The sequence below is a fragment of the Streptomyces sp. NPDC040405 genome, from assembly GCF_055595765.1.
Map to the genome: position 1 here is coordinate 575,339 of NZ_JBVIVI010000003.1, position 57,671 is coordinate 633,009.

44 protein-coding genes, 2 pseudogenes and 1 riboswitch (2 of these 47 running past the window's edge) are annotated in these 57,671 nt (G+C 72.4%); of the genes and pseudogenes, 25 read left to right on the top strand and 21 right to left on the bottom strand.

Annotated elements, in window-relative coordinates; genetic code table 11:
• A protein-coding gene (locus ACZ59A_RS16150; RefSeq protein ID WP_470958868.1) for an ABC transporter permease crosses the window boundary here: on the bottom strand, positions 1-1,830 show its 5' portion. The gene continues 666 nt to the left of window position 1, outside the view; 1,830 of the gene's 2,496 nt are visible here — the first part of the coding sequence; the start codon lies at positions 1,828-1,830; its stop codon lies off the left edge, out of view.
• A 156-nt stretch (positions 1,831-1,986) separates the two neighbouring features.
• On the opposite strand from ACZ59A_RS16150, the gene ACZ59A_RS16155 reads away from it, so the two are divergent.
• Together ACZ59A_RS16155 and ACZ59A_RS16160 are read left to right on the top strand one after the other, a co-directional pair.
• Entirely contained in the window at positions 1,987-3,213 is a 1,227-nt protein-coding gene (locus ACZ59A_RS16155; RefSeq protein WP_470958872.1) for a sensor histidine kinase, read from the top strand.
• 63 nt (positions 3,214-3,276) lie between these two features.
• Entirely contained in the window at positions 3,277-3,999 is a 723-nt protein-coding gene (locus ACZ59A_RS16160; RefSeq protein ID WP_470958875.1) for a response regulator, read from the top strand.
• A gap of 24 nt (positions 4,000-4,023) precedes the next feature.
• On the opposite strand, the gene ACZ59A_RS16165 is transcribed toward ACZ59A_RS16160, so the two are convergent.
• The 3 genes from ACZ59A_RS16165 to ACZ59A_RS16175 are packed head-to-tail and all read right to left on the bottom strand — an operon-like array spanning position 4,024 to position 7,606.
• Complete coding sequence (locus tag ACZ59A_RS16165; protein ID WP_470958878.1) at positions 4,024-6,555, bottom strand: FtsX-like permease family protein; 2,532 nt, start codon at positions 6,553-6,555, stop codon at positions 4,024-4,026.
• 2 nt (positions 6,556-6,557) lie between these two features.
• Positions 6,558-7,322 (bottom strand): ABC transporter ATP-binding protein, encoded by a 765-nt coding sequence (locus ACZ59A_RS16170; protein WP_470958880.1) that lies wholly within the window; start codon positions 7,320-7,322, stop codon positions 6,558-6,560.
• On the bottom strand, positions 7,319-7,606 hold the full coding sequence (locus tag ACZ59A_RS16175) for a hypothetical protein (protein WP_470958883.1): 288 nt from the start codon (positions 7,604-7,606) through the stop codon (positions 7,319-7,321). Before ACZ59A_RS16175 ends, ACZ59A_RS16170 begins: the two co-directional genes overlap by 4 nt.
• A 139-nt stretch (positions 7,607-7,745) precedes the next feature.
• Between ACZ59A_RS16175 and ACZ59A_RS16180 the strand changes: the two genes are divergently transcribed.
• The 8 genes and pseudogenes from ACZ59A_RS16180 to ACZ59A_RS16215 form a co-directional block, all read left to right on the top strand.
• On the top strand, positions 7,746-9,101 hold the full coding sequence (locus ACZ59A_RS16180) for a sensor histidine kinase (RefSeq protein WP_470958886.1): 1,356 nt from the start codon (positions 7,746-7,748) through the stop codon (positions 9,099-9,101).
• Entirely contained in the window at positions 9,089-9,748 is a 660-nt protein-coding gene (locus ACZ59A_RS16185; protein ID WP_470958889.1) for a response regulator, read from the top strand. Before ACZ59A_RS16180 ends, ACZ59A_RS16185 begins: the two co-directional genes overlap by 13 nt.
• 61 nt (positions 9,749-9,809) lie before the next feature.
• Positions 9,810-11,516, top strand: a complete 1,707-nt coding sequence (locus tag ACZ59A_RS16190) for an IlvD/Edd family dehydratase (protein ID WP_470958892.1) — start codon at positions 9,810-9,812, stop codon at positions 11,514-11,516.
• A 63-nt stretch (positions 11,517-11,579) separates the two neighbouring features.
• Positions 11,580-12,455, top strand: a complete 876-nt coding sequence (locus tag ACZ59A_RS16195) for a triphosphoribosyl-dephospho-CoA synthase (protein WP_470958895.1) — start codon at positions 11,580-11,582, stop codon at positions 12,453-12,455.
• A gap of 14 nt (positions 12,456-12,469) precedes the next feature.
• Positions 12,470-12,563: riboswitch (TPP riboswitch) on the top strand.
• The gene (locus tag ACZ59A_RS16200; RefSeq protein WP_470959680.1) at positions 12,561-13,961 is read left to right on the top strand and encodes a purine-cytosine permease family protein; all 1,401 of its coding nucleotides are present in this window, start codon (positions 12,561-12,563) and stop codon (positions 13,959-13,961) included. (Overlaps the previous riboswitch by 3 nt.)
• Positions 13,962-14,075: 114 nt before the next feature.
• Positions 14,076-15,698 carry an APC family permease gene (locus ACZ59A_RS16205; protein ID WP_470958897.1) on the top strand — a complete coding sequence of 541 codons (1,623 nt, stop codon included), beginning with the start codon at positions 14,076-14,078 and terminating at the stop codon, positions 15,696-15,698.
• Between the two features lie 130 nt (positions 15,699-15,828).
• On the top strand, positions 15,829-17,295 hold the full coding sequence (locus ACZ59A_RS16210) for a serine hydrolase domain-containing protein (protein WP_470958900.1): 1,467 nt from the start codon (positions 15,829-15,831) through the stop codon (positions 17,293-17,295).
• A gap of 87 nt (positions 17,296-17,382) precedes the next feature.
• Positions 17,383-18,441: pseudogene (locus ACZ59A_RS16215) on the top strand (pectate lyase family protein); the annotation flags it as partial.
• Positions 18,442-18,477: 36 nt separating this feature from the next.
• Here the strand turns inward: ACZ59A_RS16215 and ACZ59A_RS16220 are convergent.
• Both ACZ59A_RS16220 and ACZ59A_RS16225 read right to left on the bottom strand, forming a co-directional pair.
• Positions 18,478-19,476: a LacI family DNA-binding transcriptional regulator gene (locus ACZ59A_RS16220; protein ID WP_470958904.1), complete on the bottom strand. Its 999-nt coding sequence runs from the start codon at positions 19,474-19,476 to the stop codon at positions 18,478-18,480.
• The gene (locus ACZ59A_RS16225) at positions 19,473-20,507 is read right to left on the bottom strand and encodes a LacI family DNA-binding transcriptional regulator (protein WP_470958907.1); all 1,035 of its coding nucleotides are present in this window, start codon (positions 20,505-20,507) and stop codon (positions 19,473-19,475) included. Before ACZ59A_RS16225 ends, ACZ59A_RS16220 begins: the two co-directional genes overlap by 4 nt.
• Before the next feature lie 223 nt (positions 20,508-20,730).
• On the opposite strand from ACZ59A_RS16225, the gene ACZ59A_RS16230 reads away from it, so the two are divergent.
• From ACZ59A_RS16230 to ACZ59A_RS16245, 4 genes are read left to right on the top strand one after another with little or no spacing between them, the layout of a single operon-like run.
• Complete coding sequence (locus ACZ59A_RS16230) at positions 20,731-22,011, top strand: ABC transporter substrate-binding protein (protein WP_470958910.1); 1,281 nt, start codon at positions 20,731-20,733, stop codon at positions 22,009-22,011.
• Positions 22,008-22,934: a carbohydrate ABC transporter permease gene (locus tag ACZ59A_RS16235; RefSeq protein WP_470958913.1), complete on the top strand. Its 927-nt coding sequence runs from the start codon at positions 22,008-22,010 to the stop codon at positions 22,932-22,934. Before ACZ59A_RS16230 ends, ACZ59A_RS16235 begins: the two co-directional genes overlap by 4 nt.
• Positions 22,927-23,781, top strand: coding sequence for a carbohydrate ABC transporter permease (locus tag ACZ59A_RS16240; protein WP_470958916.1), 855 nt, complete (start codon positions 22,927-22,929; stop codon positions 23,779-23,781). Before ACZ59A_RS16235 ends, ACZ59A_RS16240 begins: the two co-directional genes overlap by 8 nt.
• 2 nt (positions 23,782-23,783) lie before the next feature.
• Positions 23,784-25,892, top strand: a complete 2,109-nt coding sequence (locus ACZ59A_RS16245; protein WP_470958919.1) for a beta-galactosidase — start codon at positions 23,784-23,786, stop codon at positions 25,890-25,892.
• A gap of 20 nt (positions 25,893-25,912) precedes the next feature.
• Here the strand turns inward: ACZ59A_RS16245 and ACZ59A_RS16250 are convergent.
• From ACZ59A_RS16250 to ACZ59A_RS16260, 3 genes and pseudogenes are all read right to left on the bottom strand, one after another.
• Positions 25,913-26,530: pseudogene (locus ACZ59A_RS16250) on the bottom strand (calcium-binding protein); the annotation flags it as partial.
• Positions 26,527-27,666 carry a non-hydrolyzing UDP-N-acetylglucosamine 2-epimerase gene (wecB, locus tag ACZ59A_RS16255; protein WP_470959682.1) on the bottom strand — a complete coding sequence of 380 codons (1,140 nt, stop codon included), beginning with the start codon at positions 27,664-27,666 and terminating at the stop codon, positions 26,527-26,529. The gene wecB and the pseudogene ACZ59A_RS16250, both read right to left, overlap by 4 nt.
• A 179-nt stretch (positions 27,667-27,845) precedes the next feature.
• The gene (locus tag ACZ59A_RS16260; protein WP_470958922.1) at positions 27,846-29,087 is read right to left on the bottom strand and encodes a glycosyltransferase family 2 protein; all 1,242 of its coding nucleotides are present in this window, start codon (positions 29,085-29,087) and stop codon (positions 27,846-27,848) included.
• 620 nt (positions 29,088-29,707) lie between these two features.
• On the opposite strand from ACZ59A_RS16260, the gene ACZ59A_RS16265 reads away from it, so the two are divergent.
• From ACZ59A_RS16265 to ACZ59A_RS16275, 3 genes are all read left to right on the top strand, one after another.
• Positions 29,708-31,564, top strand: a complete 1,857-nt coding sequence (locus tag ACZ59A_RS16265; protein ID WP_470958924.1) for a DUF2334 domain-containing protein — start codon at positions 29,708-29,710, stop codon at positions 31,562-31,564.
• 114 nt (positions 31,565-31,678) lie between these two features.
• The gene (locus ACZ59A_RS16270) at positions 31,679-32,701 is read left to right on the top strand and encodes a glycoside hydrolase family 113 (RefSeq protein ID WP_470958927.1); all 1,023 of its coding nucleotides are present in this window, start codon (positions 31,679-31,681) and stop codon (positions 32,699-32,701) included.
• A 47-nt stretch (positions 32,702-32,748) separates the two neighbouring features.
• Complete coding sequence (locus tag ACZ59A_RS16275) at positions 32,749-34,878, top strand: FUSC family protein (RefSeq protein WP_470958929.1); 2,130 nt, start codon at positions 32,749-32,751, stop codon at positions 34,876-34,878.
• 24 nt (positions 34,879-34,902) lie between these two features.
• Here the strand turns inward: ACZ59A_RS16275 and ACZ59A_RS16280 are convergent, their stop codons facing one another.
• Positions 34,903-35,727, bottom strand: coding sequence for an LLM class F420-dependent oxidoreductase (locus tag ACZ59A_RS16280; protein ID WP_470958931.1), 825 nt, complete (start codon positions 35,725-35,727; stop codon positions 34,903-34,905).
• A gap of 558 nt (positions 35,728-36,285) precedes the next feature.
• Here ACZ59A_RS16280 and ACZ59A_RS16285 point away from each other — a divergent pair.
• The 4 genes from ACZ59A_RS16285 (at position 36,286) to ACZ59A_RS16300 (ending at position 42,632) form a co-directional block, all read left to right on the top strand.
• Entirely contained in the window at positions 36,286-36,510 is a 225-nt protein-coding gene (locus ACZ59A_RS16285; RefSeq protein WP_468045329.1) for a type A2 lantipeptide, read from the top strand.
• 131 nt (positions 36,511-36,641) lie between these two features.
• Positions 36,642-37,451 carry a hypothetical protein gene (locus ACZ59A_RS16290; RefSeq protein WP_470958933.1) on the top strand — a complete coding sequence of 270 codons (810 nt, stop codon included), beginning with the start codon at positions 36,642-36,644 and terminating at the stop codon, positions 37,449-37,451.
• Positions 37,448-39,769: an NHLP family bacteriocin export ABC transporter peptidase/permease/ATPase subunit gene (locus ACZ59A_RS16295; protein ID WP_470958936.1), complete on the top strand. Its 2,322-nt coding sequence runs from the start codon at positions 37,448-37,450 to the stop codon at positions 39,767-39,769. The genes ACZ59A_RS16290 and ACZ59A_RS16295 overlap by 4 nt, the downstream gene beginning before the upstream one ends.
• Before the next feature lies 1 nt (position 39,770).
• A complete protein-coding gene (locus ACZ59A_RS16300; protein WP_470958939.1) occupies positions 39,771-42,632 on the top strand; it encodes an NHLP bacteriocin export ABC transporter permease/ATPase subunit in 2,862 nt (953 codons plus the stop codon).
• 15 nt (positions 42,633-42,647) lie between these two features.
• Here the strand turns inward: ACZ59A_RS16300 and ACZ59A_RS16305 are convergent, their stop codons facing one another.
• Positions 42,648-42,890, bottom strand: coding sequence for a hypothetical protein (locus ACZ59A_RS16305; protein ID WP_470958942.1), 243 nt, complete (start codon positions 42,888-42,890; stop codon positions 42,648-42,650).
• 158 nt (positions 42,891-43,048) lie between these two features.
• Between ACZ59A_RS16305 and ACZ59A_RS16310 the strand changes: the two genes are divergently transcribed.
• Together ACZ59A_RS16310 and ACZ59A_RS16315 are read left to right on the top strand one after the other, a co-directional pair.
• Positions 43,049-44,227, top strand: coding sequence for a sensor histidine kinase (locus ACZ59A_RS16310; RefSeq protein ID WP_470958944.1), 1,179 nt, complete (start codon positions 43,049-43,051; stop codon positions 44,225-44,227).
• Between the two features lie 15 nt (positions 44,228-44,242).
• Positions 44,243-44,899, top strand: coding sequence for a response regulator (locus tag ACZ59A_RS16315; protein WP_470958947.1), 657 nt, complete (start codon positions 44,243-44,245; stop codon positions 44,897-44,899).
• 26 nt (positions 44,900-44,925) lie between these two features.
• Here ACZ59A_RS16315 and ACZ59A_RS16320 read toward each other — a convergent pair whose 3' ends face one another.
• Together ACZ59A_RS16320 and ACZ59A_RS16325 are read right to left on the bottom strand one after the other, a co-directional pair.
• Positions 44,926-45,741, bottom strand: a complete 816-nt coding sequence (locus tag ACZ59A_RS16320; RefSeq protein ID WP_470958948.1) for an SAM-dependent methyltransferase — start codon at positions 45,739-45,741, stop codon at positions 44,926-44,928.
• Between the two features lie 45 nt (positions 45,742-45,786).
• Positions 45,787-46,662: a helix-turn-helix domain-containing protein gene (locus ACZ59A_RS16325; RefSeq protein WP_470958950.1), complete on the bottom strand. Its 876-nt coding sequence runs from the start codon at positions 46,660-46,662 to the stop codon at positions 45,787-45,789.
• Between the two features lie 352 nt (positions 46,663-47,014).
• Here ACZ59A_RS16325 and ACZ59A_RS16330 point away from each other — a divergent pair, with 352 nt between their 5' ends.
• The gene (locus ACZ59A_RS16330) at positions 47,015-47,449 is read left to right on the top strand and encodes a hypothetical protein (RefSeq protein ID WP_470958953.1); all 435 of its coding nucleotides are present in this window, start codon (positions 47,015-47,017) and stop codon (positions 47,447-47,449) included.
• A 19-nt stretch (positions 47,450-47,468) separates the two neighbouring features.
• Here ACZ59A_RS16330 and ACZ59A_RS16335 read toward each other — a convergent pair whose 3' ends face one another.
• From ACZ59A_RS16335 to ACZ59A_RS16370, 8 genes are all read right to left on the bottom strand, one after another.
• Entirely contained in the window at positions 47,469-48,827 is a 1,359-nt protein-coding gene (locus ACZ59A_RS16335) for an ABC transporter substrate-binding protein (RefSeq protein ID WP_470958956.1), read from the bottom strand.
• A 123-nt stretch (positions 48,828-48,950) separates the two neighbouring features.
• A complete protein-coding gene (locus tag ACZ59A_RS16340; protein ID WP_470958959.1) occupies positions 48,951-50,189 on the bottom strand; it encodes a sugar ABC transporter permease in 1,239 nt (412 codons plus the stop codon).
• Positions 50,180-50,959 carry an ATP-binding cassette domain-containing protein gene (locus tag ACZ59A_RS16345; RefSeq protein WP_470958962.1) on the bottom strand — a complete coding sequence of 260 codons (780 nt, stop codon included), beginning with the start codon at positions 50,957-50,959 and terminating at the stop codon, positions 50,180-50,182. Before ACZ59A_RS16345 ends, ACZ59A_RS16340 begins: the two co-directional genes overlap by 10 nt.
• 15 nt (positions 50,960-50,974) lie before the next feature.
• Positions 50,975-52,063: a sugar ABC transporter substrate-binding protein gene (locus tag ACZ59A_RS16350; RefSeq protein WP_470958965.1), complete on the bottom strand. Its 1,089-nt coding sequence runs from the start codon at positions 52,061-52,063 to the stop codon at positions 50,975-50,977.
• Between the two features lies 1 nt (position 52,064).
• Positions 52,065-54,662, bottom strand: a complete 2,598-nt coding sequence (locus ACZ59A_RS16355; protein WP_470958968.1) for a SpoIIE family protein phosphatase — start codon at positions 54,660-54,662, stop codon at positions 52,065-52,067.
• Positions 54,663-54,886: 224 nt separating this feature from the next.
• Entirely contained in the window at positions 54,887-55,243 is a 357-nt protein-coding gene (locus ACZ59A_RS16360; protein ID WP_470958971.1) for a hypothetical protein, read from the bottom strand.
• A gap of 116 nt (positions 55,244-55,359) precedes the next feature.
• Positions 55,360-56,223: an SAM-dependent methyltransferase gene (locus tag ACZ59A_RS16365; protein ID WP_470958974.1), complete on the bottom strand. Its 864-nt coding sequence runs from the start codon at positions 56,221-56,223 to the stop codon at positions 55,360-55,362.
• Positions 56,224-56,422: 199 nt separating this feature from the next.
• Positions 56,423-57,076 (bottom strand): hypothetical protein, encoded by a 654-nt coding sequence (locus ACZ59A_RS16370; RefSeq protein WP_470958977.1) that lies wholly within the window; start codon positions 57,074-57,076, stop codon positions 56,423-56,425.
• Between the two features lie 95 nt (positions 57,077-57,171).
• Between ACZ59A_RS16370 and ACZ59A_RS16375 the strand changes: the two genes are divergently transcribed.
• Positions 57,172-57,671 carry the 5' portion of a GOLPH3/VPS74 family protein gene (locus ACZ59A_RS16375; protein ID WP_470958980.1) on the top strand. Its footprint extends 124 nt past the window's final position, so only the first 500 of its 624 coding nucleotides appear in the window; the start codon lies at positions 57,172-57,174; the stop codon falls past the right edge of the window.

The window sequence follows — 57,671 nt, forward strand, 5'->3', positions numbered from 1 at the left end:
GCCGCCGACGCGGGAGCCGACCCGCCAGCCGTGCTCGGCCGCCAGCTCCTCGGTGATGGCGATGCCCCGGCCGAGACGGTCCAGCGAGCCCTCCCGGAGGGTGACCGGCGCCAGCCGTTCCACCGTGGCGGGATCGACGGCGGTGACCGAGAGGGTCTCGCCGGGCAGGTCGAAGTAGGTCCGCGTGAGCGGGGTGACGGCCTCCGCGTCGGCGAGCCGTGCCACCCGCGCGGCGGTGTCCTCGCCGACCTCCGCGAAGTCGACGGCCGTGATGCGCAGGTCCGAGGTCATGGAATCGTCGACCTCCTGCTCCTCCAGGCGATTCACCGAGGTCACGGCCACCGTGACCGCGGTGACCATGGCGAGACCGACCATGAGGGTGGTCGCGGTGGCCGCCGTACGCCGTGGGTTGCGGCGGGCGTTCTCCATGGCGAGCTTGCCGCGGATGCCCGCCAGCCGGGTCAGCGGGGAGCGCAGCAGCGCGGTGACGCCCAGGGCGAGCAGCGGAGTGAGGATGATCAGGCCGACGAGGAGGACGGGTACGGCGCCGAAGAGGACGTTCGTATCGCCGAGGGCGGCACCCAGCAGCAGCGCACCGCACACCGTGACGGCCACGCCGACGAGGTTGCGACGGCGCAGCGAGGCGGCCGTCGAGGGCTCGACCGTGCGCAGCGCCGCCACCGGCGGCACCCCCGCCGCGCGGCGGGCCGGAAGCCAGGCCGACAGGACGGTGACGCCGATGCCGACCGCGAACGCCGCGACGAGGGGAGTGGCGGACAGCAGCTTCAGCGGGGCGGCCGGTCCTCCGGTGACGCCGAACAGGGTGCCCAGCAGCTTCGCGACGCCGGTGCCCAGCGCGTATCCGGCGATCGAGGCGGCCGTTCCGACCAGGGCGGCTTCCGTCAGCACCATGCGCATCACATGGCCCCGGGGGGCGCCGACGGCCCGCAGCAGCGCGTGTTCCCGGGCGCGGGTGGCACTGAGCATGGTGAAGGTGTTGGCCACCAGGAAGGTGGAGACGAACAGGGCGACCCCGGCGAAGCTCAGCAGCAGCGACGTCAGCTTGTCGCCGTCCCCGCCTGCGGTGTCCGCGGACTCCAGCTCCGCCCGGGTGGCCGCCTCGACACCGGATGGCAGCGACTTCTCCGCAGCTTGGGCGAGTTGGGCGTCCGAAGTGTGGTCGGCGGCGGTCAGGGTGATCGCTGAGTAGCTGCCCAGGGCGGGCGCGAAGTATCGCGCGGCGGTGGCGGCGTCGAAGGCGGTGAGCGTGCCGCCCGCGTCCACCCTGCTGTCCCGGGCGGTGAAGACCCCGACCAGCCGGGCGCTCCGGGCCGTGCCGCCCACCACGACGCGCGCCCGGTCACCCACCCGGTACCCGGCCCGCTCGGCGGTCCGCCGGTCCATGGCGATCTCCCCGGAGGTACGGGGGCCACGGCCCGCGGCGAGCGGATAGCGGGCGTCCTCGCCACGGTCGCCGGGGACGTAGTTGACGCCCGCGGCCTGCGACAGGTCGCCCACCAACGTGCCGTCGGAGCCCGCGACGAAGGCACCGCCCTCCAGCACACCACGGGCCTCGGCCGCCGAGGGCAGCTGCCGCAACCGGCGCAGCACGTTGCCGTCGAGCCGGGAGGCGTGGTCGGGGGTGTCCGGTTCGACCTTCACCGACATATCGGGCTGGGAGTGGGTCTGTGCCCGGGCGACGGCCGCCTTCACCGAGTCGCCGTAGAGCAGCGAGCCGGTCACGAACGCCACACCGAGCAGAACGGCGAGGGCGGGCATGGCGAAGCGGAGCCGGTGGGAGCGGAGGGTGCGCAGTGCGGTGCGGAGCATCGGCGGCCTTCGGAATCGGGTCGGTCGTACGGTGGGCCCGATCCTCCTGGCGCGGTACGGGGCGGCGGATCCACCGGATGACCGAAACGGGCCGCGCGCCTCCCTCGGCCGAACGGCCGATGCGGCGCGGGCGGCGCGGCCGTACCGTGAACTGCCATGATCACCGAGTTCCGGGCCCGTTCCCGCCTCCGGCAAATGCAGCTGTGCCTGGTCGGCGCCGTGTCGGTCGTCCTCGTGGCCCTGGAGGGGCTGAACGCCCCTTATCTCGGGGTGGCGTTGGCGGCGACGGTGTCCGGCACGCTGTGCCTGGCCGCTCTGGCCGTGCCACTACGCCTCTTCGCCCGGTGCGCCGTGTTCGCCGCGGCCTTCTCCTGCGCGCTGACCCTGGTGGAATCGGGGCTGTCCCGGCGGCCCGAGAACACCCCCGGGCTCATGGAGCTGGGCGTCCTGCTGTGGCTCATCACCCGCGCCGTGCGGCGCTGTTCCCCGCTGATGGCCGTCGTGCTCTCCGCGCTCCCGGCCCTCGCCGCGGTCGTCCTTCCGCTGCGGATCGCCGAGCGGGGCGACCACATCAACAGCGTGCTCGCCCTGATCGGGGCCTGCGGTGTGCCGTTCATGGTGGTGCTGGGGCTGTGCCTGCGGCTGTACGACGCGCTGCGGGCCCGGCAGCGCGAGGCCATGCTCCAGATCCAACGCCTCGAACACGCACGGGAGTTGCATGACTTCGTGGCGCACCACGTCACCGCGATCGTCGCCCAGGCGAAGGCCGCGCGCTTCACCGCCGCGGCCGGTCACACCCAGTCCCCGGAGGACCTCGACCAGATGCTCGGCCATATCGAGCGGGCCGGATCGCAGGCGCTCGGGTCGATGCGCGCCATGGTCTCCAGCCTGCGGGACCCCTCCGCACCCGCCGCCACCAGCCCCACCGGCGGCCTGACCGGACTGCACGGCCTCATCCGGGACTTCTCCACGGCGGGCCCCTCCGCCGAACTGACCCTCGACCCGCGGCTGGCCGACCGCCCGCTGCCGCCCGAGATCACCACCGCGGTCCACCGCGTGGTGCAGGAGTCCCTGACCAACGCCCGTAAGCACGCCGCCGGAGCGGGCCGGGTCGAGGTGCGGGTTACGCTGCGCCCCGGCTTGCCGGAGGAACTGGAGGTGTCGGTGGCCGACGACGGCCGAGGCGGCGCACCGGCCGTTCGCGCGGAGGCGGGCGGCACGGAGGTAGGCGGCGCGGGGGCGGGCGGCGCGTGGAACGGGGGCGGCTACGGTCTGGTCGGGCTGACCGAGCGGATCGAGGGGGCCGGTGGCCGTCTCACCGCCGGACCGGGCGACGGCGGCGGCTGGCACGTCCTGGCCGCCCTGCCGCTGGACGCCCCGTAGGTCTCGGGACCGCCCCGTAGGTCTCGGAACCGAGGGGCCGGGGCGCCTGCGATCATGTCGGGTATGACGATCCGGGTGCTTCTCGCCGACGACCAGGAGATGGTCCGCGGCGCGTTCCGCATGATCATCGACTCCCAGCCGGACATGCGGGTGGTCGCCCAGGCGGCGGACGGCACCGAGGCGGTCGAGCGCGCCCGCGAACTGCGCCCCGACGTCTGTCTCCTGGACATCCGCATGCCCCGGCTGGACGGTCTGGAGGCCACCCGGCTGCTCGCTGGACCCGGCGTTCCCGACCCGCTGAACGTTCTCATCGCCACCACCTTCGACCTCGACGAATACGTCTACCGGGCGCTGCGCAACGGCGCGTGCGGCTTTCTCCTCAAGGACGGCGCCCCCGGGCTGCTCACCGAGGCGGTGCGGGCCGCGGCGGCGGGCAACTCGCTGATCTCCCCCTCGGTGACCGTCCGCCTCCTCGCGCAGATGGCCCCCGACCGCCGCGGCCCCGCCCGCGCCGAGGCCGCGCGCCCCGAGGCCCGGCCGGACCGTACGGCACGGGAAGGCGGGCCGGACGCGCTGACCGAGCCGCTGACCCAGCGCGAACTCGACGTCGTACGCCGGGTGGCCCGGGGCCGTACCAACGAGGAGGTGGCCGCCGACCTCTACGTCACCCTGTCCACGGTCAAGACCCACCTCGGCAACGTGCAGCGCAAGCTCGCCGCCCGCAACCGCGTCGAAATCGCCGCCTGGGCCTGGGAGAACGGGATCTGCCAGAGCGACTCGGAGTGACCCGGCCCGACCCGACGGGGCCGGTCAGGCGCGGGCGAGCGCCTGCGCGGGCGGGGTGCGCAGCGCCTGACGGGTGGGCAGCTCGACGCCGAGGAACGCGATGCCCGCCACCACGACCGCGACGACCGGCGCCAGCCACGGCGGACCCGCGGGCCAGGGGCGGTGCAGGAAACCGGCGGACAGCAGCGCCAGGGGGACGACGGACAGCACCAGCCCCGTAACGAGCGCCAGCCCGGACATCAGCGCCGCCTCGCGCCGCATCATCGCCCGGATCTGGCGCGGTGTGGCGCCGATCAGCCGGAGCGCGGCCAACTCGGTGCGCCGCTGGGTGGTGGTGGCGATCAGCTTGTTGGCGATCCCCAGCAGAAGGTAGCCGAGCAGCACGGCGAGCACCGCGATGTTGATCCACAACTCGGGCGCGGTGCCGCCGACGCCCCCGAGCCCGGGCCCTTCGTCGTCCAGGGCCAGGCCCGGCCGGTCCGCGGCCAGCCCGGCCACCTGGTGCCGGGCCCCCTCGGTGCCGTCGGTGCGGATCAGCACGCTCTGGTCGAGACCGGCCGTGGTGTGCCCGGCGGCCAGGTCCCTGGAGAGCACCACCGGGCCGAAGCCGAGGTCGCGCGCGTACGTGGCGACCACCCGGGCGGTGACCCGGGCGCCGTCGCCCAGCATCAGGTCCACCGTGGCGCCCACGTGCGCGTCGCGCGACCTGGCGACATCGGTGCCGACGGCGACGGTGGCGCCCGTGAGCCCCGCCAGACTGCCGTCACGCACGTCCAGGTCGAGGACGCCCGGCGCCTCCGGCGTCAGCACCAGCGCCGAACTGCTCTCCGTCTCCTCTTCCCCCAGCATCCGATACGTCCACAGGACGGTGGTCGAGGTGACCGGCGCCGCCGCCCGCACACCAGGAGTGTTCCGCAGCGCGGGAACCACATCGCCGGGTACGCCGCCCAGTCCGGGCGCGCTCACGCCGAGCTGCGCCCGGTTGGCGTCGCGGAGGTCGGCGGACGTGGCCGCCATCACCGTGGTCTGGGTCAGGGTGTAGGTGAGGGTGAACACCACGGCCATCGCCAGGGTGCTGATGGCCGCCGCGGAACGCAGCGCGTATCCATGGCTGTTGGCCACGGCCAGCCAGGTCGGTGCCGAGGCCCGCGCCGGGAGCTTCCGCTCCAGCAGCCGACCGACGCCGCGGACCAGGGCGGGACCGGCCAGGGCGAGCCCGATCGCCGCGATGAGACCGGCCAGCGCGGTGGCCGCCGCCCCGGCCTGCGACCGGGCCAGCAGGGGAGTGACCGAGGCGCCGGTGCCCGCGACGATCAGCGCCAGACCGGCCTGGGCGCGCACCTTCGAGGGGGTGCGGGGTTCGCTGCGCGACTCGGCCACCGCCTCGGTGGCCGGTCGGCGCGAGGTACGCCACGCGGCGCACTGGGCCGCCACCCCTACGACGGCGGCGAGCAGCAGCACGGCCGCGATCGCGGGAAGCGGGCCGAGGGTCAGCGGCAGCGCGTCCGGGAGCATCCCGTGGGAGACCAGCAACCGCCGGAACTGTTCGGCCAGCGGATAGCCGAGGGCGGCGCCGGGCACGGCCGCGGTGACCGCGACGATGGCGGCCTGGGCCCCGGCGAGGCGGCGGATCTGCCGCGGTGTCGCGCCGACGGCGCGCATCAGGGCCAGTTCCCGCCGCTGGGCCGCGATCGACACCGACAGCGCGCCGCCCACGATGAATCCGACGACCAGCAGGGTGATCCCGGCCAGCGACGCCGCCAGGGTGGGCAGCGATGAGCGGGCGGCGGCCGTGCCGGGCGCCTCGGCATCGCCGCGGGCCGCCCCGGTGGACACGGTCAGCCCGCTGTCCCGCAGGGCATGGCGGACCTCGGTGGCGACCGCGGCAGCGGCGCCCGGTTCGGCGCGTACCGCGATGAGATCGACGCTGTCGGCGCGGGAGCCGTGGCCGGTCAGCCGCGCCGCCGTGGCGTCGGCGAACCACAGACCGCTTCCGGCGGTGCCGACCACGGCCGAGACCCGGTAGCGCGCAGAGCGCCCCGCGGCGGTCACCATGACGCGGTCGCCGGGCCGCGCGCCCGCGGCCGCGGCGGTGCGTCGGTCCAGCGACACATCGTGCGCACCGGCCGGGGGCGTGCCGGTGATACGGGGCCGCGCCAGCAGCGCGGTCGAGGACCAGCCGTGTCCGGTGACCCCCGGATCGGCCGCCGGTACGGCCTCGCCGTCCCGGGTGACGACGGCGGCGGGGAAGCTCCGGTCGCCGACCGCGCCGGCCACGCCGGGGAGCTTCGCCACCCGGCCGACGAGACCGGCGGGCACCCTGGCCCGCTCCGGCAGCGCGATCGTCAGGGGTGCCCCGGCCGGGTGGAAGGTCTGGCGGCCGGACACCACGACATCGGCACCGGCCAGCCGCTCGACCGGGGCGTGCGAACGCCATCCCGATTCGGCCAGCACACCGATGCCGGTGACCATCGCCGCGCCGCCCAGCGTCGCGCACGTGACGGCCAGCAGCGCGGCGATCCTGCGGCGCACCATGTGCCACGCGAGATACAGCATCGTCACTCCGTTTCCAGCGTGGCCACGCACTGGGCCAGCTCGGCGGCGGTGGGCGCCTTCAGCGTTTCGACGACCCGCCCGTCGGCCATGACCGTCGTGAGGTCCGCCCGCGCGGCGGCGGCCGGGTCGTGGGTGACCATCACCACCGTCTGGCCGAGGCCGTCCACCAGATCGCGCAGCAGCCCCAGCACCTCACGGGCGGTCCGCAGATCCAGCGCGCCCGTCGGCTCGTCGGCGAACACCACCGCGGGCCGGGACACCAACGCCCTTGCTATAGCGGCGCGTTGCTGCTGGCCGCCGGAGAGTTCGGCCGGGCGGTGCGCGAGGCGTCCCGCGATCCCGACCCGCTCGATCAGTCCGCTCACCCACGCCCGGTCGGGCTTCTCACCGGCCAGCCGCAGCGGCAGCAGGATGTTGTCCTCGACGGTCAGCGACGGCACCAGGTTGTAGGACTGGAAGACGAAGCCCACGGAGCGTCGGCGCAGCTCGGTGCGGCGGGCCTCGTCCAGCCCGCCGATCTCCGTACCGTCGATGAAGGCCCGTCCGCCGGTCGGCGAGTCCAGCCCCGCGGCGCAGTGCATCAGGGTGCTCTTGCCGGAGCCCGAGGGCCCCATCACGGCGACGAACGTGCCGCGTTCCACGGTCAGCGACACCTCGTCCAGGGCGCGGACGCCGCCGGGGTAGGTCTTGGTGACACCGGCCAGCTCGACCGCCGGTGCGGGACGGGCCGTCAGGGGTTCGTGGTCCTGGGTGCGGAAGAGCCTCATGACCGCCGCCGATGCCTGCGGTGGTGGACGGTGAGCGCGACGGCACACGCCAGGGTGGCCAGGCCGAAGCCGATGCCGACGAACACGCTGAGACCGCCGATGGACGACGTCACGATGTTGCCGACCGCGAAGGTCACCAGCAGCAGCCACAGCACGGGACGGACGACCCCGCCCCCGCCCCCGTCGCCGCCGTCGGGCCGCCCGGGCCCTGGTGTCCGCGGGGCCGCGAAACCGCGGTAGGGATCCGTCACGTAAGGCTCCTCGTACGTCGGGGCGTTGGGCATGCGACGACGCTACGAACCGGCGCCTCCGGCGGCGATCCGGCCAGCCGGAGACCCGGGGTACAGCAGGCTGTACCCCGCCCCGGGGAGAGGTGACGGCATCTCACGGGGTGCCCTATTGTCGCGGTCCAAGGAGGTGGGGATGGACACGCGCGACGCCAGTCCGGCGGTCCCGGGACGCGACGCCACTCCGGCGCCCCCGGGACGCGACGCCACTCCGGCGCCCCCGGGACACGACGCCACTCCGGCGGCCCCCGGACCCACCCGCCCGTGGGACGCGTTCGCCCGCGCCCGGACCGCTCTGGACGCCTTCGAACACCTCGTCGGCGGGTTCGGCACCGCGATCCTGGCCGTGGTCATGCTGGTGTGGCTGATGGCCACCGCGCTCGCGTGCCTCGTCGGGGTGGGGCTGTTGCTGGTGCCCACCGCACTGCGCGGGCTGCGGGCCGTCGCCAACCGGGAGCGCGCCCGGCTGTCCCGATGGGGCCCGGAGATCATCGGCCCGGGCCCGGCCCCCGTCCGGCTGCGCGCCGCTCTCGCGGATCCCGCCACCCGGCGGGAGCTGCGCTGGCTGGCCGGACACGCCACCCTCGGGCTGCTGCTCGCGCTGACCGGCCTGACGCTGCCGCTCAGCGCGGCGACCGACGCCACGTTCCCGGTGTGGTGGAAGCTGGTGCCGCCGGAGGCGGCCACCCCGTCCCCCATCCCGCTGTGGACCGTGCACGACTGGCCCGGCGCCTTCGCGGTCAGCCTGATGGGTCTCGGCTGGATCGCCGTCATCGTGGGCGTGGCGCCGAGCATGGCGTGGCTCCAGGCGTGGCCGGGACGGCGGCTGCTCACACCCGGGGCGGGGACCGACCTCGCGCTGCGCGTCGCCCAGCTCACCGCCACCCGGGCCGCCGCGCTGGACGCGCACGCCACCGAACTGCGGCGGATCGAGCGGTCGCTGCACGACGGGACGCAGAACCGCATGGTCGCCGTCACCGTCCTGCTCGGCGCGGCCCGCCGCGCCGTGGCCCGTGATCCGTCCCGCGCCGACGCCATCCTCGAACAGGCCCAGAGCGCCGCCGAGCAGGCGCTCGCCGAACTCCGCGGCGTCGTCCGGAGCATCCTGCCGCCGGTGCTCGCCGACCGGAGCCTGACCGACGCGCTCGCCGGTCTGGCCGCCGACTCCCCGGTGCCCTGCCGGATCGACGCCGACGTACCCGGCCGGTGTGCCGCGTCCGTCGAGGCCACCGCCTACTTCGTGGTGGCCGAGGCGCTCACCAACGTGGCCCGGCACAGCCACGCCCGCCACGTCACCGTCACCCTCCGCGGCCACGACGGCCGACTGCACTTGCGCATCACCGACGACGGCCGCGGGGGAGCGGAGGAACACGGCGGATCCGGGCTCGTGGGCATCCGCCGCCGCACCGCGGCACACGACGGGACCCTCGTCCTGACCAGCCCACCAGGTGGGCCCACGACCCTGGAGGTAAGCCTGCCATGCGGATTGTGATCGCCGAGGACGATCCGCTGCTGCGCGAAGGGCTCGCCCTGCTGCTGCGTGCGGAAGCCCTGGACGTCGTGGCCACCACCGGCACCCCCGAAGGATTCCTCGACGCCGTCGCGGCCCACACACCCGACATCGCCATCGTGGACGTCCGGATGCCCCCGACCCACACCGACGAGGGGATCGTCGCGGCCGTGGAGGCCCGGCGCCGCCGCCCCGGCCTGGCCGTCCTCGTACTGTCCGCCTACGTCGAGCAGGCTTTCGCCACCGACCTGCTCGCCGACGGCAGCGCCCGGCTCGGCTACCTGCTCAAGGAGCGGGTCGGCCGGGTCGAGGAGTTCCTGACCGCGCTGCACCGGGTGGCGGACGGCGGCACCGCCATCGACCCCGAGGTCGTCGCCCAGCTCTTCGCCCGCACCCGGCCCGACACCCGGCTGGACCGGCTCAGCCCCCGCGAACGCGACGTCCTGGCGCTGATGGCCGAAGGGCTCGGCAACACCGCCATCGCCGAGCGGCTCGTCGTCACCGAGGGCGCCGTCCACAAACACATCCGTAGCATCTTCGCCAAGCTCGGACTGGCCCCCACCGACCGCACCGACCGGCGCGTGGCCGCCGTGCTGCACTACCTGGAGGACGCACACCGCCGGGCCTGAAACCCGCCCGGGGTGGGCAGCGTTCCCCCGCACGGATCGTCGAGAGATCGGAAGGGTTCGTATGAGCGGCATGCATCGGTCGCGGCACTGGTACGAGGGTGAGACCCGCGACGCGTTCATCCACCGTGCCTGGATGCGGCGCGGACTGCCCGACCACGTCTTCGACGGACGCCCACAGATCGTCATCTGCAACACCTGGTCCGAACTCACCCCCTGCAACAGCCACTTCCGCGAAATCGCCGACCATGTGAAGCGGGGGGTGTGGGAGTCCGGCGGGGTGCCGCTGGAGCTTCCGGTGCCGTCGCTGGGGGAGACCCTGCTGCGCCCGACCGCGATGTTCTTCCGGGACCTCGCCGCGATGGTGACCGAGGAACTCATCCGGGCCAACCCCGTCGACGGGGTGATCCTGCTCGGCGGCTGCGACAAGACCGTACCGTCCCTGCTCCTGGGGGCCGCTTCGGTCGATCTGCCCACCCTGATGGTCACCGGCGGCCCCATGCTGAACGGCTCGTGGAAGGGGCGCCCGCTGGGCTGCGGCACCGGGGTCTGGGAGCTGAGCGAGGAGGTACGGGCGGGCCGGATGGACGCTTCCGAACTGCGCCGGGCCGAGTCGGCGATGATCCGCAGCCGGGGCCACTGCAACACCATGGGCACGGCGTCCACCATGGCGTGCGCCGCCGAGGCGCTGGGCATGACCCTGCCCGGCAACGCGGGGCTCCCCGCGCCCGACAGCCGACTGCTGGAGCTGTCCCACGCGGCGGGCAACCGCATCGTCGACATGGTGCGCGAGGACCTGCGGCCCAGCGCGGTCCTGACCGCCCAGGCGCTGCGGAACGCGGTGCGCGCGGTGGCCGCCATCGGCGGCTCCACCAACGCGGTCGTCCATCTGCTGGCCCTCGCCCGCCGGGTCGGGGCGGACTTCGGCCTGGACGACATCGACCGCGCGGGCCGCGGCATCCCCCTGCTCGCCGATGTGCAGCCCGCCGGATCCCACCTCATGGAGGACTTCCACCGCGCCGGTGGTCTGGACGCCGTCCTCGGGGAGATCAGGGACCAGCTGGAACCGGCCGTCACCATCACCGGCCGCCCCCTGACCGAGCAGCTGTCCGGCCGGTCCAGCGCCGATCTCACCGTCATCCGCACCGCGGAGGACCCGATCGCCCATCACGCGGGGCTCGCCGTGCTCCGCGGCAACCTCTGCCCCGACGGAGCCGTCATCAAGCCCGCCGCCGCGACACCGGAGCTGCTGCGCCACCGGGGCCGCGCCGTGGTGTTCGACGGCATCGAGGACTTCCGGACCCGGATCGACGACCCGGAACTCGCTGTCGACGCGGCCGATGTGCTGGTCCTGCGCGGCTGCGGGCCGCGCGGCTACCCCGGCATGCCCGAGGTGGGGAACATGCCCCTGCCGCCCGCCGTGCTGCGGTCCGGAGTGCGGGACATGGTGCGGATCAGCGACGCCCGGATGAGCGGAACCGCCTTCGGCACCGTCGTCCTGCACATCGCGCCCGAGTCGGCGGCGGGCGGACCGCTGGGGCTGGTGCGGACCGGCGACTGGATAGAACTGGACGTCGAGCGGCGGCTGTTGAGGCTGGACGTACCGGAGGAGGAACTCGCCGCCCGGCAACCGGTCACCGCCGCCGCGCCACCGGCCACCGGCGGATGGGAGCAGATCTACCGCGACCATGTCGAACAGGCCGACCGCGGCGCGGGCCTCGACTTCCTCTCCGGCACCCGCGGATCGTTCGTCGCCAGGGAATCGCATTGAGCACACAGCGGGATCACAGGAACGACCCAGGCCCGGGAAAGGTTCACCGCTTACCCTCCGGTCATGCCCACGACACGCTCCATGGATGAGGCCCTGGCGCAGACCGCCGTACGCGCCCTGATCTCCCAGGCGGAGCTGACCCCCAAACCGGGCCTCGCGGACACCCGCGACATCCAGGCCCGCGCCACCGGTACCGATCTGCTCGCGCTGCGCTGGTCGGCGAAGTCGCTGGCGCCCGGGTTCGCGGCCATGGCGGCCGCCGCCCGCCGCCCCGGCGAGCCGACCCGGGCGCTCCGTGAGGAGCTGGGCGGCATCGGCCGCTGCGCCGAGTGGACCATGGCGCGGGCCGGTGGCGGCCCGGTCACCGGCCGGTTGCACCATGGGGCGCTGTGGGTGCTGGGGCTGCTGGTGGCGGCCGCCGCGCTGGAACCCGGCGCCGCCCCCCGGGAACTGACCGCCGCCGCCCGGCAGCTCGCGGCCCACGCCGACCGCGGTGCCCCGCGCAAGCCCTCGGCGGGCTCACAGGTGTCCGCCACCTACGGCGCGGCGGGCGCGCGCGGCGAGGCCCGGGCCGCCTTTCCGCACGTACGCCGCGCCCTGGACGCCCTGGCCACGGCGCGGGCCGCGGGCGCCACCGAGACACAGGCCCGGCTCGACGCGCTGCTCACCGTGATGAGCACCCTCCAGGACACCGGGCCGCTGTACCGGGCCGGGCCGCCCGCCCTCCGGCGGGTGCAGGACGGGGCCCGCGGTGTGCTGGAGGCGGGCGGCACCGCGACGGCCCCGGGCGCCGCCGCCCTCGCCACCCTCGACGCCGAGCTGCGCGACATGGGCATCGCACCCCGCGGCAGCGCCGCGGTGCTGGCCGGGGCGCTCTTCCTGGACGCGCTCCCGGCCCGGCCCCGCCCCCCGGGCCGGGCCCACGGAGCGAGGGGTTAGCCTGGGGTCGCTCCACACCGGACACGGGGTGCCCCGCACGGGGCTGAGATCACACCCGTCGAACCTGAACCAGTTAGCACTGGCGGAGGGATGTCATCGATGCGCATGCCGCATGCTGCCACCGACCCGGCGACGACCGGCGCGGAATCCGTCTTCGACGGGCGGATGCCCGCCGCGCCCGGCGATCTGCGCGTCGAGGCGCGCGGTATCGCGCCGGTTCCGGAGAGCCACCGCTACGGCGGGCCGGGGCGCCTGTTCACCGTGTGGTTCGCCCCGAACCTGACCATGACCGGCGTGTTCACCGGCACCGTCGGCATCTCGCTCGGGCTGGACTTCGCCACCGCGCTGGCCGCCGTCGTCCTGGGCACCCTCATCGGTGCCGTACCCACCGCGTACCTCGGCACCTGGGGCAGTCTGACCGGGGCGGGCCAGCTGCCCCTGGCGCGGCTGGCGTTCGGCCGGGGCGTCGCCGTGCCCGGCGTACTGCAGTGGCTGTCCTCGGTCGCCTGGGACGCGCTCATCGGCCTGTTCGGCGGTGATGCGCTGGCCCGGCTGTGCGGCCTGCCGTTCTGGCTGGGCGTGCTGCTCATGATGGCCGCCCAAGGGGCGCTCGGGGTGCTGGGCTACGAGGCCATCCACCGGATGCAGAAGCTGATGACCTTCGTCCTCGCCGCCGCGTTCGCTGCCCTGGCCGTCAAGCTGCTGGACGGTGTCGACCCCGCGACCACCGGGTTCGCCCACGGCGGCGACCGCATCGGCGCCTTCGTCCTGACCAGCACGATCGCGCTGAGCCTGGCGCTGTCGTGGGCGCCGTACGCCAGCGACTTCAGCCGCTATCTGCCCCGCGCCACCTCCCGGCCCAGCATGTTCTGGTGCACTCTGCTCGGCGTCACCGTGTCCTTCGTGGCCGTCCAGGCGCTCGGGCTGTGGGGTGCCTCCGTCTTCACCGACCAGACCGCGAGCGGCGTCGACGCGGCCCTGGGGGGCGGGGCGCTCGGCGCGTTCGGGCTGCTGGCCGTGGCGCTCGCCGCCCTGTGCAGCAACGCCATGAACGACTACAGCGGCTCGCTGGCCCTGCAGACCGCGGGTGTCCGCATCCCCCGCCCGCTGGCCGCCGCCCTCGCCGCCGTGCTCGGTTTCCCGTTGGTGCTGTGGATGCACGCCGCCGACACCACCGCGCGCTTCCAGAATGTGCTGCTGTTCGTCGGCTACTGGATTCCGGGCTTCGTCGCCGTCGTGGCCGTCGACTGGTTCGCCCGCGCCCGGGCCCGGGGCGGCGCGCCGGTCGACCTGGCCGCCGAGAGCGCCCGCCCGCAGCCGTGGTGGCCCGCCCTGCTGGCGTTCGCCGCCGCCTTCGCCGCGGCGGTGCCGTTCATGGACACCAGCCTGTACACGGGCCCGGTGGCCGCCGCGCTGCACGGCGCCGACCTCGCCTACTACGCCGCCTTCCTCGCGGCGCTCCTCGTCTACGCCCCGCTCAGGCTCCGCCGCCGTACCGTTCGCTGAGGTCGCGCTTCGTCGATATCCGCACGTCACACGGCATCCGGTGACCGAGACCCGCGGTGTGCGTGGCACCCTGGGCTCTCGTACCAGCCCGCACCACCCGAGGAGACGTGCCACGTGCCGCAGAACCAGCCAGCGGAGTCCATCGCCGCCCCGGCGGTGCTCGCCGAGGAACGCAGACTCCACAAGGACCTCGGCTTCTGGGGCCTGACGGCGATCGGGTTCTCCAACATCCTCGGCTCCGGCTGGCTGTTCGCGGCCCTGTACGCCGCCCAGACCGCCGGACCCGCCGCGCTGCTGTCCTGGATCGCCGCGGGCGCGCTGTGCGCCCTGATCGCCCTGGTCATGGTGGAACTGGGCGCCACCCGCCCGGAGGGCGGCGGCACCGTGCGGTGGCCGCTGTACGCGAGCGGGCGGCTGGTCGGCACGATGGTCGGCTGGTCCGTCGTGCTCTCCGTCGGCGGTACGGCCGCGGAGATCAGCGCCATCATGCAGTACGCCGCGCACTATCTGCCGGGGATCTACGACGGCGGCAGCCTCACCCTCGCGGGCCTCGGCGTGGCCGTCGGGCTGAGCGTCGTGCTGACCGCGCTCAACTGGTTCGCCGTGCGGATATTCGCCCGGCTGAACAACCTGGTGTCCGTCTTCAAGGTCATCGTCCCCGTGGTCACGATCGTCGCGCTGTTCCTGTCGGGCACCCACTCCGGGCGCCTCACCGAACACGGCGGTTTCGCACCGTACGGCTACGCCGCCTGCCTCACCGCCCTCGCCGGGGGCGGCATCGTGTACTCCGTCAACGGGTTCCAGGCCCCGCTGGACTTCTCCGGTGAGGCCCGCAATCCGCGCCGTTCCGTACCGGCCGCGGTGCTCACCGGGATCGGCCTCGCCGTGCTGGTCTACCTCGGGCTCCAGCTGGCGTTCCTGTACACGGTGCCCGACTCCGCGCTGGGCCACGGCTGGCAGGGAGTCAACTTCGAGTCGCCGTTCGGTCAGCTCGCCCTCATCCTCAATCTGCACTGGCTGGCCACGCTGCTGTACGCCGACGCCGTGATCTCCCCGGGCGGTTCCGCCTACGTCGGCGTGGCGATCAACGCCCGGCACACCTACGCCCTGGCCAAGAACGGCCTGCTGCCGCGCTTCTTCATGCGCATCGACCCCCGCTCCGGCATGGCGCACCGCGCGCTGCTGCTCAACCTCGCGGTCATCGTCATCTTCATGCTGCCGTTCGGTGGCTGGCAGGACATCGTGAGCGTGATGGGGGACATGTATCTGCTCATCTACGCGGCCTCGGCGGTGGCCGTCGCGGTGTTCCGGGCGCACGACCGGGAGCGGGGAGTGCCCCGGGCGGACGGGCAGGTGCCGGGTGTGCGCTGGATCGCGCCCCTCAGCTTCGTCGTGGCCAGCGAGTTCGTGTTCTGGTCCGGCTGGCACGATCTGCGGCTCGCGCTGCCGCTCGTCCTGGTGGGGGTGCCGCTGTTCCTGCTCCAGCGGCGTGGCGCCGGGGGCCTTCCCGCCCTCGGTGAGCTGCGGCACGGCGCCTGGCTGGTGTTCCACCTCGCCGCGCTGACCCTGCTGTCGTGGCTCGGCAGCTTCGGCGGTTCCGGCCGGCTCCCGGCGCCGTACGACACGGTCGCGGTGGGCGCGCTCGCGCTCGGAGTGTTCGCGTGGGCGGTGCGCTCGGGCGCCGCCCACCTCAGGACGGGCGCCGCGGACGCGCCGCCCACCGCCCCCGCGGTCTGAGCCCCTCAAATCCGTACGGGCGCTGCCGCACGCGCCGCCGGAAATACCCTGGCGCGGTGGTGCTCCTTCGTCGGATGATCGAAAGCCCACCGGCCGTGCACGACCCACCGCATACGGAGGATGAGACGCGATGAGTGTTCGGAGTGCGCGCCCCCTGCCCGAGAGCACACCCGCCGCGAAGGGAGTGGACGCGCGCGGCGTCGGCGCGTTCCTCGACGCGCTGGAGGCGGCGCCCGGCATCGAGCCGCACAGCCTGATGATCGTGCGCCATGGACATCTGGTCGCCTCCGGCTGGTGGGCTCCGTACACCCCGGACCGGCCGCATCTGCTCTACTCGATCAGCAAGAGCTTCACCTCGACGGCGGCCGGATTCGCGGTGGCCGAGGGACTGATGAGCCTCGACGACCCGGTGCTCTCCTACTTCCCCGAGTTCGAGGGCGACATCACCGACCCGCGCAGCCGGGCCATGCTCGTCCGGCACGTCGCGGCCATGGCCAGCGGGCATCTGACCGAGACCCGGGAGCATGCGTTCTCCCGCGACCGGGACGAGCCCGTGCGCGGGTTCCTGCTGACTCCGCCGGACCGCGACCCCGGCACCGTCTTCGCGTACAACCAGCCCGCCACGTACAGCCTCGCCGCGATCGTCCAGCGCGTGACCGGGCAGTCGCTCACCGACTATCTGCGGCCACGGCTGTTCGACCCGCTGGGGATCGGTGAGACGGCGTGGATCCAGCGCCCGCCCGGCCGCGACCTCGGGTTCAGCGGCATGTACGCCACCACGGACGCCCTCGCCCGGCTGGGCCTGCTGTACCTCGGCGACGGCGTCTGGGAGGGGCGCCGGCTGCTGCCCGCCTCCTGGGTGGCCGAGGCGACCCGGGCGCAGATCACCAACGCCGACGGCACCGCCGAGGGCGCGAAGTCCGACTGGCAGCAGGGATACGGGTTCCAGTTCTGGCGGTCCCGCCACGGCTACCGCGGCGACGGGGCCTACGGACAGTTCTGCCTGGTGCTGCCCGAACACGACGCGGTGGTCGCCATGACCGGGGACACCGAGGACATGCAGACGGTGCTGGACCTCGCATGGCGGCATCTGCTCCCGGCGTTCGGCCCCGCGCCCCTAGACGCCCGCGAGGACGAGGACGAGGACGCGGCGCTGCTGCGGCGACTCGACGGCCTCCAACTGCCGCCGCCGTACGAGAAGTTCACCACCCCCGCCGAGACCGCGGCCACCACCTTCACCCCCGCGGGCGGCAGCTGCGCCGATCAGCCCGCGCTGACGGAGGTGACGGTCGCCCCCGGCGGCGACGGCGCGTGGACCGTCTCCCTGGCGGAGGGCGCGTCCCGGTTCGAGGTGCGGCTCGGCGACGGGGGATGGACGGTCGAGGAAGGTACGGACGGGCGGGTCCCGACGGCGGCGAGCGGCGGCTGGACCGATCCGGACACGTTCGTGGCCGACATCGCGTTCCTGGAGACCCCGCACCACCTCGACGTGACCTGTTCGTCGGCCGAGGGGACCTTCACCGCGCGCTGGCGCACGATGCCGCTGCACCGGGCGCCGCTGCCCGCGATGGGAGCGCCCCGCCGCGCCCGGGGGTGAACCCGGCCCGCTCTCCCGGCAACCATTGCCCGCTCGGCGGCGACAGTCGCATGGACGGTTCCACCGAGCTGAGGAAGTGGTGTGGTCATGGCGGCCCAGTGGCGGCGCATACGAGACAACGGCGGGCGCGGACCGGGTGCGGTGGTGTGGGCGGTGCCGCTGGCAGTGGCCCTGACGGTCGGTCTCGCCCCCCAGAGCCCCGGCTCCCCGGCGGATACGAGCCCGGCGGCCGCGACGGCCCGGGCCGAGGGCGTCGCCGACGGGTTCGCGTCGGTCAACGCGCTCGGCCAGAACGGTACGTACGGAGGCCGTGACGGCAAGACCGTCACGGTGCGGACACTGGCCGACCTGGAGAAGTACGCGACGGCCGCCGAGCCGTACGTCATCGTGGTGGCCGCGGCGATCACCATGGATCCCAAGGGCAAGGAGATCAAGGTCGCCTCGGACAAGACGATCGTGGGCCAGGGCACCTCGGGCGAGATCGTCGGCGGCGGCTTCTTCCTCGGGCAGGGCGTGCACAACGTCATCATCCGCAATCTGACGATCCGCGACTCGTACATGGGCACGTGGAACGACAAGGAGCACGACTTCGACGCCATCCAGATGGACGGCGCCCACCATGTGTGGATCGATCACAACGACCTGAAGCACATGGCCGACGGCCTGATCGACAGCCGCAAGGACACCACGTATCTCACGGCCTCCTGGAACCGGCTGGAAACGCACAACAAGGCGTTCGGTATCGGCTGGACGGAGAACACCACGGCCGACATCACCATCCACCACAACTGGTTCCGGGACACCGAGCAGCGCAACCCGTCCGCCGACAACATCGCCCACGCGCACCTGTACAACAACTACCTGCAGGACGTCGCGGGGACGGACATCGCCTCCTCCTACGGCAACTACTCGCGCGGCAACACCAAGATGGTGCTGGAGAACAGCTACTTCGAGGGGATGAAGAACCCCGTCATCAAGGACGCCACCGCCTCGATCGTCCAGCGGGGCAACGTGTTCGTGGGCACCAGCGGCCGCAACGAGAGCGGCGGCACGGCCTTCGACCCCAAGGCGTACTACTCCTACACCCTCGACGCCGCCGCCAAGGTGCCGTCGGTCGTGAAGTCCGGATCCGGACCCGGCGGCACCCCGGCGCGGTAGCGGGCGGGCCGCGGCAGCGGTGCGTCAGCCCTGGCGGGCCGGGCCGGTGGACTTCCTGATGACGAGGTCGACCGACATGTCGAGCCGGATCGGGGCCCGGTCCGGCTCACCCGTGACGGCGCCGAGCACCCGGATGGTCTCGGCCGCCATGTCCTCGAAGGGCTGACGCACCGTGGTCAGCGCGGGCGCCGCGGACCCGGCGGCGTCGATGTCGTCGAACCCGACGACCGAGACGTCCCCGGGGACGCGCAACCCGCGTTCGGCACACGCCTCGATGACGCCGAGTCCCTGGAGGTCATTGCCGGTGACGAAGGCCGTCGGGGGCTGCCACAGGTCCAGCAGGCCGTGGGCGGTGCGCCGGGCGGGCTCGGTCTGGAAGGGCACCGACCGGATCAGGTCCCGGTCCGGGCGGATCCCCGCGTCCCGGAGCGCGGCCAGATAGCCGCCGAAGCGCGCCCGGCAGCAGGTCAGTTCCATGGGCCCGGAGACCAGGGCGATCCGCTCGTGGCCGAGTCCGGTGAGATGGCGGGCGGCCATCGCCCCGCCCCGCCACTGGGTCGCCCCGATGGCGTTCATCCCGGAGGGCGCGTCGCCGATCGTGTCGAGCACCACCACCGGGACACGGGCCCGCGCCAGCCGCTCCGTGACGGCCGGCGGGACGGGCGAGAGGACGAGCACGACACCGCTGGGGCGGCGGGCGAGCAGGGTGTCGAGCCAGCGCGGGTCCCCCTCGGAGTGGTTCACCGTGAGCGCGTACCCCCGGGAGCGCAGCACCGTGGAAAGGCCGCGGATGAGGGGTGCGTTGACGGCGCTCCCGGCACAGCCGAACACCACCTCGACCGATCCGTGGCGCGGTCCGCGCGGGCGCCACCGGTATCCGGTGGCCCGCACCGCTTCGAGGACGCGGCGGCGCACCTCGGCCGACACCCCGGGCCGTTCGTTGAGGACCTTGGACACCACGCTCTGTGAGACGTTCGCGGCTTCCGCCACGGCCGTCATGCGCACGGTGGTTCGTACGGTCATCGCTGCTTCCTCCAGTCCTGGTGAGCCGGGTGTGGCGCGGTGCTCTCCCGCACCACGAGCGAGGTCGCCAGTTCGACGCCGCGTCCGGCCGACGCACCGCGTCGTGCCTGCTCCTGGTCGATGAGCCGCACCGCCTCGGCGGCCATCTCCGCGATCGGCTGACGGACCGTGGTGAGGGGCGGGGTCAGCATGGTGCACACCGCCGTGTCGTCGAACCCGACCACCGACAGGTCCTCCGGCACCCGCAGCCCACGCGCCCGTGCCGTCCGGTACACCCCGGCCGCGAGCACATCGGAACCGGCGAACACGGCGGTCGGCGGGGCGGCCAGGGCGAGCAGCGCCGCGGCGCCCTCCGCCCCGGCGGTGACGCCGATGTCGCCGTACCGGGCCAGGGCGGGGTCGGGGGCGAGGGAGAACTCGCGGTGCGCCGCCAGATAGCCCTCGTACCGCTCCCTGGTGAACGGGGCCGCGCAGGGTCCGCCGAGGAAGCCCACCCGCCGGTGCCCCAGTTCGAGGAGATGCCGGGTGGCCGCGGCGCCGCCCGACCAGTTCGTCGCCCCCACGGTCGCGACGGCGGCCCCCTGCGCGCCCACCGCGTCGAGGAGGACGAGCGGCACCGGCAGCTCCGCCAGCGCGGCCATCTCGTGGTGGCCGGGCCGGGGCAGGGCCAGGAGGATGCCGTCCGAGGGCCGGGTGCGGCGGGTGTCGATCCAGTCGCCGATCCGGAAGCGCGGATGGTCCACCGGGGTGAGCGCCAGGGTGTATCCGAGCCCGAACGCCGCGCGCTGGGCCCCGTCGACGAGTTCCGCCGCCCAGGGCGTGGCGGCCTCTTCGATAAGCAGGTCGAGAATGCCGCCGAGTTGTCGCCGGCGCTCTTTGCGGAGCACATATCCCGTGGCTCGTGCCGCCTGTGTGACACGGTCGCGGGTCTCCTCCGAGATATCCGGCTTGTCGGCGAGTACCCGGGACACCGTGGAGATGGAGACGCCCGCGGCCTTGGCAACGGCCGCCATCGTCGCACGCGTTGACATGCTGATTCCCTCCCGCCGGGAACCGCGGCCGCACCGCTCTGCCGCAAATTCCCGCAAAAGATGGTCGAATATTCCGCCAGGACTGCATGCAAATAGCCGGTGAGCCGTGTGTTCGGTCCATTGCCTTGACAGTGGTTTTTACCCACGTTTAGCGTCGCCGTCGCTGAAGTTCCGCAATGTTTTGCGTCTCATTGCAGTCGAGCAGAGCACTCGAGGAGACCGTATGCATAAGGAATCCAGTCCCCGGCGGCTTGCCGCGGCGGCCGCCGTGACGGCGCTGCTTCTGACCGGCTGCGCCGACGGGTCCTCGGACACCAAAGGGTCCGGCAGAGGGACCCTCACCTTCTGGGGGTGGTCGGACATGTCGAAACCGGTCGCCCTGTGGAACAAGACCCATCCCGATGTCCAGGTGAAGTTCCAGGCGATCACCTCGAATTTCTACCCGAAGCTCCAGGCCGCCCTTGCCGGGAAGTCCGGCGCACCGGACCTCACGCAGGTGGACTACCCCAACCTCACCTCGACCATCATCGCCGGAGACCTCAAGGACATCACGGCCGAAACCCGCGATCTGAAAGGGCAGTTCAAGCCCGCCGTCTGGGACCAGGTCGTGGTGGACGGAAAGGTCTACGGGATCCCGCAGGACATCGGCACCCAGGTCCTCTACTACCGGTCCGACCTGTTCAAAAAGGCGGGCCTGACCGCCCCCGCCACCTGGGACGCCTACCGGGAAGCGGCCGCCACGCTCAAGAAGAAGTACCCCGAGGCGTACACCACCGCGCTGCCCGCCAACGGCGGCATCTGGCTGGCGGCCCTGGCGTGGAACGCCAAGGCCAAGTGGTTCACCACGGACGACGACGCCTGGCACGTCGGCCTGGACGACGGCCCCACCGCGAAGGTCGCCGCGTACTGGCAGACCATGCTGGACAAGGGCTACGTCAAGGGGGACCAGCACTGGCAGCCCACCTGGTTCAAGGGGCTCGCCCGCGGCACCTATCTGACCTGGATCGGACCGGCGTGGGGCGGCTCGGCGCTGAAGGAGAACGCCCCCGGCCTCTCCGGCAAATGGGCCGTCGCACCGCTGCCGCAGTGGTCGAAGGGGGACAGCGCCCCGGTGTACTGGGGCGGTTCCCTGACGGCGCTCACCAGCGCCACCAAGAAGACCGACGCGGCGCTGTCGTTCGTCAAGTGGCTGAACACCAGCGCGGCGAGCGCGAAACTGCTGGCGGCCGATGTGCTGCCCGCCTCCGAACGCGGACAGCGGATCCCGGCACTCACCCGGCCCGACCCGTACTTCGGCGGCCAGGTGCCCGGCGAGGTGTTCACCGTGCGCGGCACCGCGTCGACCCCATGGACCTGGGGCCCGACGATGACGGACACCACCAACTACCTCAATGACGCGATGCAGTCCGCCCTCAACAAGTCGACGACGCTGCCGGAGGCCATGAAGAAGGTCGACCGCCAGACGGTCGCACAGCTGAAGCGCAAGGGCCTGTCCGTCCGATGACCGCGCCGCCGTCGCGAGCGCGCCGCAACCGACTGCGCCTCGGCGCCGACTGGAAGATGGCGTGGGGTTTCTCGGCGCCGTTCCTCGCGGTGTTCTTCGTCTTCACCCTGCTGCCCGTGATCTACGCGCTGTGGCGCAGCTTCCACGACGCCCGGAAGTCGGGCCTCGGGTTCGGCACACCCCGTGTGGTCTTCGTCGGGCTCGACAACTACGTAGACACCTTCACCAACCGGGAGTTCCTCGTCTCGGTCGGCCGCGTCCTGCTCTACGGCGTCGTCCAGGTGCCCGTCATGCTGGGGCTCGCCCTCGTGATGGCCCTCATCTTCGACACCGCGATCGTCCGCCTGCGCAGCCTGTTCCAGCTGGCCGCGTTCCTGCCCTACGCGGTCCCGGGCGTCATCGCGTCCATCCTGTGGGCCTTCCTCTATCTGCCCGGAGTGAGCCCGGTCGTGGACCTCCTCGACGGGGCCGGCGCCCACGTCGACTTCCTCTCCGAGGACACCGTCCTGTGGTCCATCGCCAACGTCTCGACCTGGCACTGGACCGGCTACAACATGATCATCATCTATGCGGCGCTCCAGGCGATCGACCGCGAGATGTTCGAGGCCGCCCGCATCGACGGAGCGAGCACCTGGCACATCGCCTGGCTGATCAAGGTGCCGCTGGTGACCCCGGCGATCCTCATCACCGGGCTCTTCTCGGTGGTCGGCACGCTCCAGCTGTTCTCCGAGCCGACCGTGCTGCGCTCTATCACCAGCAATGTGTCCTACGACTACACACCGAACATGATCGTCTACAACCTCGCGTTCGGGTCGGACCAGCCGTACTACTCGGCCGCCGTCGCGGTCGTCATCGCCCTCGGCTCGTTCCTGCTGTCCTTCGGCTTCCTGCGGCTGCTCCAGAGAAGGAGCCCCGATGCCTGACGCCTCCGACCGGTTACGGCGCTCGCCCCGGTTCATCCTCACTGCCACGATCGTCGCGCTGACGGCCTACTTCCTCATCCCCGTGGCATGGATGCTGATCGCCTCGACCAAGTCGACCGCCGATCTCAACACCACGTCCGGCTTCTGGTTCGCCCGCTTCGACCTCGTCACGAATCTGGAGGACCTGTTCGCCTACCGCGACGGGGTGTTCCGGCGCTGGGTGCTGAACTCCTTCCTCTACTCGGGCGGCGGCGCCCTCGGCGCGACGTTCCTGGCCGCCCTGTGCGGATTCGCCCTCGCCAAGTACCGGTTCCGCGGCCGGAACGCGCTCATGGGCCTCATCTTCGGCGGGGTGCTCATCCCCGGCACGGTCCTCGCGCTGCCGACCTATCTCCTCCTCAACTCCTTCGGCCTGATCAACACCTACTGGGCGGTCATCCTGCCGAGCCTGTCCAGCGCGTTCGGCGTGTTCCTCGTCCGTATCTACACGGCCGCCGCCGTCCCCGACGAGCTGCTGGAGGCCGGACGACTCGACGGCGCCCACGATCTGCGCGTCTTCTTCACCGTCGTGCTGCGCATCCTGCTGCCGAGCCTCGTGACGGTGTTCCTCTTCTCGTTCATCTCGATCTGGAACAACTTTCTGCTGCCGCTCATCGTCCTCAACGACCAGTCGCTGTGGCCGGTCACCCTCGGGCTCTACTCCTGGCAGCGCAACGCGATGAGCGAACCCGACCTGGTCCGGATCGTCGTCACCGGCTCCATGGTCGGCACCATCCCCCTGGTCATCCTCTTCCTCGCGCTCCAGAAGTACTGGCGCAGCGGCATCACGACGGGAGCGATCAAGTAGCCATGAACAGTCGCACGGAGAACAGCCGCATGGAGAACAGCCGCATGGAGAACAGCCGTATGGACACCTTCCGCGCGCGCATCGGCGGCTTCGCCTTCGGCGGGGACTACAACCCCGAGCAGTGGGACCGGCCGGTGTGGGACGAGGACGTCGCGCTGATGCGGCGCGCCGGGGTCAACCTCGTCACCCTCGGTGTGTTCGCCTGGGCGTCGCTGGAGCCCGAGCCGGGCCGCTTCACCTTCGGCTGGATGGACGAGGTGATGGACCTCCTTCACGCGAACGGCATCGGCGTGGACCTCGCCACCCCGACCATGGCGCCCCCGGTGTGGCTCACCCACGGCCACCCGGACGTCCATCCGGTCATGGAGGACGGCGAGCCGTTCGGCTTCGGCAACCGCCTCCACTTCGACCCCGCCTCGCCCCGCTACCGCGAACACGCCGCCCGCATCACCACCGCCCTCGCCGAGCGCTACTCCCACCACCCCGCGCTCGCGATGTGGCACATCAGCAACGAATACGGACCCACCTCGTACGGCGGTCACAGCGCCGTCGCCTTCCGCGACTGGCTCAAGGAGAGATACGGCAGCCTGGAGGCGCTGAACGACGCCTGGTACACCCGCTTCTGGTCCCAGCGCTACACCTCCTGGGACCAGATCAACCCGCCCGAGGTGCCGCGGACGTGGTCCAACCCCACCCGCCGTCTGGACTTCAAGCGGTTCGCCTCGGACGCCAACCTCGCCTGCTTCGTGATGGAGCGCGACATCGTCCGCTCCTACCGCGACGACATCCCCGTCCTCACCAACTACATGCGCTTCTACAAGCACGCCGACTACTGGCGGTGGGCCGCCGAACAGGACGCCGTGGCCCTCGACATCTACCCCGACCCGGGGCAGGACGACTCCCATGTGTCCGCCGCCCTGAACTACGACCTGATGCGCTCGCTGCGCGGCGAACCCTGGGTGCTCATGGAGCAGGCCGCCAGCGGTGTCTCCCAGTGGAAGGTCAACAACGTCAAGCGGCCCGGCCGGATGCGGCTGGGCTCCTACCAGGCCATCGCCCACGGCGCCGACAGCGTCCTGTACTTCCAGTGGCGGGCGAGCCGCGGCGGCCACGAGCGGTTCCACTCCGCGATGCTGCCGCACTCCGGCACCGGCTCCCGCACCTGGCGGGAAATCGAGGCACTCGGCACCGAACTGCCGAAGATCGCCGAAGCGGCCGGAACCACCGCGCACGCCGACATCGCGGTGCTCTTCGACTGGAACGCCTGGTGGGGGCTGACCGAGACGCACGGCCTGCCGCGCAACGACTTCGACTACCCGCGGATCGCCACCGACCACTACCGGCCGCTGCTGGAAGCGCATCACGCGGTCGACACCGTGCACTTCGGCTCCGACCTCAGCCGCTACCGGGTCGTCGTCGTGCCCAACGCCTACCTCGTCGACGACGCCTTCACCGACGCCCTCACCCGCTTCACCGAGAGCGGCGGCACCCTGGTCTGCTCGTTCTTCTCCGGCGTAGTCGACGCGCACAACCACGTGCGGCAGCCCGCCTACCCCGGCGCCTTCCGCGGGCTCATCGGCGCGTACATCGACGAGTACTGGCCCGCCCGCCCCGACGAGGCGTTCACCCTGGCCCGGGCCGACGGGACCACCGCCACCGCCGACTGGTGGCAGGACAGCATCCACCCCGAGGGCGCGCGCGTGGTGGCCACCTACACCACCGGCGCGCTGCGGGGGCGGCCCGCGATCCTGGAGAACACGGTCGGCCGGGGGCGCGTCGTCTACATCGGCACCCGCCTGGAGGCCACCGCGCTGCGCGACACCCTGCTGGGCGCCGTGTCCGCCGCTGGCGTCTCCCCGCTCCTCACCGAGGCCCCGGCCCATCTGGAGGTGACCCGGCGGACCGGGGAGGACGCCGAATTCCTCTTCCTCCTCAACCACTCCGACACGGACACCGTCCGCGTCTGTCTCCCCGCGGACGGGATCGACCTGGTGTCCGGGGCGAAGACGGACGGCGCCATCGAGCTGGCACCGCTCGCCGTCGCCGTCGTACGGGCCGAACCGGAGCGGGCGGCGATGTCGCGGAACTCCACCCGGGCGTCCTCCGTGTAGGCGCCCACGCTGCCCGCCGGGTACGGGCGTTCCCGGTCGGTGAAGGCGACCACCTGACGGTCGTTCACCGACACCGTCATCCGGGGCCCGTTCTGGCCCACCCGGACCTCGGACCAGTCGCCGACCGGGAACCCGGTGGTGCCGGTGGCCAGGAAGCGCTGGCCACCGCGGTAGGCGGGGTCGCGCTTGCCCAGTTCCCAGCCGTTGGGCTTGAGCGCCAGATAGTAGAAGTGCTCCGGGTCGGTGTACGCCCAGACCAGCCACGCCACTTCCCACGGATTGGGGTCGGGAGTGCGCAACTGCTCGACGGTGCGCATCCGGACCCGGTAGTCGAGGCGCTCGTAGCGGGCGGTGGAGACCACCAGACAGGCGTGCGTACGGTCCTTGCGGCGGGCGGCGCGCGGGGTGAGCGTCAGCTCGTCCGCCCCGCCGACGTTGCTCCCGTAGCCGTGGAACACCGACCGCCAGGGGCCGTGCACCTCGCCGTCCCGCCAGGTCTCGACCGGCTCCGCCGGCCGGTCCTCGTCCCAGACACCGGCCAGCGCCAGCGCCCCCGCCACGAGGGCGACGGCCAGCACGAGCCCCCCGATCCGCCACCACGTGACCCCGCCCAGCGCCCGCCCTCGTAACGACGTCATGCCACCGGATCATACGAGCCGGAAGGCTCGCGCCGCGCGGTATCCACCACCCCTTCGTCGCCGAAGTCCTCCGTGAGGCGGGCGACGATACGGTCGGCGGCCCGCCCGTCGCCGAACGGATTGCCCGCCGCGGCCATCCGCCGGTACTCCTCGGCGTCGTCCAGCAGCTCCCCGGCGGCGGCCAGGATGGCGTCCGGGTCGGTGCCCACCAGCCGCGCCGCCCCCGCCTCGACCGCCTCCGGGCGTTCGGTGGTGGTCCGCAGCACCAGGGCGGGCTTGCCCAGGCTGGGCGCCTCCTCCTGAAGCCCGCCGGAATCCGTCAGCACCAGATCGCAGTCGGCGAGCGTGGCGGCGAAGTCCAGATAGTCGAGCGGGTCCACCACCCGCACGCCCGGGTGGCCGTCCAGCTCGGGCAGCAGGGCCTCCCGCACCGCGGGGCTGCGGTGCAGCGGCAGTACGACCTCCACGTCACCGCGGTCGGCGAGCCTGCGCAGCGCCGCGCCCATGGACCGCATCCGGGCCCCCTGGTTCTCCCGGCGGTGCAGCGTCAGCAGCACCTTGCGCCGCCCGGTGCGGAAGGCGCTGCGCCCGGCGCCCTCCGCCAGCACCCACAGCAGGTTGTCGACGACGGTGTTGCCGGTGGTGATCACCTGCTCGGGCGGCACGCCCTCGGCCCGCAGATGACCGGCGGACCGGGCGGTGGGGGCGAAGTGCCAGCGGGCCACCCGGCCGATCATCCGGCGGTTCAGCTCCTCGGGGAACGGGTTGTCCAGCACGCCCGTGCGCAGGCCCGCCTCGACATGGGCGACCGGCGTGTGTTCGTAGAAGGCCGCGAGCGCTCCGCACAGCGCCGTGGTGGTGTCGCCCTGGACCACCACCAGGTCCGGCTGTTCGGTCCGGATCACCGTGCCCAGCCCGTCCACCAGCCGCGCGGTCAGCTCCGACAGCCGCTGCCGGTCGCGCATCACCGCCAGGTCCGTCTTCACGCCCACGCCCAGCAGACCGAGCATCTGCTGCAGCATCTCCCGGTGCTGACCTGTGGTCACCACCACGGGCTGGAAGTGCGAGGAGGCGGCCATCGCCCGGACCACGGGGGCCAGTTTGATTGCCTCCGGCCGGGTGCCGAGGACGAACATGGTGCGCACGGCGCCGGGGCCGGGCGGCCGCGGAACCCCCGCCACGGACGCGGGCACGGCCACCGGACGGGACGCGGACACGGGTCTGCCTGATGTGGACATGAATCTCCCTGGGCAAGGCGAGCGAACAGGGCATGAACGGGTGACACGGGCGTGCGAGGAACCGGGCCGTACGGGAATCAGCTGCGAGCGGTCTTGAGCCAGGTGCGCTTGCCGGTGATGGCCCGCCACAGCCCCCACCAGCCCGCGGCGAACCAGATGTAGCCGTAGAACACGAAGACATGGCCGAGCAGCACCGCGTGGAACACACCGAGCGACGTCTCGCGCCTGCGGTACACGAAGCCGTAGATATAGGCCGCGGTGAAGGAGAGCAGATACGGGCCGAGGAACCACATCGTGGAAACCAGCGGCCGCCCGGCCTGGACGGAACCGACCACCGTTCCGAGGACGGCCACCATGAAGGACAGCGGCAGCAGCGAGGTGAGCAGGATCAGCACCGGGCTGGACAGGTGGTAGATCAGATCCATCGCGGCCCGGCCGGGCACCTCGCGCAGTATCAGCGGGACGAGGTTGGCCGACTGGAGGTGTCCCTGGAACCAGCGGGACCGCTGCCGGATGAGCCGCCGCAGGTCGAGGACGGCCTGCTGGGACACGGCCGCCGTGGTGCAGTGCTGGTTGGTCCAGCCGCGCGCGATCAGCCGCACCCCCAGGTCCAGATCCTCGGTGAGGCTGTCGCTCCAGGGGGTCTCGCCCAGCGAGTCGAGCGCGGACAGCCGCATGAACTGGCCGTTGCCGCCCATCCCGACGCTGCCGATGAAGCGGCGGGCGCTCTGGAAGATGTCGCCGTAGACGACGAACTCCATGTCCTGCAGCCGCGCCAGCAGCCCCACTTCGCGGTTGTACATCCGGACACCGATCTGGGTGGCGCCGGTCCGCGGGTCGTTGAAGAACGGGTCGACGGCCTCCAGCACATGACGGTCCAGACGGCCGTCCGCGTCCACCACACACACGATGACGTCATGCGGATCGCGGCCGCCGAGCAGCCCGGACGCGCGTAGCAAACGGACACCGTCGTTGAGCGCGGCGCCCTTGCCGCGCCGGGCGTCGGGCAGATGGCGCTGGTGCAGCCACACCCGCTCCGGGTCGGCGGTGCGCGCGATCTCGGCCGTACGGTCCTCGGAGGCATCGTCGATGACCAGGGCCACGCAGTTCTCCGAGGGGAGCGCGGTGATCCGGGCGAGGCTTTCCGCCAGCACCCGCTCCTCGTTGAGGCAGGCCAGGAGGAAGACATAGAAGCGCTCTTCGCCGGAGCCGGAGCGATGCGGCAGCCGTCGCCGGGAGAGCAGGAACAGGCCGAAGTTGTACGCACCGGCCATCACGATGATCGCGATACTGGCCCATATCAGCGGTTCAGCGCTCACGGCCGGTCCACGGCGGCGAGGTCCTCCCGGCCGACGGTACTCGGATCGCTCGCGGTGGCCCCGGCGCGCAATCGCCAGCGCGCCACCAACAGGCCGAAAACAACCAGGCAGTACAACAGGAAACCCGCCCCGGCGGTCGCCTGTAACGCTCTGGCAACCGGAATTCCCGGGACCATTTCCGGTGCCGCCACAAGGCCCGCCAAGGGCAGCACTGATCCCACAGCAGCCCTACCGTACATCGGTCCCCCCACTGTCAGTTGGCGCAGGAGGGCCGGTCGCCTCCCCAACGGGCCGACCTCTGCGCGCTTACGGAAGGTACCAGACCCAACACGGTCGCAGGAGTTCTTCAGTTGAACTCTCATGAACCTCAAAGACACGACTTCGGACCCGTAGGCCCCATTGACAGCCGATGGGAATCGTCAGAACAATCTCCGGATTATTGAGCTGAGTGATCCCGCCCGTGGAATTCCATGATGAATCGGCCATGATCAATGCGCCGTGCCCGGCCATGATTCCACCCCGGAATCGGCCATGATCCGCTGCTTTCCTAGTTCCTTGTTCCACGCAGTTCCCTGCAGTTCCACGCAATGCGGGACCCGAATGAGGGGGGTATACAGAGTATGACCGAACCCTGGAGAAGATCGCGGCCGGCCTGGCTGGCGTTGATCGCTCTCGCCGTCGCAGCCCTGTTGGCGGGCGGCTTCCTGGCACCGGCGGCATCGGCCGCGGGCGACGGCCGAGGAGACGCCGACCGGTCGGCGACCCAGGCAGACGCCACCGGCCTGCGCGCCAAGGATCTGAAGGGCTGGGCCGCGGCCCAGCGGGCGGGCGAGGCCGAGCGCCGCGCCGACATGGCCAAAAAGCACACCAGCGAGAAGCGGACAGTGAAGCAGCCGCGGCGATCGGCCATCGGCCCGAAGGCCAAGGCCGCGCCGCGGGCCGCCGAGCCCGGCAAGGCCAAGACCCTGGTCCTGTACGACACGGCGGGCCCGTTCGGACACCTCGGTGAGCTGTACGCGATGGGCGTGGCCAACCTCGGCGGCCACTTCGGCACCGTGACCTCCAAGCCGGTCCAGGAGTACACGGCCGGGATGCTGGAGGAGTACGACGCCACGGTCTACGTCGGTTCCACCTACTACGGCGACGACCTCCCCGACGCCGTTCCGGACGACTTCTACCTGGACACCCTGCTGTCCGAGCGCCCGGTGATCTGGATCGGCGACAACATCTGGAACATGGCGAACTCCATCAGCCTCCAGGAGTTCCAGTACCGCTACGGCTGGGACCCGACCACCTCGTACACCCAGGTGGACGGCAGCGTCGGCCAGATCACCAAGGTCAACTACAAGGGCCACGATCTGACCCGCACCATCCCGGCGGGCCAGGACGGCGGTGTCATCCACCCCAACATCAAGACCGGTCCCGACCTCGGCCAGGTGACCGAGCTGGCCACGATGGTGGACACGGCCGGGGGCGGGGAGAAGAAGTCCCCGTGGGCGATCCGCTCCGGCAACCTGACGTACATCGGTGAGATCCCCTTCACCTATGTCGACGAGACCGACCGGATCCTCGCCTTCCAGGACCTGCTGTTCGACGCGCTGGCCCCGGACACCGCCGAGCAGCACCGGGCCATGGTCCGGCTGGAGGACATCACCCCGCTGTCCGACGCCACCAGCCTGCGGGCCACCGCGGACTACCTGAAGTCGAAGAATATCGCGTACGGCATCAACGTCATCCCGGTGTACTCCGACCCCAAGGGCGTGCAGAACAACGGCGTGGCGCGCACCGTGCGGCTCGCCCAGCGCCCGGCGCTGGTGAACACCCTCAAGTACATGCTGAGCAACGGCGCGGTGCTGATGGACCACGGCTACACCCATCAGTACGGCAACGTCGACAACCCGTACAACGGGCTCACCGCCGACGACTTCGAGTTCTTCCGCGCCCATGTGGACGCCACCGACAACGTGGTCTACGACGGTGCGGCCACCGAGGACTCCGCCGAGTGGGCACAGGGCCGGGTCACCGCGGCGCTGGCCGAGTTCTCCCGGGTGGGCCTGCCGACGCCGAAGCTGTGGACCACTCCGCACTACGCGGCCTCGGCCACCGACTACAAGGTGTTCGCGCAGAACTTCGCGGCCCGGATGGAGCGCCCGCTGTACTTCTCCGGCACCCTCTCCGGCGCCCCGTCCGACACCAGCCGCTACCTCGGGCAGTTCTTCCCGTACCCGGTCACCGACGTGTACGGCACCAAGGTGCTCCCGGAGAACCTGGGCTCCTACGAGCCGGAGGCCCACAACAACCACCCGCCCCGGCTCGCGGCCGACCTGATCGAGAACGCCAAGGCCAACCTGGCCGTGCGGGACGGCTTCGCCAGCTTCTACTACCACCCGTACCAGCCGGTCGAGCCGCTGAAGGAGATCGTCGAGGGCATCGAGGCGCTCGGCTACACCTTCGTCAGCCCGGAAAGCCTCATCTGACGATGAGCCTGATCTGATCACCCGTCACCTCACCGCCGCCGTTCCCGGTCCGCTCCGCGCGGGCCGGGAACGGTGCGCGTCACCCGGGCCCCGCCCGAGGAAGGCCCCGCCCCGATGAGTGTGCTGAGGCGGGCGGCCGCGGCGATGACCGCCGCCGTCGCCGTTCTGACCGGATGCTCGGCGGGCGGGGACGACCCGCCCGCGCCACACCAGGACCGGCTGCGGGGGATCACCCTGCCCGCCTGGAACACCGACGACTACGACCGGCACGAGGCCCGGCGCTATCTGCGGCAGATCGCCGACACCGGCGCCCGGTGGGTGGTGTTCACCCCCACCTGGTACCAGGACGGCGTCCGCGACTCCGCGATGCACACCACCGAGGAGACGGCGAGCGACCGCGGTGTGCGCCGGATCGTCGGCCTCGCCCACGCCGCCGGGCTGAAGGTGATGCTCAAACCGCATGTGGATCTGGTGGACGGCGGCGACCGGGCCGGTATCCGGCCCACCGACCGGGACGCCTGGTTCACCGCGTACGAACGCTTCATCACCCACTACGCCGGGCTGGCCGAGGACCTCGGCGCCGAGCAGTTCTCCGTCGGCACCGAGCTGGCCGGGACCTCCGCCGACCGCCGCCGCTGGACCCGGGTGATCGCCGCGGTCCGCGACACCTACGACGGTCCGCTGACGTACGCGGCCAACTACGACGAATACGCCCGCATCCGCTTCTGGCGCTCCCTCGATGTGATCGGCATCGACGCCTACTGGCCGCTCACGGACACCGCCACCACCGACCCGGAGCGGCTGGGAGAGGGCTGGGAGCCGATCGTGGCCGAACTCGCCGCGTTCGCCGCCCGGCAGGACCGGAAGATCCTGTTCACCGAGGCCGGATACGCCAGCCAGCGCGGCACCACGGCCGCCCCGTACTCCTGGACCGTCAGCGACCACGCCGCGGCCGACGAGCAGTCCGCCGCGTACCAGGCCCTGCTGACCGCCTTCGACGGCCGGTCGTGGTGGGCGGGGGTGTGCTGGTGGATGTGGGACGACTGGCCGGACACCGGCGAGACCGCGCGGAAGCTGGCCTACACCCCGCACGGCAAACCCGCCGAGAAGGTGCTGCGCCGCTGGTGGCGGGGGTGAGCTCCGGCTGACGTGCGGTTCCGCCGCCGGCGCCTAGGCTCGGCTGTGTGACGTGGCCGCGGTCGCTGCGGGACATCGTGCGTTCCGGGCTGACGATCGAGCGCGCCCGGCTCGAACCGCTGGCCGCGCTGCGGGCGGCGGCCGGAGTGGCGCTCGTGATCGGTCTCTCGCTGTGGATCGCCTCCCCGTCGTACGCCGCGTCCGCCGCCTTCGGCGCCTTCTCGGCCGGTACGTCGACGTTCCAGCGCAGCTGGCGGCCGCGCAAGGTGATCGCGCTGGTCGCGGGGGCCGGGCTGGGGATCAGCACCTTCGTGGGCTATCTCGCGATGTCCCGTCTGGCGCTCTTCCTGCTGCTCCTCGCCGTCTGGGCGTTTCTCGCCGGGATGGCCTGGGCGGCGGGGCCGACCGCCGGAATCGTGGCGACGACGACGGTCGCCATCATGCTGCTCACCATCACGCTGCCCACCGGTGTCCTGGAGGCGCTGGAACACGCGGCGGTCATCGCGTTCGGCGGGGTGGCGCAGGCGGTGCTGATCTGGCTGTTCCCGATCCGCAGATGGGGGAGGCACCGGGACGCGCTGGCCGACGCCCTGGCCGCGGTGGCGGACTACGCCAGGCGGCTGCGGGAGGATCCGGTGGCGCCCTTCGACCCGGAGCCGATGATCACGGCCCGGAGCGCCGCCGCCGTCACGCCCGGGCAGGCACGCCGCCGCCCCGCCGCCCTGCACGGCCCCCGTGGCCTGGCCGAACGCATCCGGCCCGCCCTGGCGGCCCTCGCCGACCCCAGGGTCGGCGCCCCCGCCGAGGGGCCGGGCCGGGACCGGGCGCGTGAGCTGCTGGAGGCGGCCGCCGACGTCGTGGACGCCGCCGCCCGGTCGATCCGCCGCGGCGCCCGCGCCCGGGTGCCGTCCGCGACCCGGGAGACCCTGCGGCTCGACCGGGAGGACGGCGGGGACGAGGCGCTGGAGGGGCCCGCGCGGCAGGCCGCCGTCCAGCTGTCGCAGCTGCTCACCGAGGTGCTGGAGATCGCCGACAGCAGCGGCAGGGACCTGGGGCCCACCTCCGGCGCGGACGAGCCCCCGCCCCTGCTGCGGCCGACGGTGTTCCAGCAGGTGCCGATCGCGCTGCGCGCGATGCGCCGCGAGCTGCACGGCGACTCGCCCGTCTTCCGGCACGCCCTGCGGCTCGCCGCGGTGGCCTGCCTCGGCTATGTGCTCGGCCGGGCGCTTCCGCTGGGTCACGGCTACTGGGTTCCGGTCACCTCCGTGATGGTGATGCGCCCGGACTTCCACCGCACCTACTCCCGGGCCGTGGCCCGCTTCGCCGGGACCCTGGTGGGCGTCGCGCTGGCCACCGGCGTCGTGCAGCTGACGCACCCGGACGCGTATCTGTCCGGCGGGCTGGCCGTGATCGCGGCGGGCCTGACATATCTGCTGATGCGCACCGGGTACGCGGCCTCGCAGTCCACCTCGGCCGCGTACGCCGTCCTGCTGCTCGGGATGGGCGGCGAGGGGTGGCACCAGACGGTGCCGGACCGGGTCCTGCTCACCCTGCTGGGCGGGGTGCTCGCGATGCTGGCGTACGTGGCGTACCCGGCCTGGGAGACACCGCGGATGCTGGACCGGCTCGCGGACTGGCTCGCCGCGAGCGGACGCTACGCGGCGGCGGTGGTCCGCGGTTACGCCGAGCCCGGCGAGCTGCCCGCCACGGACGTACGGCGCACCCTGCTCGCCGACCGTACGGCGCACGCCGCGTGGAACGAGGCGCTCGACCGGGCCAAGCGGGAGCCCGTACGCCACCGGGGGCTGACCCGCGCGCAGGCGGAGGAGGCGCAGACGGCGCTGGAGGCGTTCGGGCAGGCGGCGATGCTGCTGGAGACCCATCTGCCGGAACGCGGCGCACGGCCGGTGCCCGGGGCCGCCCGGTTCGCCGACGCGCTGGCGGCGGACACCGAGCGGGCGGCGCGCCATGTGCGGGAGCGGCGCAGACCGCGCTGGGACCGGGCCAAGGAGGCCCTTGTCGACTGGGAGGCCGACAGCACGGCGGAGGCGGTGGTCCAGAGCGGGGCGGAGCTGCTGTTGCGGCCCCTGGACCAGTTGACGACCGCCGTGGACCGGGCGCCGCTGGAACGGGACACCGAGGCGGCCCGGCGGGAGCGGCCCACCGGCGCCCGCTGACGACCGCCCGCCGTACGGGTCCCGTCAGCGGAAGCGTTCGGCGAGGGCGGCCATCGTGTCGAGGTGGGCGAGCGATTCGCCCTCCGGCTTCGTCGGCAGGTACAGCAGCACCCGGTCCACGCCGATCCGCCGATACCCCTCCAGCGCCTCGGCGGTGCCGGGCACCGCGTACACCGATACCGGCACCTCCCGGCCCGCCACCTTCCGCAGCCGCTCGGTCTGCGCGGCCAGTTCGTCGGGCGGCAGGGGCTGGGACAGCCAGCCGTCGCCGAGGGCGGCGATCCGGGGGAACGCGCGCTCGCCGCCGCCCACGTAGATCGGCGGATGCGGGCGCTGTACGGGCTTGGGCCACTGGTAGACGGGGCCGAAGTCCACGAACTCGCCGTGGTACTCCGCCTTCTCCTTCGTCCACAGCTCCCGGATCGCCGCCAGCCGCTCGTCCACCAGGCGGCCGCGCGTGGCCGGGTCGGTGCCGTGGTTCTCCATCTCCTCGCGGTTCCATCCGACACCCACCCCGAAGACGGCCCGTCCGCCGGACACCACGTCGAGGGAGGCCACCTCCTGCGCCGTGAGGATCGGGTCCCGCTGCGCCACCAGGGCGACCCCGGTGCCCAGCAGCAGCCGTGTGGTGACCCCGGCGATGGTGCTCAGAGTGACGAACGGGTCGAGGGTGCGGTAGTAGATCTCCGGCAGTTCGCCACCGCCCGGGTAGGGCGAGCGGCGTTCCACCGGGATGTGGCTGTGCTCGGCGATGAAGAGTGAGTCGAACCCCCGCTCCTCGAGGGCGCGCCCCAGGGCCGCGGGTCCGATGCCCTGGTCGGTCACGAAGGTCGATACGCCAATTCTCACAGCGACTCCTCGGTCGGCGACTCCACGGTCCGGCGTGCGCGTAGGCACAGGAGTGGCCGACGGGTACCCGCGAAACCGCCCGCCACACGCGGTGAGTCGGCGATCCTCCGGCGGCCGTGAGATGCGACCGGAGGTCGGCAGGTCTTCAAGTGATCGGCACATCCATTCCACAGAAGCCGCGTGTACGGCACGCCGTCGGCGCTACAGGGGCCCGGCGCGCGGCGGCCCTGCCCGGGAATGCGCGGTTTCCGCGCGGAGGCGGAGGGCGGCGCGGCGCGAGTGGTGACGGTCGTGTGCGGAGACGGTGCCGGTGACGTGGGCTCGTGTGCACGCCATGTGATCGGAAAGTTGGCGGAATGCGTAGTTCCGGATGCTCGGCGATTCGAAGGCGGCCGGGGCCCGTGGTTACATCCTTCCGCGCCGAGACGTTCCCGGGATCCCGGTTTCCGGGAAGTGCGGGAACGTGCCGCGGTGGCCGGTGGCAGTGCCGTGCGCATGTCGGCAACCACCGGCCGTTACAAGCTCAATTCGAGATACGTATCCAAGGGAGACGCAGTAATGAACAACGCACCCAAGGTCGCGACCCAGGAGATCTCCGACGCTGAGCTGGACAACGTCGCCGGCGGTCTCGGCGCTGTGGGCGACGCCCTGGGCACCGTGCAGTCCGTCACCGGTCCCGTCACCGGCCCGGTCACCGGCGTCGTGGGCACCGTCACCGGCACCGTTGACGGCGCGACCGGCCTGAACACCTCCGGCATCGTCGGCACGGTCGCGGGTCTCTGAGACTCCCGCACCACCCCTCATGCCCCGGGCCTGCCTGGTCCGGGGCATGCGCGGTCCCCGGCACCCGCCGTACCGGCCCGCACCCCCGACCCGTTCCCTCGCGCCCCCCGGCCGGTTGAGGAAAGACTCCCGTGCAGTTCCGCCAGCAGGCCCTTTCCAAGATGCAGTCGGCAGACGACATCGACCTGCCGGTCCGCTACGCCCGCCCCCAGGGCTGGCTCGCGCTGACGGTCACCCTCGTCGTCATGGCCGCGGCCGCCGTCTGGGCCGTGACCGGCACCGTGGCGGACACCCTGGGCGCCTCCGGCATTCTCACCCACGGCCAGGGCAGCTATGTGCTCCAGAGCCCGGTCCGGGGACAGGTCACCGCCGTGCTCGCCGAGGAGGGCAGCACGGTGCGGGCGGGCGCCCCGCTGGTGAAGGTCCGTGACCCCGGCGGCGGATCCACGGTCGTACGCGCCCTCGCCGCCGGACGGCTCAGCACCCTGTCCGTCTCGATCGGCTCCGTTCTGGACACCGGCAAGGACGTCGCCTCCGTGGAGCGCGTACGCCGCTCCCGCGACCCGCTGACCGCCACCCTGTACGTACCGGCGGACCGCGCGGCGTCGGTGCCCGCGGGCGCCTCGGTCGACCTCAGCGTGCAGTCGGCGCCCTCCCGGACGTACGGCGTGCTGCGCGGCCACGTCCAGGCGGTCGGCCGGACCGCCCAGTCGCGCCAGCAGATCGGCTCCTTCCTCGGCAGCCCACAGCTCGGCGAGGAGTTCTCGGAGGACGGCCCGCCCGTCGCGGTGGCGGTACGCCTCGACCGGTCGTCGGCCACCCGCTCCGGCTACCGCTGGTCCTCGCCCAAGGGCCCGCCGTTCGCCCTCGGCTCGATGACCCTGACCACCGGCACCATCCACCTGGCCGCCCGGCACCCCGTCGATTGGCTGCTCCCGTGACCACGACGAACTCCACCGACCCGGCGGACTCGGCGAACGAGGGCGGCGGACCGCCCCGCCCCGCGCCCGCCGGGACCAGCGGACGCCGCCGCCCCGAACCGGCCCGCGGCCGACGGCGCGCCCCGCGCCGCGGGAGCGGCCCGAAGAAGCCGCGACGGCGGACCGTACGCACCCCCACCGTGCTCCAGATGGAGGCGCTGGAGTGCGGTGCCGCCTCGCTCGCCATGGTCCTCGCCCACTACGGACGCCATGTGCCGCTGGAGGAGCTGCGGATCGCCTGCGGCGTCTCCCGCGACGGGTCGCGCGCCAGCAACCTGCTGAAGGCCGCCCGCGGCTACGGGCTGCGCGCCAAGGGCATGCAGATGGAGCCGGAGGCGCTGGCGGAGGTCCAGGCCCCGGCCATCCTGTTCTGGGAGTTCAACCACTACGTCGTCTACGACGGCATGGGACGGCGGTTCGGCAAGCGCGGCGTCCACATCAACGACCCCGACAAGGGCCGCCGCTTCGTCTCCGCCGAGGACTTCGGATCGAGCTTCACCGGGGTCTGCCTGGTCTTCGAACCCGACGACTCCTTCCGCCGCGGCGGCCGCCGCGGCGGCGTCCTCGACGCCCTGCCCGCGCGGCTGCGCGGCACGGGCGGCACCCTGTTCGCCTCGCTGCTGGCCAGCCTGCTGCTGGTGGCCGTGGGCGCCGCGGTGCCCGCGCTCAGCCGCACCTTCATCGACACCTTCATCGTCGGCGGCCAGACCTCGATGCTGCCACCGCTGTTCGCGTCCATGGCCGTGGCGGTGGTGCTGACCGCGGTGCTGACCGGCGTCCAGCAGGCGAATCTGCTGCGCGGACGCATCATCTCCTCCACCCTCGGCAGCGCCCGGTTCCTGCGCCATCTGCTGCGGCTGCCCGTCACGTTCTTCGCCCAGCGCAGCCCCGCCGACCTGGTGCAGCGGCTGCGGTCCAACGACACCGTCGCCGAAACCCTCGCCCGCGATCTGGCCGCGGCGGCGGTCGACGGGATCGTGGTGGTCCTGTACGCGGTGCTGCTGTGGACCTACGACCCCCAACTCACCATGGTGGGCGTCGGGCTGGCACTGCTCAACGTGGTCGCGATGCGCATCGTGATACGGCTGCGCGCCACCAGGACCCAGAAGCTGCGCGCCGACACCGCGCGGCTGACCACCACCGCGTACACCGGCCTCCAGCTCATCGAGACGATGAAGGCCACCGGCGGCGAGAGCGGCTACTTCCGCCGCTGGGCCGGTCAGCACGCCATCACGCTGGAGGAACAGCAGCGCCTCGGCGTACCGAGCGCGGCGCTGGCCGTCGTGGCGCCCACCCTCGCCACCCTCAACAGCGCGCTCATCCTGTGGATCGGCGGACTGCGGGCCGTCGAGGGCCATCTCTCGATCGGGCTGCTGGTGGCCTTCCAGGCGCTGGTCACCCGCTTCACCGCGCCCATCACCCGGCTGAACGGCGTGGCCGGACGCATCCAGGACTTCTCCGCCGACGTGGCCCGCCTCAAAGACGTGGAGCGCTTCCCCGCGGACACCCTCCACACCCGCGACGAGGGGCAGCCGGAGGCCGACGGCGCCCGCCGCCTCACCGGCCATGTGACGCTGGAGGACATCACCTTCGGCTACAACCCGCTGGACGAACCGCTGCTGCGGGACTTCTCGCTGACCGTCGGCCCCGGCCGCCAGGTGGCGCTGGTCGGCGGCTCCGGCAGCGGCAAGTCCACCGTGTCCCGGCTGGTCTCCGGCCTCTACAGCCCCTGGGAGGGGGCCATCCGCATCGACGGGCAGCGGCTTGAGGACATCCCCCGCGGCCGGCTCGCCGCCTCCGTGTCCTTCGTCGACCAGGACGTGTTCCTCTTCGAGGGGACCGTACGGGACAACGTGGCGCTGTGGGACCCGTCGATCCCGGACGACGCGGTGGTGGCCGCCCTCCGGGACGCCGCGCTCTACGACGACGTCATCGCCCGCCGGCCGGGCGGGATCCACTGCCGGGTCGAGCAGGACGGCCGCAACTTCTCGGGCGGACAGCGGCAGCGGCTGGAGATCGCCCGGGCCCTGGTCCGCCGCCCCAGCGTGCTGGTGCTGGACGAGGTGACCAGCGCTCTGGACGCGCAGACCGAGCAGACCGTGATGGACAGCCTGCGCCGCCGCGGCTGTGCGTGCGTGGTGATCGCCCACCGGCTCAGCACCGTCCGGGACAGCGACGAGATCCTCGTCCTGGACCGCGGCACGGTCGTGGAACGCGGACGGCACGAGGACCTCGCGGTCGCCGGGGGCCCGTACGCCGAGCTGATGAAGGAGCACTGACATGGCGTCCGTACACCCGGCCGCGGTCGTGGCCGCGGACGGCGGCGACGCGGTGGTGCGGGCGCTGGGCGCCCTCGGCACCCCGGTCGACGGCGCCGGGCTGCGCAGCCTCCCGCTGGAGGGCCCGCAGGTGCTCTGGCTCGTCGTCCAGGGCGCCCTGGACCTCTTCGCGGTCGACGCCGCCGAGGAGGGGCAGTGGCACTTCCTCGGCCGTCTGGAGACGGGCGCGGCGCTCCCCGGCCCGGTCGAGGGCCCGCGCCACACCCTGCTGGGGCGGCCCTCGCAGGACTGCGCGGTGCGCCGCATCCCGCTGCGCGAGCTGTACCGGCCGGAAGCGTACGACGCGTACGGCGGCCCCGAGGACGCCTACGCGGACGGCACCGCGTTTCAGGAGCAGCCGCCGACTCCGCTGGAACACGCCGTGGCGCTCGGCATCAGCCGCAGCCTCGGCGTGCTGTTCCAGGCCCCGCTGGACGGGGGAGCGCAGCCCGGCGAGGAGGCGGCCGACGAGGACCTGCTGTGGCTCCCGGTGCCGCCCGGCAGCGTGGCCTACGGCGCCGAGTACAGCGCCCAGGCCGCCGGAGACCTGCTGATCGACGGCGCGCTGTGGCAGCGGATGGTCAACCAGCAGTACCGGCTCGGAACCGCCGTGGACCGCTGGATCGACACCCTGGAGCGGGCCCACGCGGACCGCACGGCCGCCGGGATCCGGGCCGGTGAGGCCGTCCGCTCGCGCGCCGACGAGGCGCTCATCGCGTCCATCGGAGGCCCGCGGCGCGCGCCCGGGGCCGCGGACGACACCACCGACGACGCCGTGCACGCCGTCTGCCGGGCCGTGGCGGACGCCGCCGGGATCACCCTTCCCGAACCGGCCAAGGGCCCCGTCGCCGCCGACGACCGTACGGACCCCGTGGAGCGCGTCGCCGCCCACGCCCGCGTCCGCACCCGCGCCGTCCGGCTGGAGGGCCGCTGGTGGCGCGAGGACGCCGGACCGCTGGTGGGCTACCGGGCCCTGTCCGGGGCCCCGGTGGCGCTGCTGTGGCGGCGCGGCCGGTACGAGGCCGTCAACCCGGCCTCGGGCCTGCGGATACGCGTCGGCCGCGGTACCGCGGCCGAGTTCGAGCCACGCGCCGTGATGTTCTACCGCCCGCTGCCCGAGCGGCCGATGACGATGTGGCGGCTGCTGCGCTTCACCGCCCGTGGCGCCGCGCCGGACCTGCGCACCCTGTGCGCCGCCGGGCTGGTGACGGTGGTGCTCGGCGCGCTGGTGCCGGTCGCCACCGGCCAGGTGCTCGGCGGGTTCGTCCCCCGCGCCGAGAAGAGCCCCATCGTCCAGATCGCCCTGGCGCTGATCATCTCCAGTGTGGTCGCCGCGTCCTTCCTGCTGCTCCAGAACCTGACCCTGCTGCGGCTGGAGGGGCGGCTGGAGAGCACCCTCCAGCCCGCCGTCTGGGACCGGCTGCTGCGGCTGCCCACCACGTTCTTCGCGGAGCGCTCCACCGGCGAACTGGCCAGCGCGGCCATGGGCATCAGCACCATGCGCCGGGTGCTGTCCGGCACCGCCCCGGTGCTGCTCCAGGCGGGCACCGTCGGGGCGATGAACCTCGCCCTGCTGCTGTACTTCAGCGTCTCCCTCGCGCTCGCCGTGATGGCCATGCTGCTGGTCATCTGCGGCATCTTCCTCGCCATGGGGCTGTGGCAGGTCCGCTGGCAGCGGCGGCTGGTGGAGACCGAGAACAAGCTCAACAACCAGGCGTACCAGACCCTGCGCGGACTGCCCAAGCTGCGGGTCGCCGCGGCCGAGAACTACGCCTACGCGGCCTGGGCCCGCGGCTTCGCCCACTCCCGCGACCTGCACCAGCGCACCGGGCGGATCAAGAACCTCACCCAGGTCCTCGACGCCGTCTACCTTCCGCTGTGCTCGCTCGTGGTGTTCCTGCTGCTGGCCGGTCCGGCCCGGGGCAGCATGTCGGCGGGCGGCTTCCTGACGTTCAACACCTCCGTCACCATGCTGCTGACCTCCGTCACCCAGCTCACCAACTCACTGGTGTCGGTGGTCGCGGTGCTGCCCATGTTCGAGGAGGTCAAGCCGATCCTGGACGAGCCGCCCGAGGTGCGCGGCGGCAGCGCCCAGCCCGGCCCCCTCTCCGGCGCCCTCCAGGCCAGAAACCTCACCTTCCGGTACGGCGCCGACGGGCCACTGGTCCTCGACGACGTGTCCCTGGAGGTCCGGCCGGGCGAGTTCGTGGCCGTCGTCGGCCCCAGCGGCTGCGGCAAGTCCACCCTGCTGCGGCTCCTCATCGGCTTCGAACAGCCGGTGTCCGGCAGCGTCCTCTACGACGGCCAGGACCTCGCCGCCCTCGACCAGGCCGCCGTGCGCCGCCAGTGCGGCGTGGTGCTCCAGAACGCGCAGCCGCTGGGCGGCACCGTGCTCGACTGCATCCGCGGCGCCGAGCCGTTCACCCCCGAGGAGGCCATGGCCGCCGCAGAACTCGCGGGCCTGGCCGAGGACATCCGCCAGATGCCCATGGGGCTCCACACGATGATCTCCGGCAGCGGCGCCATCTCCGGCGGCCAGCGGCAGCGCCTGATGATCGCCCAGGCGCTCATCCGGCGGCCGCGCGTCCTCTTCTTCGACGAGGCCACCAGCGCCCTCGACAACGAGACCCAGCGCATCGTCATCGACAGCACCCGCCGCCTCAACGCCAGCCGACTGGTGATCGCCCACCGGCTGTCGACCGTCATGGACGCCGACCGGGTGCTCGTCATGGAGGAGGGCCGGATCGTCGAACAGGGCGCCCCGGCCCAGCTGATGGCCCAACCGGACGGAAAACTCCATGAGTTGGTGCGGCGCCAGCTGTAGTCGGCGTACGGCGGTTCAGCCCCGGCCGCGCCGGAAGACCGCGTCTCCGGCCACGCCCACCAGCAGCCCGAGGACGACCATCACGATGTACGCGTAGACCTCGTAGCCGTCGGGGGCGAGGAACCGCACGAAGCCCAGGATGTGGATCGTCCAGCCGAGCCATTCGTGCAGCAGGCCGCTGCCGCCGCCGACGACGAGGACGAAACAGAGCAGATCCGACACGGCCGCCAGCGGCGGCTTCGGGGGAGTGGAGGTCATGTCCCGACCGTAGGCGGGCCCCCGGTGGCGGGGGATCGGGCCGAGGTCGGCCCGGCGGTGACCGAAGTCGGCCGTGGGCCGCCCCGGTGTCGTACTTAAGTATGCGGTCGCCGCGCGGAGCTCCGGCCGCGCTCCGGGGCCGCGTACATTGCCGGGATATGCGCCGTATCCACCGCACCCGCCGGGACTGGGCCGCCGACCTGGGGCTGTTCCTCTTCGCCGCCTGCTTCGCCGTCGTCAGCTCGCCGTCCATACCGGTCCCGGAGGACCTGAGCCCCACGTGGCGGGCCGCCGAGCAGGTGGCCGGTGGGCTGGGGTGCGCGGCGGTGCTGCTGCGCCGGAGATGGCCGGTATGGCTGGCGGTGGCGCTGCTGCTGGCGGGCAGCGAACTGTCGCACTACATGACGGGCCCCGCGATGGTGGCGGTGTTCACGGTGGCCGCCACCCGGCCCTGGCGGGCCACCGCGTGGGTGGCGGCGCTGGCCTTCGCGCCGCTCCCCGCGTTCCTGTGGCAGCTGCCGGAGCTGTCCGAGAGCCGGGCCGGCTCCGCCGTGACGTACTTCGCGCTCGTCGCCGGGGCCATCGGATGGGGGCTGTTCCGGCGGTCCCGGCAGCAGCTCATCGCCTCGCTGCGGGAACGCGCCGAACTGGCCGAGGCCGACGCCGAGTTGCGCGCCGAACAGGCCCGCCGTGAGGCGCGGGAGGAGATCGCCCGCGAGATGCACGACGCGCTCGGCCACCGGCTGACGCTGCTGAGCGTGCACGCCGGGGCACTGGAATTCCACACCAGCGCACCCCGGACCGAGATCGCGCGGGCCGCCGGGGTGATCCGGGAGAGCGCCCATCTGGCCCTGGGCGACCTGCGCGACGTCATCGGGGTGCTGCGCGCCGGACACGAGGGCGAGCGGCCCCAGCCCGAACTGGCCGATCTGGAGCGGCTGGTGGCCGAGGCGCGCGCGGCGGGCGGCCGGATCGAGCTGACCGGCCCGCCGGATGGCCCGGCGCCACCACCGGTGGCCGGACGCACCGCGTACCGCATCGTGCAGGAGTGCCTGACCAACGCGCGCAAGCACGCCCCCGGCGCGGCCGTCACGGTACGCGTGGCCCGGACCCCGGCGGACCGGCTGACGGTCGAGGTCCACAACACACCGCCGCCCGGCCCCGCCCCGGACCCGCACCCCGGCGCGGGCGGCGGACAGGGGCTGGTCGGGCTGGCGGAACGGGCCCGGCTGGCGGGCGGAGAGCTGACCGCCGGACCCGCCGACGGCGGCTTCCGGGTCCGCGCCTGGCTACCCTGGCCCGCGGCGGACTCCGTGGCCGCCACCGCTCAAGGGTGAGAAAAGTAAGGGAGCGTGCTGGTGATCCGCGTCCTGCTCGTCGACGACGACGCGCTCGTACGGGCCGGGCTGCGCCTGATGCTGGGCGGTGCCCCGGACATCGAGATCGTGGCGGAGGCCGCCGACGGGGCCGAGGTGCCCGCGCTGGTCGCCCGCCACGGGCCCGGCCTGGTGCTGATGGACATCCGGATGCCGGGCGTCGACGGGCTGACCGCCACCCAGGCCCTGCGGGCCCGGCCCGGCGCCCCGGAGGTCCTGGTGCTGACCACGTTCCACACCGACGCCCATGTGCTGCGGGCGCTGCGCGCCGGAGCGGCCGGATTCCTCCTCAAGGACACCCCGCCGCAGGACATCGTGACGGCCATCCGGACCGTGGCCGCCGGGGACCCGGTGCTGTCGCCCGCCGTTACCCGCCGCCTCATCGAGCAGGTGACGGGGGACGGCGGGCAGGAGGACCGGGCCGCCACCGCCCGGGCCCGGCTGGCGCTCCTGGGCGAGCGGGAGCGCGACGTGGCCCGGGCGGTCGGTCGAGGCAGCTCCAACGCGGAGATCGCCCGCGAACTGCATCTCGCGCTGCCGACGGTGAAAGCGCATGTGTCGCGGATCCTGACCCGGCTTAACCTCAACAACCGCGTCCAGATCGCGCTGCTCGTCCACGACGCCGAGGACTGAGCCCCGCCCGAACCGCCGGGCAGGCGCTACGGCTTGCGGGCCACCGCCCCGTACATGGCGATGTCCTCGTCCTTGATGCCCTCGGTGCTCCTGGCGTCCGGATGCCACTTGTGGACCTGGGCGACACCGGGCTCGACCAGGTCGAGTCCGTCGAAGAACCGCGCCGCCTCGGCCTCGGTGCGCAGCCGCATGGGCATGTCGCGCGCCGCGTACTCGCGGGCGACGCGGCCCACCTCCTCCGGTGCGAAGTCGGCGGTGCCGACGGACATCGCCAGATAGCTGCCCGAGGGCAGCGGCTCCAGGAGCCGGTTGACGATCCCGTAGGCGTCGTCCTCGTCGAGGACGAAGTGGACGATCGCGATCACCGTCAGCGCGACCGGCTTGCCGAGGTCGAGGGTGTCCCGCAGCTCCGGCGCGCCCAGGATGGCGGCGGGGTCGCGCATGTCCGCCTCGACGTAGGTGGTCTTCCCCTCGGGCGTGCTGGAGAGCAGGCCCTGGGACAGGGTGAGGACGATGGGGTCGTTGTCCACGTACACGACCCGGGAGTCCGGGGCCACCGACTGGGCGATCTCATGCAGGTTGGGGGAGGTGGGGATGCCGGTTCCGATGTCGAGGAACTGCCGGATGCCCGCCTCCTCCGCCAGATAGCGCACGGCCCGGTTCATGAAGTCGCGGTTGGCCCGCATATGGATCGGCAGGGCGGGCCACTCCCGTGCCATCGCGTCGCCCGCCTCCTTGTCGGCGGGGTAGTAGTCCTTGCCCCCGATGATGTAGTCGTAGATCCGCGCCGAATGTGCGCTCTCGGTGTCAATCCGTTCGGCCGGCCATCCGTTGTCGCGCAACGCCCGCCCCTCCCTAAGGTCGTCGGTCACATGTGCCGGGGCCCGTCACAGCTCCTTGCGGATCTCGGCGAGCAGGGCCTCGGTTTTCGGGGCGGGCGCCGACTGGGCGCTCACCCGGTCCAGCGCCTCGCGGTACACCACCACGTCGTCCGCCTTGTCCAGATAGACCGCTCCGATCAGCCCGCCCAGATAGACGATGTCAGGCAACTCGGCGGCCCGGAACCGGAAGACGTGGAACGCACCGGCGGGCATCGCCGGATGCGGGCCGTTGCTGAACGGCATGATCTGCAACGTCACATGCGGAAGCGCGTTCACCGCGATCAGATGGTCGATCTGGGCGCGCATCACGGCCGCGCCCCCGACCGGCCACCGCAGCACGGTCTCGTCCATCACCACCCACAGCCGGGGAGGGGACTCGCGGGACAGCAGCTCCTGGCGCCGCATGCGCAGGGCGACCCTGCGCTCGGTGGCCCCGGCGGGGACATGCGGATTGCCCGAACTCAGCAGGGCGCGGGCGTAGTCCTCGGTCTGCAGCAGGCCGTGGACGAACTGCGGCTCGTACGCGCGGATCTGGAGCGCCGCCTGTTCCAGGCTCAGATACGCGGCGAACCAGTCCGGCATCACATCGCGGTAGACGTGCCACCAGCCGCGCTTGTTGGCCTCGCGGACCGACTTCAGAAAGGTGTCGATCTCGTGCTGGTCCGTGACGCCGTACGTATGGAGCAGCTTCTCGACGTCCGCGAGCCGGAGCCGGGCCACCTTCGCGGCTTCCATTCTGCGGATCGTCGAGTGGCTGACGCCGATCGCCGCGCCCGCCTCGTCGAAGCTGAGCCCGGTCCGGGTCCGCAGCTCCTCCAGCTGCCTGCCGAGGATCATGCGGAGGACGGAGGGAGCGCCGCCCCAAGCGGATTCCGCCGCCACTCCCTGCCTCCTCACGCCGAGTTCCACGGTCGCAGTCTGTCACGATCATGCGCCGCCGCCGCATCTGCATCCAACGACTTGCAAATTTCAATTTACCTCTTGCAACTCGTTCGTGGCAGATGACACAGTGGACATGCCGTCACCGACTGTGTGACTCCGCGGGAGTTGGCCCGCCGTGCCGGGGGAAATGTCGGACGGGCCGGACCGATTCGCGGTCCCATGACGGCGGAACGTTCGCGTGTGTACGTCGGTAGGCACCGGGCAGTGCAGGACCGGCGCTGCCCACAGTGCGCAGGCAGACGAAAGGCGACCGATCGTGGTTCCCCCCACCCTCCCCCTGCCTTCGGCTCACATGCCGCGGAAGAAGTCCCCGCATCCCGCGAGCGGCCCCCCGGGGCTTCCGCGCGGCGCGCGCCGGGGACGGCTCGTCCTCCCCGCGGGGCTGTCCGCCGGGCTGGGCTACGACGCGGTCGGGATGTCCGCGGAACACGGGAAGCGGGTCATGGACCGGCTGCCCCGCGTCGGCTGTGTCTTCGCCAGCGATGAGCACTGGTGGTGGATCGTGCCCGCCGGATCGCATATCGGGCTGGTGTGGCCGGCCGTCACCAGTTACTCGGTGGGGGCGTATGTGGGCCCGCCCAGTGGTCCGCGTGCCGCCAGGGCGTCCCGTAACCTCCGGCTCGTCCACTGTCCCGAGGGCGACTCTCCGTACACGCCCCCGATCCCCCTCTACTTCCTGGCCTGCCACATCGCCGGTGTCATGCCGTGCTGGTCGGTCACCGAGTAGCGGCCGGTATCGTGGGTGCTCAGCGGTCGCGGTAGCCCGCCACCGCGTCCTGGGCGAGCCTCTGGGAGATCTGCAGGGCCGTGCGCACCGACTGCTTTCCGGCGATGGCCGCGCTGATCTGTGCGGACACCTTGTTCCCGAGGTCGGCGAACTGGGGGATGCCGACGAACGAGATGCCCTGGTACGGGCGCGGGCCGACGCCCGGGTTCCTGGGGTCGGCGGAGTCCTTCACCGCCGCGTACTCCTGCCGGTACCAGGCGGCGGCCGCCCGCTGGTAGTTGGGGTTGGCGTACAGCGACCGCCGGCTGCCGGCCGGGGCGTCGCTCCAGCCGAGGGTGCTGCCGATCTGTGCCTGGTACTGCTTGGAGGAGGCCCAGGAGATGAACTTCCAGGCGGCGTCCTTCTTCTTGGACGCGCTCTCCACGCCCCAGGCCCAGGTCCACAGCCAGCCCGCCCTGCGGGTCTCCTCGTGCGGGGCGGGGACGTAGCCGACCTTCCCCTTGACCGCGGAGCCGTCGGACTCGATCGACGTCGCCAGCGAGCTGGCGTCGTACATCATGGCGCACTTGCCCTGGGAGAAGTCGGCGAGGATTTCGAGGACGCCGCTGCGCGCGGCGCCGGGCTCGCCGTACCTGCGGGCCAGGTTGACATAGAACTGAATCGCCTTCGTGAACTCCGGCGAGGTGAGCCGCGCGTTCCACTGCATGTCGTACCAGGAGCCGCCGAAGGTGTTGACCACGGTGTTGATGGGGGCGAGGTTCTGGCCCCAGCCGGGCAGCCCGCGCAGACAGATGCCGCTCGCGCCGTCGGTGCCGTCGATCTTCGCCGCCAGCGAGGCGACCTGCTTCCAGGTCGGATCGCGCGGCATGGTCAGTCCGGTCTTGCGGAAGAGGTCCTTGCGGTACATCAGGAAGGAGCCCTCGCCGTAGAAGGGCTCGGCGTAGAGCCTGCCGTCGGCACCGGTCAGGGCCATGAGCAGGCTGGGGAAGATGTCGTGCTGGTCGAAGGACTTGTCCTTCTTCGCATAGGAATCCAGCGGGGCGAGCCAGTGGTTCCTGGAGTAGATCGGCACCTCGTACGCGCTCACGCTCGCCACGTCGTACCGGCCGCTCTGATGCGCGAACTCCGTGTTCATCTTGTTCCGCGCCTGGTTCTCCGGAAGCAGGGTGTAGTCGACGGTGATGCCGGTCCGCGAGGTGAAGTACTTCTTCGTGTACTGCTTCAGGGTCTCCATCTGGGGGTTCGCGACGGCGAGCACGCGGATGCTCTCCTTCCCCTCTCGGGAGGACCGCACGCCGGTGCCCTGGCAGCCGGACACCGCCAGAGCCGCGGCGAGCGCTGCCGCCGTGGCCGCGCGGGTGAGGAGAAGACGTTTCATCGCACTCCGATGTCATGGTGAGCGCATCGGATCCTTCCAGAACACCGGCGAGATGTCCGGCTTGCCCGAGAATGGGAAGCTCATGTGCAGCATAGCGTCACCCTCGGACCGTGACGACCGCCGTCAGGTGGGGCCGCGCGCCTGCGCGGCCCGCCGGGCGAGCGAGTCCGCGGCCACCGCGGCCAGCAGCACCCCGCCGGTGACCATGAACTGGACGGCGTCCTGGATGCCCAGCAGCGCCATGCCCGAGGCGATCGACTGGATGACCAGCGCTCCGAGCAGCGCCGACCAGGCCGAACCGCGCCCGCCGAACAGGCTGGTACCGCCGATGACCGCCGCGGCCACCGCGTTGATCAGCAGCATGCCGGAGCCCGCCGCGCGGGCCGTCGTGGGGCTCGCCGAGGTCAGCCCCGAGGCCACGAACAGGCCGCCGACCGCCGCCAGCGTCCCCGACACCATGAACATCGCGATCCGCACCCGCGCCACGTCCACCCCGGCGCGGCGGGCCGCCTCGACACCGCCGCCCACCGCGAACACCTTCCGCCCGGAGCGGGTGCGGCGCAGCACCAGATCCGAGCCGACGACGACCGCGAGGAAGATCAGCAGGGCCAGCGGCACGCCCTGGAACAGGTTGAGCACATGGGCGGTGGCGAACATGAGCAACGCCAGCACGCCCGTGCGCACCCCGATCCCGGTCAGCGGCCGGTACGGCATCCCGGCGTCCCTGCGCCGCCGCCGGGTCCGCCGCGCGGCCAGGAAGTACCCGGCCGTGCCGAGCGCGGCCAGCCCGTACGCGATGACGCCGCCGCTGAAGTAGAGGCTGGTCAGCGAGGCGACCAGACCGCTCTCGTCGATGTTGATCGTGCCGCTGGCGCCCAGCAGGTACAGGGTCAGCCCGTTCCAGGCCAGCAGCCCCGCGAGGGTCACCACGAACGCGGGCACCCCGACCCGGGCGAAGAAGAACCCCTGCACGGCGCCCACGGCCGTCCCCGCCGCGACCGCCACGACGACGGCGAGCCATTCCGGCATGCCGAGGTACACGTTCAGCACGGCGAACGCGGCGCCCGCCAGTCCGCTGACCGAGCCCACCGACAGGTCGATCTCGCCGATCAGCAGCACGAACACGATGCCCACCGCGACCAGGCCGGTGGCGGCGATGTCCACGCTGAGGTCGGACAGATTGCGCGGCGAGAGAAAGTTGGCGTTCAGGCCCTGGAAGACGAGCCAGATCACCACGAGGCCGAGGATGACCAGCAGCGGGCCGCGCTCACCGGCCCGCAGCCCGCGCCGGGCCGCCTCGCCGCCGCGCAGCCGGTGCCGCACCGCGTTGGCGTACCCCCGGATGTTCTGTCCTACGGCCATGCCCCCTCCTCACCCGTCGTGCGGTGGGCCACGGCGTTGTCGGCGGCGCCGGTGATGGAGGAGATGATGCGTTCCTGGGTGGTGGTGGGCACCTCGAAGAGCCCGTTGTTACGGCCCAGCCGCAGCACCGCGACCCGGTCCGCGACGGCCTTGATGTCCCCCATGTTGTGGCTGATGAGGAGCACGCCGAGACCGCGGTCGCGCAGCTCCTCGATGAGGTCCAGGAGCTGGCTGGTCTGTTCGACGCCCAGGGCGGCGGTGGGCTCGTCCAGCAGCAGGACCTTGGGCGCGCCCAGCAGCGAGCGGGAGATCGCGACGGCCTGCCGCTGGCCGCCGGACAGGATGGCGACGGGGGCCCGCACATCGGGGATGCGGATGGACAGCGTCTGCATCAGCTCGCGGGCGCGCCGCTCCATCTCCACCTCGTCGAGGATTCCGGAGCGGTGCACCTCGCGGCCGAGGAAGAGATTGCCGACGACGTCGAGGCTCTCGCACATCGCGAGGTCCTGGTAGACGGCGGCGACGCCCAGGGCCTGCGCGTCGTGCGGCCGTTTGATCTGGACGGTGCGGCCCTCCCGCTCGATGACGCCCTGGTCGGCGGGGCCGACCCCGGTGATCACCTTGACCAGGGTGGATTTACCGGCGCCGTTGTCGCCCACCAGGGCGACGACCTCACCGGCCCGGATCTGCAGGTCGACGTCGACCAGCGCATGGACGCCGCCGAAGCGCTTGGAGACGCCGCGCAGCGCCAGCAGGGGCGGAACCGGCACGGGGAATCACCTCCGTCAGCGGGTGAGACCTGCCTTCTCGCAGGCGGGCCGCAGCTTGGGCGTGCAGATCTCCTCGATCGTGTACACACCGTCCTTGATCACGGTCTTCCTGATGCTGGCGGTCGTCACGGCGACCGGGGTGAGCAGGGAGGCCGGGATGTTCTCCGTGGTGGCGTTGTCGACGGTGGTCCGGGCGATGGAGCGCAGGTTCTGGCCCCGCCCCAGGGCGACGGCCATGGCGGCCACGGCATGCGCCTCGGCCTTGAACGGCTTGTAGACGGTCATGTACTGGTCGCCGCTGACGATGCGCTGCACGGCGTCGAGGTCGGCGTCCTGGCCGGTGACCGGCGGCACCGGCCGGATCCGCGCGGCCTTGAGGGCCGAGATGGCACCGGTGGCGACGCTGTCGTTGACCGCCAGGACGCCGCCGATCCGGCGCGGGCCCAGCGCGGTGATGGCGGCCTGCATGTTGGCGTACGCGTTGTCCGGCCGGTACTCGACCACGTCGTACGACTTGCCGATCCTCACCTTGTCCTTGAGGACGGACAGCGCGCCCTTCTTGAACCAGACCGCGTTGGGGCTGCTCGGATCGCCGTTCATCATGACGATCTGGCGGTCGTCGCCCTTGGCCCGCATGGCGTCCAGCAGCGCCCGCGCCTGGAGCCTGCCGACCTGACCGCCGTTGAAGGAGGCGTAGCCCGAGATCGGGCCCTCGGCGAGCCGGTCGTAGGCGATGACCGGGATGCCCGCCTTGTGTGCCGCCTGCACCGAGGAGCGCAGCGCCTTGGCGTCGACGGCGTCGAGGATCAGTGCCCCCACCCCTCTGGTGATCATGGAGTTCATCTGCCGCTGCTGGCTCGCCACGTCGTCCCCGGCGTTGGCGTGGTCCACGCTGCAGCCGGGGCACAGCTCCTTCACCCGCTTCTCGATCAGCGGCCGGTCGGCCTTCTCGTACCGGGTGATCTGCTGGCTCGGCAGCAGCAGACCGACGGTGAAGCCGTTCCCGTGCCGCGCCCCGCCGTCCTCCCCGCAGCTCGCCAGGGACACGGCCAGCAGCCCCGCCGCCACGGCGGCGACGGCGCTTCGCCTACGGGGCATCCTCATGTCACACACCCCCTTGCCGGACCCGGGGCCCCGGCTCGGTGTCGTCCCCGGGTCCGGCCGCACCGGGCCCGGCCTCACGGCGAGGCACGACGATGTCGCTCCACACCTGCTTGCCGCCGCCGACCGGTACGGAGCCCCAGGACGCCGACATCGCCTCGACCAGCAGCAGCCCCCGGCCACCGGTCGCCTCCCAGTCCGTGACCACCGGTTTGGCGGGCGCCCTGGGCGAGGAGTCGGTCACCGCGACGCGCAGCCGGTCCACGGCGTACGTGAGGTCGAGGCGGACCGTGCCGTGCGTGTGCATCAGCGCGTTGGTGACCAGTTCGGAGACGACCAGCAGCGTCACATCGCCCTGGTCCGAAAGGCCCCATGAGCGCAGCGTGCGCGCGGTGAAACGGCGGGCGTGCATCACCGCGTCCGGCAGCCGCCACACCAGCCAGCCGGAACGGATGGGCCGGACCCGCATGCCGTCGTACCGCAGGAGCAGCAGCGCCACGTCGTCGTCGCGCCGGTCGGCCACCGCGAGCAGCGCGTCCGCCATCCGCCCGAGATCCGTGGGAGCGGTGGCCAGCGTGTCCCGCATCCGGCGCATGCCGTCGTCCAGATGCAGCGTCGAGGACTCGACGAGGCCGTCCGTGAGCAGCGCGAGGACCGTGCCCGGGGCCAGCGGCTCCGCCGTCATGGGGAACTCCGCGTCCGCGACCACCCCCAGCGGCAGCCCGCCCTCGACCACCACCTCCTCGGTGGTGCCGTCCGGGCGGCGCACCAGCGGCGCCAGATGCCCGGCCCGGACGAACCAGGCGTTGCCCTCCTCCATGTCCAGCTCGACATAGGTGCAGGTGGCGAACAGGTCCGCCTCCATGCCCACCAGCAGCCGGTTGGCGTGGGAGACCACCACATCCGGCGGATGTCCCTCCACGGCGTACGCACGGACCGCCGTCCGCATCTGGCCCATGATCGTCGCGGCGGCGGCGCTGTGCCCCTGCACATCGCCGATGACCAGCGCCACCCGGCTCTCGGAGAGCGCGATGACGTCATACCAGTCGCCACCCACCTGGAGTCCCCGCATCGCGGGCAGATAGCGGGCGACGGCGACCCCGCCGGGCAGTGGCGGCAGGCTGCGCGGCAGCAGGCTGCGCTGGAGCATCGTGGCCAGCTCCTGCTCGGCGTCGTAGGCGTGCGCCCGCATCAGGGTCTGGCCGACCAGCCCCGCGGTCGCGGTGAGCAGCGACCGCTCCTCGGGGCCGAACGGGTGCGGAGCGTCCCAGCCGATCAGACACACCCCCGCCACCTGGCCGTGGGCCGGGAGCGGCAGCACGGCCAGCCCGCCGGGGCCGATGCCCGCGAGCCCCGGCTCCAGCGTGGCGCCCGCGGGCCACAGCCGCGGCCGGGCCTCGCGCAGGGCGGCCCGCAGGCTCGGCAGGGCGTGAATGGAGGCGTCGGGCCACTCGGAATGCCACTCCGAACGCCACAGCTCCGGCCAGGCGTTGGCCTGCGGCGGATCGAGCCCGACCACCACCAGCCGGTCCGCCTGCAACTCGGCCAGCGCCACCCGGTCCGCCCCCAGCGGCTCGCCCAGGGCTGCGATCACCACCCGGCTCACGTCCCGGACCGTCATGGCGTTGTCGAGCGCGGTCGTCAGCCACTGCACCCGGGACACGTCGTCGGCGCGCGAGCGCAGCGCGGCGGCGCTGGTCACCACGCCCACGACGCGCTCCGGGCGGCCCGTCGCATCGGTTCCCACCCGGCAGCTCAGCCGGAGCCAGCGGACCTCGCCGGTCGAGCGGCGGATCCGGAACTCCAGCTCGCGGTCCCCGGCCACCTGCGCGGACGGCTCGACGACCGACAGCAGCGCGGGCAGATCCTCCGGGACCGTGCACGCGAGCAGGGTGTCCACGGTGCCGTCGAAGTCGTCCGGGGCGATGCCGACCAGGTTCAGCAGGGTCGCGTCCGCCTCGATCAGGCCGGTGCCGGGCAGCAGGACGAACGACCCGACGCGCAGACTCCGCAGCGCGGGACCCAGCAGCGTGGTCGCCGCGGGGCGGGACGCACCGGCGGCCCGCAGCCGGGTGGCGATCGCGTCGGCGTAGCGGAGCAGAAAGCCCCGCTGCTCCGTCTCGAAGCCGTCTGCGGCGCTGCCCACGATGAGCAGACAGCCCAGTCGGCTGCCCTCGCCCCCGAGCGGCAGCGCGCCCAGCGAGGCACCGGGCCAGCGCGCCGCAGCCCCGTCCTTCCGGGCCGCTCCGCCCTGCGGAGCCGCCTCGTTCCGCTGGGCCGTTCCGCTCTGCTGGGCCTGCTGGGTCTGCTGGGCCGCCCCGTTCTGCTGATAGGCGGCGAGCGCCGCGGAGTCCAGCCACAGCGGACGGCCGGTGCACAGGGCGTCGGCGGCGGGGGAGCGGTCGGACAGCGCGTAGTGCTCCGGCAGCGCATGCGGAGCCGCGGTGGCCCCGGCCGCCCACGCGGTCTCGACCAGCCGCAGGCCGTCGTTCCCCTCGCCCAGGACATAGACGGCCGCCAGCGAGACCCCGGCGAAGGCCAGAACCCGCTCCCGCCCGGTGGGTTCCGGCGCCGGGGACATCGAACCGGCACCATGGGGCATGTTCCTGTCTGCCTCCCCTCCGTGCCGCAGGTACGGGCAGGTGGAAGTCCCCGGAACACGGGCGGCGAGGGCAGGGGCGCCGTATCCGGCGATGCCGGACCGCGCCGCCCAGGAGTGGCAGGGCACCCACCCACCAGAATGTCACAGCTCAGGGAAGCCGCAGGGCGGGCCGGAGCCGGAGGCTACCGCAGTCGACTACCGCGGTCGGCTACCGCATGTTCCGGCTACAGCATGTCGACGATGCTGGGCGGGGCGAAGAGATGGCGGGCGCGGTGCTCCAGGGCGAGCACGGCGGGAAGCCTGCTGGAGGCGTCCGACACGCACCGCTCGCACTTCTCGTCGGCCTCGGGCAGCTCCGGGACATGGCGGGTGGCGATGTGCCGGGCCAGCCGGATCTGGGTCGACACGATGGAGTCATGGGGATCGCAGTCCACCCCCGGTCCCAGCTCCTCCAGCGCGGCGTCCACCAGTTTGGGAGCCTGCTTCATCGCCCGGTACAGCTCGGTGCACTTGCCGCACCCCCACATCCAGGGCGGAGGCAGCGGCCACTCGTCGGCGGGGTCCACGTTCCTGGCGCTCATGCCGTCACAGTAGCGAACCGGAAAGGCACGCACAGTGACTTGGCGTAATTCCCCTCAAGAGGCGGACGACGCGACAGGGGTGCGACAGGAACGCGGAACCGACCGCCGAAGGTCCCTCAAGGCTTACGGGCGACACCCGCCCAGAAGGACACCTCTTCGTCGGTCACATCGCCGGTCTCCACTCCCGGGTCCCCGGTGGCCAGCTCGGTGCGCCAGCGATGCGGAACCACCAGGCCGGGCTCGACCAGCTCCAGACCGGTGAAGAATCGTTCCACCTCGTCCCGGGTGCGGATTTTCCCCTGGATGCCCCCGTTGTGGTAGATCTGCACGGTGCGCTGGGTGGCCTCGGGGTCGAAGTCCGGGGTGATGTGGCTGAGGACGAGATGCGAACCGGGCGCGAGCGCGTCGACCAGCTTCCCCACGATGCCGTGCGGCTCCCACTCGTCCGGCACGAAGTGCAGCAGCGCGCACAGGCTCAGGGCCACGGGCTGGGACAGATCCAGCACCTCGGTGACGCCGGGGGAGGAGAGGATCGTGTCGGGGTCGGCGACATTCGCGTCGACATACGCCGTGCGCCCCTCGGGGTGGCTGGTGAGCAGCGTCTGCGCGTGGGCCAGCACGATCGGGTCGTTGTCGGTGTAGACGACCCGGCACTCCGGGGCCACCGACTGGGCGACCTCGTGCAGATTGGGCCGGGTGGGAATGCCGGTGCCGATGTCGAGGAACTGACGGATGCCCCGCTCGGCGGCGAGGAACCGGACCGCGCGCTGCATGAACGCCCGGTTGGTGCGCGCCGCGACCATGACGCCCGGCCACAGCGTGAGCACCTTGGCGGCGGCCTGCCGGTCGGCGACGTAGTTGTCCTTGCCGCCCAGGAAGTAGTCGTACATCCGGGCGCTGTGCGGCCGTCCCTGGTTGAGCGGGGTGTTGGGGGGCTCCGGGCCACTCCCGGTCTGGGGTGCTACTCCTTGCGCGGACACGTGGCGTATTCCTCCGTTTCCGGGCGCGATGCGTGGCGATAGCGGCGCCTCTCGTTAAGGATCGTAGGCCGCCCGGCCCGGCCGATTACCCGCGGGTCCGAATAACTGTGCGGAAGGCAACGGCCGTTGAGGGGGCGTCCGGCCCCCGTCCGTTGTCCGTTGCCGTAGCCGGTCCGCGGATCGCCGGTGGCCTGGACGATCAGCGCACGCGCACGCGTCCGCCCGAGAAGTGGCCGAGCGCCTGGTCGATCTCGCTCTCGCTTATGGGCCGGAGGGGAGTGAAGACGGCCAGGTGGAGCCGCGATACGCCCTTCCAGGACCGCCGCGTCCGGATGCGTACCCCGGGCTGGTCCAGTCCGGTGGCCCCGGGAGCGGTGGCGGCGCCGGGGGCGAGGCCCACCCGCAGCACCGTGAGGCGTTCACTGGCCTTCACCTGGACATTCGCGACCGCGGCCCAGGGGAGGACAACGTCCTCGGGCGCCGCGTCGATGACGCAGGTCAGGCCCTCGGGAGATACCCGCATCGCGACCGGGGAGATCTCCTTCACCGCCCAGGTGCGCTTGAGCCGCTTCAGGGCGGCGAACCGGCGCAAGGAATCGCGCAGGTAGAGCGGCACGAAACACGCGGTCATCAACAGGATCACCAGTGGAAAGGCGCCGGTGCCCGACAGGGAGAAGACGATGCCGCCGACGAGCAGGAGCATGAACACCGCGCCGACCACCCCGGCCCACGCCTGCACCGGCAGGGCGCGCAGCAGGGAGGCCCGCATCCGGGCCACCGTCCCCGGGTCGGTCTTGACGACGTACTCCTGGCCCGGCCCCTGTTCCATGTGCATGACGACAGTCTCGATCACCGGGCGAGGGAAGCCAAGTCCCGACCTGGAAGGATGCATCGGCCCGACACCGGGAGGACACTGGTCGTAACGGACGCCTGGCAGGGAGCCCTTTCATGACCACTTCGCGGGACCTGTTGATCGTCACGATGGACGCGGAGACCAGCCGCCTGGTGGAGCGGGGCGATCTGTCGCTCGCGCTCGCCGGAGCCGAGCTGATCGACCTCCTGGGCGCGCAGGAAGCCGGGCTGGACGGCGAGCGCATCGTGCCGGGCCCCGCGGGCGCGCCCGCCGATCCGCTGCTGCACCAGGCCGCCTCGTCGCTCGTCCGCGAGGCGCCGTACGAGTCCATCGGCGACTGGCTGTGGCGCAGGGGCCGCGGGCTGTCGGCGACCTATCTGTCCGCGCTGGAGGCGGACGGACAGCTCGTCCGGCAGCGCAACCGCCGCTGGAAGGTGTTCTGGACCCGTGAACTGGCCCTGGTCGACACGGACGCCCGCCGCCGTGCGGCGAACCGCCGGCGGACGGACGAGCCCGTCCTGACCGCCCTGGCGGAGGCCATCGGCATCCGCGACAGGGACGGCGAGGGGGCCGACGAGGCCATGGAGGTGTCCGA

Excerpts from the sequence above, each read along its gene's own strand:
- ACZ59A_RS16155 (WP_470958872.1), top strand. The coding sequence starts at position 1,987 with ATGATCACCGAGTTCCGGGCCCGTTCCCGCCTCCGGCAAATGCAGCTG.
- ACZ59A_RS16160 (WP_470958875.1), top strand. The coding sequence starts at position 3,277 with ATGACGATCCGGGTGCTTCTCGCCGACGACCAGGAGATGGTCCGCGGC.
- ACZ59A_RS16165 (WP_470958878.1), bottom strand. The coding sequence starts at position 6,555 with ATGCTGTATCTCGCGTGGCACATGGTGCGCCGCAGGATCGCCGCGCTG.
- ACZ59A_RS16170 (WP_470958880.1), bottom strand. The coding sequence starts at position 7,322 with ATGAGGCTCTTCCGCACCCAGGACCACGAACCCCTGACGGCCCGTCCC.
- ACZ59A_RS16175 (WP_470958883.1), bottom strand. The coding sequence starts at position 7,606 with ATGCCCAACGCCCCGACGTACGAGGAGCCTTACGTGACGGATCCCTAC.
- ACZ59A_RS16180 (WP_470958886.1), top strand. The coding sequence starts at position 7,746 with ATGGACACGCGCGACGCCAGTCCGGCGGTCCCGGGACGCGACGCCACT.
- ACZ59A_RS16185 (WP_470958889.1), top strand. The coding sequence starts at position 9,089 with ATGCGGATTGTGATCGCCGAGGACGATCCGCTGCTGCGCGAAGGGCTC.
- ACZ59A_RS16190 (WP_470958892.1), top strand. The coding sequence starts at position 9,810 with ATGAGCGGCATGCATCGGTCGCGGCACTGGTACGAGGGTGAGACCCGC.
- ACZ59A_RS16195 (WP_470958895.1), top strand. The coding sequence starts at position 11,580 with ATGCCCACGACACGCTCCATGGATGAGGCCCTGGCGCAGACCGCCGTA.
- ACZ59A_RS16200 (WP_470959680.1), top strand. The coding sequence starts at position 12,561 with ATGCCGCATGCTGCCACCGACCCGGCGACGACCGGCGCGGAATCCGTC.
- ACZ59A_RS16210 (WP_470958900.1), top strand. The coding sequence starts at position 15,829 with ATGAGTGTTCGGAGTGCGCGCCCCCTGCCCGAGAGCACACCCGCCGCG.
- ACZ59A_RS16220 (WP_470958904.1), bottom strand. The coding sequence starts at position 19,476 with ATGACCGTACGAACCACCGTGCGCATGACGGCCGTGGCGGAAGCCGCG.
- ACZ59A_RS16225 (WP_470958907.1), bottom strand. The coding sequence starts at position 20,507 with ATGTCAACGCGTGCGACGATGGCGGCCGTTGCCAAGGCCGCGGGCGTC.
- ACZ59A_RS16230 (WP_470958910.1), top strand. The coding sequence starts at position 20,731 with ATGCATAAGGAATCCAGTCCCCGGCGGCTTGCCGCGGCGGCCGCCGTG.
- ACZ59A_RS16235 (WP_470958913.1), top strand. The coding sequence starts at position 22,008 with ATGACCGCGCCGCCGTCGCGAGCGCGCCGCAACCGACTGCGCCTCGGC.
- ACZ59A_RS16240 (WP_470958916.1), top strand. The coding sequence starts at position 22,927 with ATGCCTGACGCCTCCGACCGGTTACGGCGCTCGCCCCGGTTCATCCTC.
- ACZ59A_RS16245 (WP_470958919.1), top strand. The coding sequence starts at position 23,784 with ATGAACAGTCGCACGGAGAACAGCCGCATGGAGAACAGCCGCATGGAG.
- wecB (WP_470959682.1), bottom strand. The coding sequence starts at position 27,666 with ATGTTCGTCCTCGGCACCCGGCCGGAGGCAATCAAACTGGCCCCCGTG.
- ACZ59A_RS16265 (WP_470958924.1), top strand. The coding sequence starts at position 29,708 with ATGACCGAACCCTGGAGAAGATCGCGGCCGGCCTGGCTGGCGTTGATC.
- ACZ59A_RS16270 (WP_470958927.1), top strand. The coding sequence starts at position 31,679 with ATGAGTGTGCTGAGGCGGGCGGCCGCGGCGATGACCGCCGCCGTCGCC.
- ACZ59A_RS16285 (WP_468045329.1), top strand. The coding sequence starts at position 36,286 with ATGAACAACGCACCCAAGGTCGCGACCCAGGAGATCTCCGACGCTGAG.
- ACZ59A_RS16300 (WP_470958939.1), top strand. The coding sequence starts at position 39,771 with ATGGCGTCCGTACACCCGGCCGCGGTCGTGGCCGCGGACGGCGGCGAC.
- ACZ59A_RS16305 (WP_470958942.1), bottom strand. The coding sequence starts at position 42,890 with ATGACCTCCACTCCCCCGAAGCCGCCGCTGGCGGCCGTGTCGGATCTG.
- ACZ59A_RS16310 (WP_470958944.1), top strand. The coding sequence starts at position 43,049 with ATGCGCCGTATCCACCGCACCCGCCGGGACTGGGCCGCCGACCTGGGG.
- ACZ59A_RS16330 (WP_470958953.1), top strand. The coding sequence starts at position 47,015 with ATGCCGCGGAAGAAGTCCCCGCATCCCGCGAGCGGCCCCCCGGGGCTT.
- ACZ59A_RS16335 (WP_470958956.1), bottom strand. The coding sequence starts at position 48,827 with ATGAAACGTCTTCTCCTCACCCGCGCGGCCACGGCGGCAGCGCTCGCC.
- ACZ59A_RS16340 (WP_470958959.1), bottom strand. The coding sequence starts at position 50,189 with ATGGCCGTAGGACAGAACATCCGGGGGTACGCCAACGCGGTGCGGCAC.
- ACZ59A_RS16350 (WP_470958965.1), bottom strand. The coding sequence starts at position 52,063 with ATGAGGATGCCCCGTAGGCGAAGCGCCGTCGCCGCCGTGGCGGCGGGG.
- ACZ59A_RS16355 (WP_470958968.1), bottom strand. The coding sequence starts at position 54,662 with ATGCCCCATGGTGCCGGTTCGATGTCCCCGGCGCCGGAACCCACCGGG.
- ACZ59A_RS16360 (WP_470958971.1), bottom strand. The coding sequence starts at position 55,243 with ATGAGCGCCAGGAACGTGGACCCCGCCGACGAGTGGCCGCTGCCTCCG.